At 52.5% G+C, this 57,671-nt stretch carries 50 protein-coding genes, 6 tRNA genes, 3 rRNA genes and 1 other annotated feature (2 of these 60 only partly in view); of the genes, 32 read left to right on the top strand and 27 right to left on the bottom strand.

The features are described 5' to 3' along the window. From csrA to luxS, 10 genes are all read left to right on the top strand, one after another. Positions 1-31 carry the 3' end of a carbon storage regulator CsrA gene (csrA, locus tag EHV07_RS17955; protein WP_004155916.1) on the top strand. 155 nt of this gene lie to the left of the window's left edge, so only the last 31 of its 186 coding nucleotides appear in the window; the start codon falls outside the window, past its left edge; it ends in the stop codon at positions 29-31. 307 nt (positions 32-338) lie between these two features. Further along, a tRNA-Ser gene (locus EHV07_RS17950) sits at positions 339-431 on the top strand. Between the two features lie 3 nt (positions 432-434). After that, positions 435-511, top strand: a tRNA-Arg gene (locus tag EHV07_RS17945). A 116-nt stretch (positions 512-627) separates the two neighbouring features. Beyond that, positions 628-704, top strand: a tRNA-Arg gene (locus EHV07_RS17940). 231 nt (positions 705-935) lie between these two features. After that, positions 936-1,012, top strand: a tRNA-Arg gene (locus EHV07_RS17935). 114 nt (positions 1,013-1,126) lie between these two features. Further along, a tRNA-Arg gene (locus tag EHV07_RS17930) sits at positions 1,127-1,203 on the top strand. Positions 1,204-1,559: 356 nt separating this feature from the next. Continuing rightward, positions 1,560-2,126: a fructose-1-phosphate/6-phosphogluconate phosphatase gene (gene yqaB / locus EHV07_RS17925; RefSeq protein WP_147199505.1), complete on the top strand. Its 567-nt coding sequence runs from the start codon at positions 1,560-1,562 to the stop codon at positions 2,124-2,126. Next, positions 2,123-2,551, top strand: a complete 429-nt coding sequence (locus EHV07_RS17920) for a YqaA family protein (protein ID WP_147199503.1) — start codon at positions 2,123-2,125, stop codon at positions 2,549-2,551. The genes yqaB and EHV07_RS17920 overlap by 4 nt, the downstream gene beginning before the upstream one ends. Positions 2,552-2,623: 72 nt before the next feature. Further along, the gene (gene gshA / locus EHV07_RS17915; protein ID WP_147199502.1) at positions 2,624-4,183 is read left to right on the top strand and encodes a glutamate--cysteine ligase; all 1,560 of its coding nucleotides are present in this window, start codon (positions 2,624-2,626) and stop codon (positions 4,181-4,183) included. 155 nt (positions 4,184-4,338) lie between these two features. After that, entirely contained in the window at positions 4,339-4,854 is a 516-nt protein-coding gene (gene luxS / locus EHV07_RS17910) for an S-ribosylhomocysteine lyase (protein ID WP_147199500.1), read from the top strand. A gap of 38 nt (positions 4,855-4,892) precedes the next feature. Here the strand turns inward: luxS and EHV07_RS17905 are convergent, their stop codons facing one another. Beyond that, positions 4,893-6,179 (bottom strand): HlyC/CorC family transporter, encoded by a 1,287-nt coding sequence (locus EHV07_RS17905; RefSeq protein WP_147199498.1) that lies wholly within the window; start codon positions 6,177-6,179, stop codon positions 4,893-4,895. Positions 6,180-6,204: 25 nt separating this feature from the next. After that, positions 6,205-6,996 (bottom strand): inner membrane protein YpjD, encoded by a 792-nt coding sequence (locus tag EHV07_RS17900; RefSeq protein WP_147199496.1) that lies wholly within the window; start codon positions 6,994-6,996, stop codon positions 6,205-6,207. Positions 6,997-7,154: 158 nt separating this feature from the next. On the opposite strand from EHV07_RS17900, the gene ffh reads away from it, so the two are divergent. The 6 genes from ffh (at position 7,155) to EHV07_RS17870 (ending at position 12,224) form a co-directional block, all read left to right on the top strand. Further along, positions 7,155-8,516, top strand: a complete 1,362-nt coding sequence (ffh, locus tag EHV07_RS17895; RefSeq protein WP_147199494.1) for a signal recognition particle protein — start codon at positions 7,155-7,157, stop codon at positions 8,514-8,516. Positions 8,517-8,652: 136 nt separating this feature from the next. Next, the gene (gene rpsP, locus EHV07_RS17890; RefSeq protein ID WP_124234201.1) at positions 8,653-8,901 is read left to right on the top strand and encodes a 30S ribosomal protein S16; all 249 of its coding nucleotides are present in this window, start codon (positions 8,653-8,655) and stop codon (positions 8,899-8,901) included. A gap of 18 nt (positions 8,902-8,919) precedes the next feature. Continuing rightward, complete coding sequence (gene rimM, locus EHV07_RS17885) at positions 8,920-9,468, top strand: ribosome maturation factor RimM (protein ID WP_147199493.1); 549 nt, start codon at positions 8,920-8,922, stop codon at positions 9,466-9,468. Positions 9,469-9,503: 35 nt separating this feature from the next. Continuing rightward, positions 9,504-10,274 (top strand): tRNA (guanosine(37)-N1)-methyltransferase TrmD, encoded by a 771-nt coding sequence (gene trmD, locus EHV07_RS17880; protein ID WP_147199491.1) that lies wholly within the window; start codon positions 9,504-9,506, stop codon positions 10,272-10,274. Between the two features lie 46 nt (positions 10,275-10,320). Then, positions 10,321-10,683, top strand: a complete 363-nt coding sequence (gene rplS / locus EHV07_RS17875) for a 50S ribosomal protein L19 (RefSeq protein ID WP_024965502.1) — start codon at positions 10,321-10,323, stop codon at positions 10,681-10,683. 242 nt (positions 10,684-10,925) lie between these two features. Continuing rightward, positions 10,926-12,224 carry a PAS domain-containing methyl-accepting chemotaxis protein gene (locus EHV07_RS17870; RefSeq protein WP_147199490.1) on the top strand — a complete coding sequence of 433 codons (1,299 nt, stop codon included), beginning with the start codon at positions 10,926-10,928 and terminating at the stop codon, positions 12,222-12,224. A 94-nt stretch (positions 12,225-12,318) separates the two neighbouring features. On the opposite strand, the gene EHV07_RS17865 is transcribed toward EHV07_RS17870, so the two are convergent. Both EHV07_RS17865 and EHV07_RS17860 read right to left on the bottom strand, forming a co-directional pair. After that, positions 12,319-13,011 carry a CTP synthase gene (locus tag EHV07_RS17865; RefSeq protein WP_147199488.1) on the bottom strand — a complete coding sequence of 231 codons (693 nt, stop codon included), beginning with the start codon at positions 13,009-13,011 and terminating at the stop codon, positions 12,319-12,321. Positions 13,012-13,086: 75 nt separating this feature from the next. Continuing rightward, positions 13,087-13,608 carry a GNAT family N-acetyltransferase gene (locus EHV07_RS17860; RefSeq protein ID WP_147199486.1) on the bottom strand — a complete coding sequence of 174 codons (522 nt, stop codon included), beginning with the start codon at positions 13,606-13,608 and terminating at the stop codon, positions 13,087-13,089. Between the two features lie 140 nt (positions 13,609-13,748). On the opposite strand from EHV07_RS17860, the gene EHV07_RS17855 reads away from it, so the two are divergent. The 4 genes from EHV07_RS17855 (at position 13,749) to tyrA (ending at position 17,878) form a co-directional block, all read left to right on the top strand. After that, positions 13,749-14,282 carry a TetR/AcrR family transcriptional regulator gene (locus tag EHV07_RS17855; RefSeq protein WP_147199484.1) on the top strand — a complete coding sequence of 178 codons (534 nt, stop codon included), beginning with the start codon at positions 13,749-13,751 and terminating at the stop codon, positions 14,280-14,282. Continuing rightward, a complete protein-coding gene (locus EHV07_RS17850; RefSeq protein WP_147199482.1) occupies positions 14,279-15,418 on the top strand; it encodes an MFS transporter in 1,140 nt (379 codons plus the stop codon). The genes EHV07_RS17855 and EHV07_RS17850 overlap by 4 nt, the downstream gene beginning before the upstream one ends. Before the next feature lie 256 nt (positions 15,419-15,674). Next, complete coding sequence (locus tag EHV07_RS17845) at positions 15,675-16,754, top strand: 3-deoxy-7-phosphoheptulonate synthase (RefSeq protein ID WP_147199480.1); 1,080 nt, start codon at positions 15,675-15,677, stop codon at positions 16,752-16,754. A 2-nt stretch (positions 16,755-16,756) separates the two neighbouring features. Then, on the top strand, positions 16,757-17,878 hold the full coding sequence (tyrA, locus tag EHV07_RS17840; RefSeq protein ID WP_147199479.1) for a bifunctional chorismate mutase/prephenate dehydrogenase: 1,122 nt from the start codon (positions 16,757-16,759) through the stop codon (positions 17,876-17,878). A 58-nt stretch (positions 17,879-17,936) separates the two neighbouring features. Here the strand turns inward: tyrA and EHV07_RS17835 are convergent, their stop codons facing one another. The 6 genes from EHV07_RS17835 to bamD all read right to left on the bottom strand — a co-directional run bounded on the left by EHV07_RS17835 (position 17,937) and on the right by bamD (position 22,613). Beyond that, positions 17,937-18,653: a molybdate ABC transporter substrate-binding protein gene (locus EHV07_RS17835; RefSeq protein ID WP_254446268.1), complete on the bottom strand. Its 717-nt coding sequence runs from the start codon at positions 18,651-18,653 to the stop codon at positions 17,937-17,939. Between the two features lie 22 nt (positions 18,654-18,675). Continuing rightward, entirely contained in the window at positions 18,676-19,728 is a 1,053-nt protein-coding gene (locus tag EHV07_RS17830) for an ABC transporter substrate-binding protein (RefSeq protein ID WP_147199476.1), read from the bottom strand. Between the two features lie 150 nt (positions 19,729-19,878). After that, positions 19,879-21,039 (bottom strand): bifunctional chorismate mutase/prephenate dehydratase, encoded by a 1,161-nt coding sequence (gene pheA / locus EHV07_RS17825; RefSeq protein ID WP_147199474.1) that lies wholly within the window; start codon positions 21,037-21,039, stop codon positions 19,879-19,881. Positions 21,040-21,062: 23 nt separating this feature from the next. Next, positions 21,063-21,187, bottom strand: a sequence feature (Phe leader region). Beyond that, positions 21,139-21,186 carry a pheA operon leader peptide PheL gene (gene pheL, locus EHV07_RS17820; RefSeq protein WP_125294913.1) on the bottom strand — a complete coding sequence of 16 codons (48 nt, stop codon included), beginning with the start codon at positions 21,184-21,186 and terminating at the stop codon, positions 21,139-21,141. Its footprint overlaps the feature before it by 48 nt. 96 nt (positions 21,188-21,283) lie before the next feature. Then, positions 21,284-21,616, bottom strand: coding sequence for a ribosome-associated translation inhibitor RaiA (gene raiA / locus EHV07_RS17815; RefSeq protein WP_147199471.1), 333 nt, complete (start codon positions 21,614-21,616; stop codon positions 21,284-21,286). A 265-nt stretch (positions 21,617-21,881) separates the two neighbouring features. Continuing rightward, on the bottom strand, positions 21,882-22,613 hold the full coding sequence (gene bamD / locus EHV07_RS17810) for an outer membrane protein assembly factor BamD (protein ID WP_147199469.1): 732 nt from the start codon (positions 22,611-22,613) through the stop codon (positions 21,882-21,884). Positions 22,614-22,743: 130 nt separating this feature from the next. On the opposite strand from bamD, the gene rluD reads away from it, so the two are divergent. From rluD to EHV07_RS17770, 8 genes are all read left to right on the top strand, one after another. Beyond that, positions 22,744-23,721: a 23S rRNA pseudouridine(1911/1915/1917) synthase RluD gene (gene rluD / locus EHV07_RS17805; RefSeq protein WP_147199467.1), complete on the top strand. Its 978-nt coding sequence runs from the start codon at positions 22,744-22,746 to the stop codon at positions 23,719-23,721. Further along, on the top strand, positions 23,721-24,449 hold the full coding sequence (gene yfiH, locus EHV07_RS17800) for a purine nucleoside phosphorylase YfiH (RefSeq protein ID WP_147199465.1): 729 nt from the start codon (positions 23,721-23,723) through the stop codon (positions 24,447-24,449). The genes rluD and yfiH overlap by 1 nt, the downstream gene beginning before the upstream one ends. A 125-nt stretch (positions 24,450-24,574) precedes the next feature. Further along, entirely contained in the window at positions 24,575-27,148 is a 2,574-nt protein-coding gene (clpB, locus tag EHV07_RS17795; protein WP_147199463.1) for an ATP-dependent chaperone ClpB, read from the top strand. A 480-nt stretch (positions 27,149-27,628) separates the two neighbouring features. Beyond that, positions 27,629-29,171, top strand: a 16S ribosomal RNA gene (locus EHV07_RS17790). A gap of 89 nt (positions 29,172-29,260) precedes the next feature. Then, positions 29,261-29,335: transfer RNA gene (locus EHV07_RS17785), tRNA-Glu, on the top strand. Positions 29,336-29,554: 219 nt separating this feature from the next. Continuing rightward, positions 29,555-32,462, top strand: a 23S ribosomal RNA gene (locus EHV07_RS17780). A gap of 225 nt (positions 32,463-32,687) precedes the next feature. After that, positions 32,688-32,803: ribosomal RNA gene (gene rrf / locus EHV07_RS17775) — 5S ribosomal RNA — on the top strand. Together the 16S, 23S and 5S rRNA genes with 1 tRNA gene alongside form the textbook arrangement of a ribosomal RNA operon. A gap of 426 nt (positions 32,804-33,229) precedes the next feature. After that, on the top strand, positions 33,230-34,531 hold the full coding sequence (locus EHV07_RS17770) for an MFS transporter (RefSeq protein ID WP_147199461.1): 1,302 nt from the start codon (positions 33,230-33,232) through the stop codon (positions 34,529-34,531). Here the strand turns inward: EHV07_RS17770 and EHV07_RS17765 are convergent, their stop codons facing one another. The 5 genes from EHV07_RS17765 to trxC form a co-directional block, all read right to left on the bottom strand. Further along, positions 34,532-34,852 carry a YfiM family lipoprotein gene (locus EHV07_RS17765; protein WP_147199459.1) on the bottom strand — a complete coding sequence of 107 codons (321 nt, stop codon included), beginning with the start codon at positions 34,850-34,852 and terminating at the stop codon, positions 34,532-34,534. Between the two features lie 56 nt (positions 34,853-34,908). Further along, a complete protein-coding gene (gene pssA, locus EHV07_RS17760; RefSeq protein WP_147200664.1) occupies positions 34,909-36,264 on the bottom strand; it encodes a CDP-diacylglycerol--serine O-phosphatidyltransferase in 1,356 nt (451 codons plus the stop codon). Positions 36,265-36,378: 114 nt separating this feature from the next. Then, on the bottom strand, positions 36,379-39,033 hold the full coding sequence (locus EHV07_RS17755; protein ID WP_147199456.1) for a bifunctional acetate--CoA ligase family protein/GNAT family N-acetyltransferase: 2,655 nt from the start codon (positions 39,031-39,033) through the stop codon (positions 36,379-36,381). A gap of 108 nt (positions 39,034-39,141) precedes the next feature. After that, positions 39,142-39,828 (bottom strand): tRNA-uridine aminocarboxypropyltransferase, encoded by a 687-nt coding sequence (locus EHV07_RS17750; protein ID WP_147199453.1) that lies wholly within the window; start codon positions 39,826-39,828, stop codon positions 39,142-39,144. 82 nt (positions 39,829-39,910) lie between these two features. Beyond that, positions 39,911-40,330 carry a thioredoxin TrxC gene (gene trxC / locus EHV07_RS17745; RefSeq protein WP_147199450.1) on the bottom strand — a complete coding sequence of 140 codons (420 nt, stop codon included), beginning with the start codon at positions 40,328-40,330 and terminating at the stop codon, positions 39,911-39,913. 311 nt (positions 40,331-40,641) lie between these two features. On the opposite strand from trxC, the gene EHV07_RS17740 reads away from it, so the two are divergent. Continuing rightward, a complete protein-coding gene (locus EHV07_RS17740; RefSeq protein ID WP_147199447.1) occupies positions 40,642-41,670 on the top strand; it encodes a tRNA/rRNA methyltransferase in 1,029 nt (342 codons plus the stop codon). A 49-nt stretch (positions 41,671-41,719) separates the two neighbouring features. On the opposite strand, the gene emrB is transcribed toward EHV07_RS17740, so the two are convergent. The 12 genes from emrB to EHV07_RS17680 all read right to left on the bottom strand — a co-directional run bounded on the left by emrB (position 41,720) and on the right by EHV07_RS17680 (position 55,133). After that, positions 41,720-43,255: a multidrug efflux MFS transporter permease subunit EmrB gene (gene emrB / locus EHV07_RS17735; RefSeq protein WP_147199444.1), complete on the bottom strand. Its 1,536-nt coding sequence runs from the start codon at positions 43,253-43,255 to the stop codon at positions 41,720-41,722. Between the two features lie 17 nt (positions 43,256-43,272). Next, complete coding sequence (gene emrA / locus EHV07_RS17730) at positions 43,273-44,442, bottom strand: multidrug efflux MFS transporter periplasmic adaptor subunit EmrA (RefSeq protein WP_147199441.1); 1,170 nt, start codon at positions 44,440-44,442, stop codon at positions 43,273-43,275. Between the two features lie 143 nt (positions 44,443-44,585). After that, positions 44,586-45,116 carry a transcriptional repressor MprA gene (gene mprA, locus EHV07_RS17725; protein ID WP_147199440.1) on the bottom strand — a complete coding sequence of 177 codons (531 nt, stop codon included), beginning with the start codon at positions 45,114-45,116 and terminating at the stop codon, positions 44,586-44,588. Positions 45,117-45,555: 439 nt separating this feature from the next. Further along, positions 45,556-46,740 carry an MFS transporter gene (locus tag EHV07_RS17720; protein WP_147199438.1) on the bottom strand — a complete coding sequence of 395 codons (1,185 nt, stop codon included), beginning with the start codon at positions 46,738-46,740 and terminating at the stop codon, positions 45,556-45,558. A gap of 129 nt (positions 46,741-46,869) precedes the next feature. Then, positions 46,870-47,865 (bottom strand): glycine betaine/L-proline ABC transporter substrate-binding protein ProX, encoded by a 996-nt coding sequence (proX, locus tag EHV07_RS17715; protein ID WP_147199436.1) that lies wholly within the window; start codon positions 47,863-47,865, stop codon positions 46,870-46,872. A 73-nt stretch (positions 47,866-47,938) separates the two neighbouring features. Beyond that, on the bottom strand, positions 47,939-49,114 hold the full coding sequence (proW, locus tag EHV07_RS17710; protein ID WP_147199434.1) for a glycine betaine/L-proline ABC transporter permease ProW: 1,176 nt from the start codon (positions 49,112-49,114) through the stop codon (positions 47,939-47,941). Further along, positions 49,111-50,307 (bottom strand): glycine betaine/L-proline ABC transporter ATP-binding protein ProV, encoded by a 1,197-nt coding sequence (proV, locus tag EHV07_RS17705; protein ID WP_147199432.1) that lies wholly within the window; start codon positions 50,305-50,307, stop codon positions 49,111-49,113. Before proV ends, proW begins: the two co-directional genes overlap by 4 nt. A gap of 372 nt (positions 50,308-50,679) precedes the next feature. Continuing rightward, entirely contained in the window at positions 50,680-51,639 is a 960-nt protein-coding gene (nrdF, locus tag EHV07_RS17700; RefSeq protein WP_147199430.1) for a class 1b ribonucleoside-diphosphate reductase subunit beta, read from the bottom strand. A 22-nt stretch (positions 51,640-51,661) separates the two neighbouring features. Next, on the bottom strand, positions 51,662-53,743 hold the full coding sequence (nrdE, locus tag EHV07_RS17695; protein WP_254446364.1) for a class 1b ribonucleoside-diphosphate reductase subunit alpha: 2,082 nt from the start codon (positions 53,741-53,743) through the stop codon (positions 51,662-51,664). Positions 53,744-53,784: 41 nt separating this feature from the next. Next, positions 53,785-54,195, bottom strand: coding sequence for a class Ib ribonucleoside-diphosphate reductase assembly flavoprotein NrdI (gene nrdI, locus EHV07_RS17690; protein ID WP_147199426.1), 411 nt, complete (start codon positions 54,193-54,195; stop codon positions 53,785-53,787). 4 nt (positions 54,196-54,199) lie between these two features. Further along, positions 54,200-54,439: a glutaredoxin-like protein NrdH gene (gene nrdH / locus EHV07_RS17685; protein ID WP_147199424.1), complete on the bottom strand. Its 240-nt coding sequence runs from the start codon at positions 54,437-54,439 to the stop codon at positions 54,200-54,202. Between the two features lie 367 nt (positions 54,440-54,806). Beyond that, positions 54,807-55,133: a DUF883 family protein gene (locus EHV07_RS17680; RefSeq protein WP_147199422.1), complete on the bottom strand. Its 327-nt coding sequence runs from the start codon at positions 55,131-55,133 to the stop codon at positions 54,807-54,809. 162 nt (positions 55,134-55,295) lie between these two features. Between EHV07_RS17680 and EHV07_RS17675 the strand changes: the two genes are divergently transcribed. The 3 genes from EHV07_RS17675 to mmuM form a co-directional block, all read left to right on the top strand. Further along, positions 55,296-55,631 carry a DUF2002 family protein gene (locus EHV07_RS17675; RefSeq protein ID WP_147199420.1) on the top strand — a complete coding sequence of 112 codons (336 nt, stop codon included), beginning with the start codon at positions 55,296-55,298 and terminating at the stop codon, positions 55,629-55,631. Between the two features lie 148 nt (positions 55,632-55,779). After that, positions 55,780-57,198 carry an S-methylmethionine permease gene (mmuP, locus tag EHV07_RS17670; RefSeq protein WP_147199418.1) on the top strand — a complete coding sequence of 473 codons (1,419 nt, stop codon included), beginning with the start codon at positions 55,780-55,782 and terminating at the stop codon, positions 57,196-57,198. Then, positions 57,185-57,671, top strand: partial view of a homocysteine S-methyltransferase gene (mmuM, locus tag EHV07_RS17665; protein WP_147199416.1) — the 5' portion only. Its footprint extends 437 nt past the window's final position; the window shows 487 of its 924 coding nt (coding positions 1-487); the start codon lies at positions 57,185-57,187; the stop codon falls past the right edge of the window. Before mmuP ends, mmuM begins: the two co-directional genes overlap by 14 nt.

Here is a 57,671-nt window from a genome sequence, read left to right as displayed (position 1 = left end):
GGCCGAAAAAACTCAGCAAACGAGTTACTAACGGATCCAGCGCCTCGCTATTTATGGCGAGGCGCTACCGGTTTTCCCCTCTCTTACTACCTTCTCTGGCTTTTTCTCTCTTCTTTTCGTTTTCCCCTGCATCACTTTATTCCTGCTCAACTGGGTGATTATTGTTGATAAATCACTCTTTTTGTCTCCAAAACACCCGTATTGGCTGTGAAGTGTGCAAACAAACGCATGAGGCGAAAAATATGTTTGACTTATAAGGCCCAGAAAGTAATATGTGCGCCACGCAGTGCCGATGAGCAGAAACAAAGTTCTGAAGCACAACTCGCAAGAGTGCGTATGGTGAGGTGGCCGAGAGGCTGAAGGCGCTCCCCTGCTAAGGGAGTATGCGGTCAAAAGCTGCATCCGGGGTTCGAATCCCCGCCTCACCGCCATTTGCATCCGTAGCTCAGCTGGATAGAGTACTCGGCTACGAACCGAGCGGTCGGAGGTTCGAATCCTCCCGGATGCACCATATTTTACGAAGTGGGTTTGTAAGAAGCCATTTTGTTTAAGAAGTAAGGATACGGTGTTAGCAGCCTGTATCACGGTGAGTCGTTAGCACCCCTGCGTTATACCAGAATTTGTCATGCATCCGTAGCTCAGCTGGATAGAGTACTCGGCTACGAACCGAGCGGTCGGAGGTTCGAATCCTCCCGGATGCACCATATTTTGAAGAAGTGGTCATTAAAGCTGTACTGGCATAGAGCAGTATGTTTAAGCCAGCACAAGGGATGATAACGTTGCTTTAGCAACGGCCCGTCAGGGTGAGGCGTAAGCCGAATAATCCTCCCGGATGCACCATATTCTGTAGAAATGAAAGCATTCTTTAGAGTGACAGTCAGTTTCTTCCGTATCTCCTCAGGTTTGTCGCGTTATCTCCCTTTAGTTTTTCCGATGCATCCGTAGCTCAGCTGGATAGAGTACTCGGCTACGAACCGAGCGGTCGGAGGTTCGAATCCTCCCGGATGCACCATATTCTGAAGAAGTGGTCATTAAAGCTGTACTGGCATAGAGCAGTATGTTTAAGCCAGCACAGGTGATGATAACGTTGCTCTGGCAACGCCCCCTGTTTTACTGCATTTCCAATGCATCCGTAGCTCAGCTGGATAGAGTACTCGGCTACGAACCGAGCGGTCGGAGGTTCGAATCCTCCCGGATGCACCATATTTAGTCAGGCTGGTGGTAATCACCTCTGTTCATGCTGAGTCATTCTCCCGAATGCGCCCTTCCTCAATACCCTCTGTAAACTTTTAGCTTCTCCCGTTCGTATTGACGTTTATCTCTCCCGTTTGCTGTTCATATTCCATACTCTCCTTAAATTAAATTTCTTATTCTTCTTGCTTTGCTTTGTCCGATTTATGCCCTCGATCGCTACCGATTTTCGAATTCTTTAACAAGGATATAATCTGATAATAAAAAACCCTATACGTTTCAAGGCATTTGCGGATCCATGCCGACAGCGACAACGGCAGTGCTTTACGCTAAAGTAATCGTTCGGTTATTCAGGGATGGAGGCAGGTATGTACGATAGTTACGGCGGCTTGATATTCGATATGGATGGCACCATCCTGGATACTGAGCCAACGCACCGCAAAGCATGGCATGCCGTGCTGGCGCGGTATGGACTGGGTTTTGATGAGCGTACCGTCATTGGCCTCAATGGATCGCCGACGTGGCGTATTGCTGAAGTAATCCTTGCCAGCCATCAGAGCGATCTTGATCCTTACCGGCTCGCGGCAGAAAAAACGGCTGCGTTGAAAGAGATGCTTTTCGATACCGTACAACCGCTGCCGCTGATTGATGTCGTTAAAGCCTATCGCGGCCGTCGTCCAATGGCTGTGGGAACGGGCAGCGAGCATGCTATGGCTGATGCGCTGTTACAGCATTTAGGGCTGCGCAACTGTTTTGAGGCTATTGTGGGCGCGGATGATGTGACCAAACACAAGCCGGAACCAGAAACTTTCCTGCGGTGTGCCGAACTCATCAGCATTGCGCCCGAGCGCTGTATTGTCTTCGAAGATGCTGATTTTGGCATACAGGCGGCTAAAGCTGCCGGTATGGACTTTGTGGATGTTCGCTTGTTGTGAATGACTGGTTGTCTTACACCACGATGTTTGCAAGCAGTTTCCTCAGCGCGACGCTATTGCCTGGTAGTTCAGAAGTCTTGTTGGCAGGTCTACTGTTGACGGGCAAAGTCCAGACAGCCAGTATCGTTGCGGTCGCCGCTCTGGGCAACACGCTGGGCGGTTTAACAAATATTATTATTGGCCGCTGTCTGCCGCTAAAACAACAGGGGCGATGGCAACACACAGCAACGGCGTGGCTGCACCGATGGGGGCCGGCTGCATTATTACTTAGCTGGTTGCCGGTAATTGGCGATCTGCTTTGTGTGGTCGCTGGCTGGCTTCGTTTCGCCTGGTTTCCGGTGATATTCTGGCTCGCCGCAGGCAAGACGTTGCGATATGTGGTGCTGGCTTTCGCAACATTACAGGGCATGGAATGGTGGCATTGATTCGCGAATAATCACTGTCATGGTTAACCTTATGCTGAACAATAAAAATTTTTCCCCGAGCGGGAGGTCAATTTGATCCCGGACGTATCACAGGCGCTTTCCTGGCTGGAAGCGAATCCTGAGGCAATGAAAGGTATTGGTCGCGGCATTGAACGCGAAACGCTGCGTGTAAAACCCGATGGTCACCTGGCGACCAGCGGGCATCCAAAATCGCTTGGCTCAGCCTTAACGCATAAGTGGATCACCACTGACTTTGCAGAAACGCTGCTTGAATTCATTACGCCTGTAGATAATGACATCGATCATCTGCTGGCTTTTTTGCGCGACATTCACCGCCACACTTCTCGCGATCTTGGCGAAGAGCGGATGTGGCCAATGAGCATGCCGTGCCTGATTGACGACAGTAACAATATTGAGCTGGCTCAATATGGACGCTCGAATATTGGTCAGATGAAAACGTTGTATCGTCAGGGCCTGAAGAATCGTTACGGCGCGCTGATGCAGGTGATTTCTGGTGTGCACTACAACTTCTCACTGCCGCTCTCTTTCTGGCAGGCCTGGGCGGATGTAAAAGACGAGCAGAGTGGGAAAGATGCCATCTCAGAAGGTTATTTGCGGCTAATCCGTAACTATTACCGCTTTGGCTGGATTATTCCTTATCTGTTTGGCGCTTCGCCCGCTATTTGTTCCTCTTTCCTACAGGGCAAAGAAACGGCGCTGCCTTTTGAGCGGACGGATAAAGGACTGCTTTATCTCCCTTATGCCACTTCACTGCGCCTGAGCGATCTTGGCTACACCAATAAATCGCAGAGCGGGCTGGGCATCACCTTCAATAATCTTCCTGATTATGTGAAGGCGCTGAAAGCAGCGATCAAAACGCCGTCAGAAGAGTATGCCCGGATGGGTATCAAGGACGAGCAGGGTAACTGGCTGCAGCTCAATACCAACGTGTTGCAGATTGAGAACGAACTTTATGCACCTATTCGCCCTAAACGCGTCACGCGTTCAGGAGAAAACCCTTCCGATGCTTTGCTGCGCGGTGGGATTGAGTACATTGAAGTCCGCTCGCTGGACATCAATCCTTTCTCGCCGATTGGCGTGGATGAAAACCAGGTTCGTTTCCTCGATCTGTTCCTGATTTGGTGTACGCTGGCTGATGCGCCGGAAATGAGCAGTGATGAATTGCTCTGCACCCGCACAAACTGGAACCGGGTGATTCTGGAAGGGCGTAAACCTGGATTGATGCTTGGGATGGGATGTGGTGAGGCTCAGCATCTGTTAGCCGATGTCGGTAAAACCTTATTTAAAGATTTGCGTCGTGTAGCCGAGACGTTGGACAGCCAGCAGGGCGATAATCACTATCAGGTTGTCTGCGACCGCCTGGTTGCCTCGTTTGACGATCCGGACCTGACCTATTCAGCACGTTTTCTGAATGCGTTAAAAGAAAATGGTCTGGATGGCACCGGACTGGCGCTGGCTGAGCAGTATCGTCATCAGTTGGCTGGTGAGCAGCTGGAAATCCTGAGCGAGTCGCAGTTTGAACAGGAAGCCATACGTTCAAACGTTAAACAGCAGGAAATCGAAGAAAGTGATACGCTTAGCTTTGAAGAGTTTCTGAAAAGCCGAAGCTAGCGCAAAAAGAAAAGGCCACATCGCTGTGGCCAAAATTAACATCTCTGATGTCAGGGATGATGATAACAAAATGCGCGTCTTTCAAAGATTCAGACCCGGGACGAACGAGAAAGTTGCATCGTTGCGAAAATAAATTCATTAGTTGAGGTAACAATATGCCATTGCTGGATAGCTTTACCGTCGATCACACTATCATGGCGGCTCCTGCGGTTCGCGTAGCGAAAACCATGAAAACGCCTCATGGCGATACTATTACCGTTTTCGACCTGCGTTTTTGCAAGCCAAACATTGAGGTAATGCCCGAGCGCGGTATTCATACGCTGGAGCATCTCTTTGCTGGCTTTATGCGTAACCACCTGAACGGTGATGGCGTCGAAATCATCGACATTTCGCCAATGGGTTGTCGTACCGGTTTTTACATGAGCCTGATTGGTACGCCTGCTGAAGATCGTGTGGCCAAAGCCTGGAAAGAAGCGATGCAGGATGTGCTCAAGGTCGCCGACCAGAACAGCATTCCTGAGCTGAACGTTTATCAGTGCGGCACTTATGAAATGCACTCTTTAGATGAAGCTCAGGATATCGCTCGCCACATTATCGACAACGACATTCGCGTTAACCATAACGACGAACTGGCGCTGCCGAAAGAAAAGCTGCGCGAACTGCATATCTAGTGCTTATTTGCTGTCGTCCCGGCCTGACCGGGACGAGTTCAGGATTCTACAGACTCTTTTAGGGTCTTCTGCGGCGTAACGCGCACCTGCTTAATCATATTTTCCTGCACGTCCAGAATATCAACCGCATAGTGCCCAATATGCACTGTGGTATTCGGCAGCGGAATATCTTCCAGCACTTCCAGAATCATACCGTTAACCGTACGCGCTTCCTCTTCCGGCAGCTGCCAGTTAAACGCCTTGTTCAGTTCTCGTACGTTAGCACTGCCTTCAATTAGCACTGAGCCATCGTTTTGCGGCATCACTTCTTCTGCCAGTGAGGGAGACATTGAGGTGGTGAAATCGCCAACGATCTCTTCGAGAATGTCTTCAATCGTCACCAGTCCTTTAATATCGCCGTACTCATCGACCACCAGGCCAACCTTTTTCTTATTCCGCTGGAATTTTACCAGCTGAATATTCAGTGGCGTGCCCTGTGGAACGTAGTAGATTTCGTCCGCCGCACGCAGCATCACCTCTTTGGTGAACTCTTTCTTTTCGGTCATCAGACGATAGGCCTCACGCACGCGGAGCATGCTGATGGTGTCATCGAGCGAGTCGCGATACAGCACAATATGGCCGTGCGGGGAGTGAGTCAGCTGGCGAACGATAGATTTCCAGTCGTCATTGATATTGATGCCGACAATTTCATTGCGCGGCACCATGATGTCATCAACGTTCACTTTCTCCAGATCCAGCACCGACAGCAGCATATCCTGATTACGATGAGACATCAGCGTTCGTGATTCGTAAACGATAGTGCGCAACTCTTCCTTACTTAAAGCCGAGTTGGCTGAGCTGTCGGTTTTCATGCCGACCATACGCATCAAAATACGGGTGATGGTATTCAGTAGCCAGACCAGCGGCAGCATAACAATCTGGAGCGGCCCCAGCAGCAGACTGCTCGGGAAAGCGACCTTTTCGGGATAGAGCGCGGCAACGGTTTTCGGCAGTACCTCGGCAAAAACCAGCACGACAAAGGTCAGAATCCCGGTCGCAATGGCCACGCCTTCATCGCCATGCAGGCGCATACCCACAATGGTCGCCAGAGCGGAGGCCAGGATATTGACCAGATTGTTGCCGATAAGCACCAGGCTGAGTAAGCGATCGGGCCGACGCAGCAATTTTTCTACCCGGCGCGCAGCGCGATTGCCGTTTTTAGCCAGGTGACGCAGCTTATAGCGGTTAAGAGTCATCATGCCGGTTTCGGAGCCGGCGAACCAGGCCGAAACCAGAACCATAACAAACAGAATAATAATCAGTGTGGTGGTCGAAACGTGTTCCAACGAGGGAATTCCTTGTGGTTGGGGATCAGGAGGTCAGAAAATGTTGCAGCATCCGGCTACCGAAATACGCCATCGTCAGCAAAAATGCGCCGCCAAAATTGAACCAGGCTACGCGGCGTCCCCGCCAGCCTTCATGATAATGACCCCAGAGCAAAACGACATACACAAACCAGGCGAGAATCGACAGGACAGCCTTATCAACATTCTCCCGGCTGAAGAGATCGTGCATATAGAACAGGCCGGTACAAAGCACCAGCGTCAGCAACACCACACCGACCTGGGTGATGTGAAACATTTTACGCTCAATAGACATCAGCGGGGGGATATCGTTATTGAACGCCAGCTTTTTGTTCTTCAACAGCCAGTCAATCCAGGCCAGCTGTAAGGCATAAAGCGCTGCAATAATCAGCGTTGCGTAGGCAAAAAGCGCCAGGCCAATATGCACCATCATTCCCGGTGTGGTTTCCAGATGAGTGATGAAAGCATTGGGAACGAAGGTCGCAAAAGCCAGGTTAATAAGCGCGAAGCTGTAAACTATCGGCAGCAATATCCAGCCCCGGTTACGGGAAGCCACGATAGTCATGATGGCGCAAATCAGCAGACTGACCAGCGAGCCGATATTCAACAGGCTGAGGTTCTGACCACTGTCCATGGCAAAAATACGCTGTTCTAACGCCACGGCATGGCAGATCAGCGCAAGAAAAGCCGAAATCACCGCCAGACGTCGCCAGGCGCTTTGCTTGCGCAGCAGGCTTGGAATGATCAGTGCAAGACTGAAGGAGTAGGCGAGCAGCGCCAGAATCGCAAAAACGGACATAGGTGGTACCGGCAAGACTATGAAAAAAATCAGTATAGCGCCAGCGGCTGCTGGCTCCAAACGATCTCAACTCAGATGGCTGAGATCGCAGCGTCTTCATGTTATAATCCGCGCCATTGTGTCGCCTGGCGACCTCTCATTACGTTGAGCGAGAGACGATGTTTGATAATTTAACCGACAGATTGTCGCAGACCCTGCGCAATATCAGCGGCCGTGGACGGCTGACAGAAGACAACATTAAAGACACCCTGCGTGAAGTGCGCATGGCGCTGCTGGAAGCGGATGTTGCGCTGCCGGTAGTGCGTGACTTCATCGGCCGCGTTAAAGAACGCGCCGTAGGTCACGACGTCAACAAAAGCCTGACGCCGGGTCAGGAGTTTGTAAAAATCGTACAGAATGAGCTGGTTGCCGCCATGGGCGCGGAGAACAACACGCTTAATCTGGCCGCCCAGCCGCCAGCCGTCGTGCTGATGGCGGGTTTGCAAGGTGCGGGTAAAACTACCAGCGTCGGCAAACTGGGTAAGTTCCTGCGCGAAAAGCACAAGAAAAAAGTGCTGGTGGTTTCAGCTGACGTTTATCGCCCGGCGGCGATCAAACAGCTGGAAACACTGGCGGAACAGGTCGGCGTTGATTTCTGCCCGTCAGATCTGAGCCAGAAGCCGGTCGACATCGTTAAAAATGCGCTGCAGCAGGCTAAGCTGAAGTTCTATGATGTGCTGCTGGTGGATACCGCGGGCCGTCTGCACGTAGACGAAGCGATGATGGACGAGATCAAACAGGTTCACGCCGCGATTAATCCGGTTGAAACCCTGTTTGTTGTCGATGCGATGACCGGTCAGGATGCTGCTAATACGGCGAAAGCGTTTAACGAAGCGCTGCCGCTGACCGGTGTGGTTCTGACTAAGGTTGACGGTGATGCCCGTGGCGGCGCCGCGCTTTCTATCCGGCATATCACCGGCAAGCCAATCAAATTTATGGGTGTCGGTGAAAAAACTGACGCCCTTGAGCCGTTCTATCCGGATCGTATTGCTTCTCGTATTTTGGGAATGGGCGATGTCCTGTCGCTGATCGAAGATATCGAAAGCAAAGTTGACCGTGCGCAGGCAGAGAAGCTTGCCAGCAAGCTGAAAAAAGGCGACGGCTTCGATCTGAACGACTTCCTGGAGCAGCTGAAACAGATGCGTAACATGGGCGGTATGGCCAGCCTGATGGGCAAACTGCCGGGCATGGGACAGCTGCCGGACAACGTTAAGTCGCAGATGGACGATAAAGTGCTGGTGCGTATGGAAGCGATGATCAATTCCATGACGCGCAAAGAGCGCGAAAAGCCAGAGATCATTAAAGGATCGCGTAAGCGTCGTATCGCGACCGGTTCCGGCATGCAGGTGCAGGACGTTAACCGCTTACTCAAGCAGTTTGACGACATGCAGCGTATGATGAAGAAGATGAAAAAGGGCGGTATGGCGAAGATGATGCGCGGCATGAAAGGTATGATGCCGCCGGGCTTCCCGGGCCGCTAAGTCAGCCGGAAATGCGCTCAGGCGAATTAGATTGCTTTTTGCGCCAAAATGAGTAAAATTTTCGGGCTTTTTATATTGCACCCGGGCCCCGTTCCCTCAATGGGGCCCGGTTGTTTTATTCACTAAAGAGGATGTTATGGTAACAATTCGTTTGGCACGTCACGGCGCTAAAAAGCGTCCGTTTTATCAGGTAGTCGTAACCGATAGCCGCAATGCACGCAACGGTCGTTTCATCGAGCGCGTTGGTTTCTTCAACCCGATCGCATCTGGTCAGGCTGAAGCACTGCGTCTGGACCTGGACCGCATTGAGCACTGGGTTGGCCAGGGCGCAACTCTCTCTGATCGCGTTGGTGCGCTGATCAAAGAAGCTAAGAAAGCAGCTTAATCTGTCACGGTGGTCAACATGAGCAAGCAACTCACCGCCCAGCCTCCCGCTAACCCGATCGTTTTAGGGAAGATGGGATCGGCCTACGGTATCCGTGGTTGGCTCAAAGTGTTTTCCTCCACCGAAGATGCCGAAAGCATTTTTGACTATCAGCCCTGGTTTATCCAGCGAGCGGGTCAATGGCAGCTAATCGAGCTGGAAGGCTGGAAGCGCCACAATCAGGACATGATCATCAAAGTCAAAGGCATTGACGATCGTGATGCGGCAGGTCTGCTGACCAATTGCGAAATTGTCGTGGATTCTGAGCAACTGCCAGCGCTTGAAAGCGGTGACTATTACTGGAAAGACCTTATGGGTTGCCAGGTTGTCACCACGGAAGGCTATGAACTGGGCAAAGTCACTGAGATGATGGAAACCGGTTCGAACGACGTTCTCGTCGTGAAGGCAAACCTGAAGGATGCATTCGGTGCGAAGGAGCGGCTGATCCCGTTCCTTGATGGACAGGTTATCAAGAATGTCGATCTCACTACCGGCACCATTGAAGTAGATTGGGATCCTGGTTTTTGAGCTCCGGGAATAGCGGTAAAACACCGGCGCAGTCGATGTGGATAGGCATAATCAGCCTCTTCCCTGAGATGTTTAGCGCTGTTACCGATTACGGAGTAACCGGCCGGGCAGTAAAAAATGGCCTGCTCAGCATCCAGAGCTGGAGTCCTCGTGACTTCACTCATGACCGGCACCGTACCGTGGACGAACGTCCTTACGGCGGCGGGCCGGGGATGCTAATGATGGTTCAGCCCTTACGGGATGCCATCCACGCAGCAAAAGCGGCGGCAGGAGAAGGCGCTAAGGTGATTTATCTTTCACCTCAGGGGCGCAAACTCGATCAAGATGGGGTTTGCGAGCTGGCGACCAACGACAAGTTAATTCTGGTCTGTGGTCGTTATGAAGGGATTGATGAGCGCGTAATTAAAACCGAAATCGATGAAGAATGGTCGATCGGCGATTACGTTCTCAGTGGTGGGGAACTGCCAGCAATGACGCTGATTGACTCCGTCGCCCGGTTTATACCTGGCGTACTGGGCAAGCAGGCGTCAGCCGAGGAAGATTCGTTTTCCGATGGCCTGCTGGACTGCCCGCACTACACCCGACCTGAAGTGTTAGAAGGGATGGAGGTTCCGCCAGTTCTGCTGTCGGGCAACCATGCTGAAATTCGCCGCTGGCGCCTGAAACAGTCGCTGGGCCGTACCTGGCTGAGAAGACCTGAACTTCTGGAAAACCTGGCTCTGACTGAAGAGCAAGCAAAGTTGCTGAAAGAGTTCAAACGTGAATTCAACCAGCAACATAACGATGATGGGCAGACCGGGCGATAGCCGCGGGAGCCTGAATATCAGTTTACCCAGGATAAGAGATTTAATTATGAGCAACATTATCAAGCAAATCGAACAAGAGCAGATGAAACAGGACGTACCTTCATTCCGTCCGGGTGATTCCGTGGAAGTGAAAGTATGGGTCGTTGAAGGTTCTAAAAAACGTCTGCAGGCATTCGAGGGCGTGGTTATCGCTATTCGTAACCGCGGTCTGCACTCTGCATTCACTGTTCGTAAAATTTCTAACGGCGAAGGTGTTGAGCGTGTATTCCAGACTCACTCACCAGTTATCGACAGCATTGCTGTTAAACGCCGTGGTGCCGTACGTAAGGCCAAACTGTACTACCTGCGTGAGCGTACCGGTAAGTCTGCACGTATCAAAGAACGTCTGGGCGCTAAAGCAGCATCCTAAGTTAATAGTGAATAAAGGGCTGACCGAAAGGTCGGCCCTTTTTTTATGTCTTTTTCGCGGGCTTAGCGGTTCGCGCCCGCGATAAGCAAAACTCGTTTTTTCCCGCTTCTGACTTCGCTAATACATCCAGTTAAGAGCTGCGTAAAAGGTAGTACCGATTGAAGTAATAACATTTATAAATTAAATCAACTTAAAAGCGTGCCGATACTCACTACAATAATCATAAGAGTGGGCGCTCAGTTATGTTCAGTCATATTAAATCCTTTTTCGTTAAGCGTTATGCGGCGGACACGCTCCGCTCTTTACAACGCGCCGTGGCCTGTATCGAATTCAAGCCTGACGGCACTATTCTTTCAGCCAACCCCCTGTTTCTTAGTGCAATGGGTTACGGTCTGAAAGAAATTGTTGGGCAGCATCATCGGATCTTCTGCTCTCCTGAATGGCCTGCTTCGGCTGGATATGCGCATTTCTGGCGACGTTTGGGCAAAGGAGAAAGCTTCAGCGATAAATTTATGCGGCTGACGAAAAGCGGCACGCCGGTATGGCTGGAAGCGCACTACATTCCGGTAAAAAATCGGCAGGGTCGGGTAGTTAAAATTGTGAAGCTGGCTTCAGATATTACTTCGCATATTGAAGATGCGATGGAACAGCGTGCGATGACCACCGCAATGGAACGCTCCATGGCGGTAATCACCTTTACGCCGGAAGGTGAAATAATTAAAGCTAACGATAATTTCTTCAGCGTCATGGGCTATACGCCCGAAGAGATTACCGGACGTCATCACAGGATGTTCTGTTCTGAGGAAATACGTAACAGCACGGAATACAGGCAGTTTTGGGCGCGTCTGAAGCACGGCGATTTTATATCTGGTCAGTTTGAGCGCATTAATAAGCGTGGAGAAACGGTCTGGCTGCGGGCAACTTACAATCCGGTGTTTGATGAAAATAATCGGCCTTACAAGGTTGTGAAGTTTGCCAGTGACGTCACGGCCCAGGTAATCAAAAATCAGCAGGAGCGCGACGCGGCACAACATGCCTTGCACGCCGCAATTGATACTCAGGAAAATACACGTACCGGGGCAACGGTAATCGAGGGCAGCGTAACGGTAATGAATGCTATTGCCGCTGAGCTGCAAACCGTTACCGGAGAAATTACCAACCTGAATACGCAGTCTCTCCATATCAGTGAAAGAGTGGAAACAATTCGCAATATTGCCGATCAGACCAACCTGCTGGCGCTGAATGCTGCTGTAGAAGCGGCCCGAGCCGGTACGCATGGGCGCAGTTTTGCCGTCGTTGCTAGTGAAGTCAGAACGTTGGCCGCCAATATCAATCGCGCCACGCAGGAAATTGAAGGCGTGGTTCGGGACAACCATACGTTAGCGAACCAGGCATTAAAAAATATCGAAGCCAGTCGAAACAGGGCAGAACAAGGCGTCACCCTGGCGCAGAAAGCGGGGAAGGTGGTTGCCGACATCCAGCTGAATGCTTCTCAGGTGGTCGAAGCGATTGGCAACGTAAATGCTGCTTTAAAAGAGTAATACAAACCCAGGCGAGCTGAAGGTCCGTAAAACCCTGCCTGCGGCAGGGCGTTATTTTATAACGTGCCTGTATTCCTGGCGCTCTGCCAAAAGTTTAGCGGTATGCCGCTTTGATCAGCTCCACCACCAGCGGTGAAAGCGCATTGCGCAGGGCAGCCCGCTCTGACTGGAACAGCGTGGCGACAAAATATTTATGATCCGGTAACTCAACGCCGCGTACATCTCCTTCGCTATCCCAGGCGGTAATCTGAAGGGGGAATCCTTCCAGTTCGGCGACAAATTCCGGGTTTACGCCGAAGTTGCAGTGATAACCTTCATGTGTTTGCAGACAGCCATAGGCTTTGGCAATCACCGAATCAGGCGCGATAACGATATCACCGGTTTTTTCCACAAGAGAGCAGCTTAACGGCGCAATCACCACGCGCCCTTTAGTATCCGTTTCTGCATGAATGGCATCGTGCCAGCCCATTACGCTGCGGGCATATTCAATGACCGCATACTGAAAGCCGCCGCATGAACCCAGAAACGGGATATTGTTTTCACGTGCGTAAGTAATTGCCATATACGCACCATGATCGTTTTTATAAGGACTGCCGGGTACTACCCAGATGGCGTCAAAATTTTCAAATATGGCAGGGCTGGTCACGGTTTCGGTGGGGAGCCATTCTGCGGTCACTGGAATATCCAGTGAAGCAGCGGCCAGTTTGACAGCAGGCGGAATGGCCTGATGAGCAACAGCTTCAGGACGATAATCACCAACAAGGGCAATGCGGGCGGGCTTGTTCATTTCTATTTCCTGTTCAGATAAAAGAGGCTCAGAAGGGGTAATAATCAAACTGGCTCAGAGTGCTTATGCAGACTGTTAATGTGGCGACGGTCGGTGGAAATGATAGATCGCGGTATTCACCGGACCACTGTCTAATACAATCAGGCCATATTGTATGCCAATAAATTTGGCGCCACATTTTTCCGCAACACGGCGGCTGGCGGTATTTCCTTCCACGGCCAGGATTTCCACAATTTCCCTTTCCGGGCTTTGCCATGCCATGTCGACCAGATAACGAACGGCCTGGGAGGCTATACCCTGGCCCTGTTCGCTACTACGTACCCAATAGCCAATTGAGCAGTGATTGAGTTGACCGCTGGAGTAACGCAGGCCTGCACCTCCCAGTAAACGGCCATCTTCAGCAAACAGCCCAAGTTCGTTCGCTTCTCCTTTTTCGCGCAGCATGTGGGTGGCAGCGAACCATTTGCGCGCTTCTTCTTCACTAAACCCTTCATGCGCCCAGAGCAACCATGGCTGAAGCGTGTCCAGCGAGTCACGAACCGCGTCGGAAAACGCCTGTGCATCCGGGTCAGCGTAAGGGCGTAAAATGACTTTCATAGTGAACTCCATGATTTTTCGTTATTTATCTTAATCATAAATCTGACAGAAAAAATTAATGAGCGTGTTTATCGCCCTAAAAAGCATTTTTTGCCGCCGATATTTTTGCAAAAGTAAAACGATCGGTTTACTTTTTAAGGATGAATAAAAAAGATGACATCATCCAGGCCGCAGAGCGGCTGTTCTATATCAACGGGTTTCATGCGACCAGCACGGATCGCATCTGTAATGAAGCGGGCGTATCAACCCGAACGCTGTACCGTTATTTCCCCTCGCGGGAAGTGCTGACTGAAGCGGTGTTGGCCACGCGGCAAGAGCGCTTTTTTGCCGCACTGCTTCCTCCGGAACATTCCGAAGCCATCACCCGGCTGTTCGAGGTTCAGAGCGAATGGATGCAGGAGAATGGCCCGTTAGGATGTCTGTTCCTGAAAGCGTGGGGCGAATATGCTGAAGAAGATCGGCATCTGGCGGCGCTGGCGCTTGATTACCGTTACAGGCAGCGCGAATACATCTCCTCCTGTCTTCGACACTCTGCGGGTGAAGCGCTTTCCGATGCGGTGTGGATGCTGTTTGAAGGAGCCATTACCTCAGCGCTGATATTGGGTCCACAAGCGGCGATTTATGCAGGAGAGGCGGCGAAAAAACTTCTGGCAACCTGCGGTCAAAAACAGTGAATACTTCCCGGGCGCTGAGTATCACAGGTTTCTCGTTAATTGCCGTTACTTATGGAATGGCCAGATTTTCCTGGGGACTGATGTTGCCTGCGGTGATAAAGGAAATTCCTTTCAGTACCGGTACGGCGGGAGCGATCTCCGCCTGTAGTTTTGCTGCCTATTGTCTGGCAATTATCAGCACGCCGGTTTTGATAAAGCATTTTGGCTCGCGTGGGTTGGCGGCAGCGGCAGCTTTTTTAGCAGCTGCCGGTCTGCTAATACTGGCTTTTTCCTTCAGTCCCTTAATGCTTGCAGTAGGGCTGTCTGTTGCTGGGCTGAGCCCGGGCATGGCTTCTCCTTCTCTCGCGGTTGCCGTTAACCAGCTGATCGCCGCAAAGCGGCAGTCACAAATCAACACCTTCATTAACGCCGGCACCAGCGCCGGGATTATCCTCTCCGTACCCATTCTGCTTTTGCTCCCCGGCGGCTGGCGGGCCGCTTGCCTGGTATTCGGCACGCTTGCGCTGGTATGCCTGTTGCCGGTCCTGCGCTACCTGCCCGCTGACAAAGTAACAAGCCCGGTACAAACTAACAGCAGCAGGTGGCGAATGCCCGCCCCGGCAATGGTGCGGCTTATGGCTATTGCTTTTGCCAGTGGAATAATCAGCGCGGCCTGGTGGAGTTTTGGTCCGCAGATTTTACAACAGCACGCTGGCGTGGATGCGCAAACCATCAGCTGGCTGTGGATGATCGCGGGCGGAGCGGGGATTTCAGGCGTACTGACCGGGCCAGTGGCGAAGAGGATTGGCATGAATCTGGTTTACCGCGGCGCTTTATTACTTATGGTTCTGCCGCTTGTGGTTCTGGCGCTAAAAAATGAGCCGTCGGGATGGTTCTACCCTGCTGCCGCCATGTGCGGTGCTGGCTACATTATTCTTTCTGGCGTTTTGCTGGTGTGGGGCATTTCAGCTAACGAAAGCGATCCGGCTTCAGGTGTGGGGCAGGTTTTCTTAATGCTCGCTGTCGGTCAGGTGGCAGGATCGGTCCTGTTCGGTCAGCTTTATACGCACACCCATGCTGCCACCGCGTTACTTACGTTTGGTGCTCTCGGAATAGGGATGATGCCGTTTACACCAGCAGCGCCTCATAAGACATAACTTCTAAAATTTCCGTATAGAGAGTCGATTGCAAAACAACCTGTAAACTTAATGATACATGTTGATTGTGAGTGATATTTCACTCTATTTGTTTAATGTTTTGATTTTTATAATAAATATTTATTTTTTATGCTTGTTTAATCTCTGTGGTAATAAAGGTGTACATAGTGGATTGAGTTCTGTACCGGATCTGATACATTATTCATCACCTTGCGAGGGCTGACTTACGCATAACGAGAGAAACAGGATGACCACCATGCAAAAAGACGCGCTGAATAATGTTCATATTGCCGAAGAACAGATTTTGATTACTCCGGAAGAGCTGAAAAAACAGTTTCCGCTCAATGCTGCGCTTGAATCGCAAATCACCGCTTCACGTCAGACGATCTCTGACATTATCAGCGGCAAAGATCACCGCCTGCTGGTGGTTTGCGGTCCCTGTTCAATTCACGATACCGAAGCCGCTCTGGATTACGCCCGTCACCTGAAAACACTCTCTGAGCAGCTGAAGGATCAGCTCTACATCGTTATGCGCGTCTATTTTGAAAAACCTCGTACAACCGTTGGCTGGAAAGGGTTGATTAACGATCCGTACATGGATAACTCTTTCGATATGGAAGCCGGTCTGCATATTGCGCGTCGCCTGCTGCTGGAATTAGTTGAAATGGGCCTGCCGCTGGCAACAGAAGCGCTGGATCCGAACAGCCCGCAATACCTTGGCGATCTGTTCAGCTGGTCAGCGATCGGTGCGCGTACCACTGAATCACAGACTCACCGCGAGATGGCTTCAGGTTTATCGATGCCGGTCGGCTTTAAAAATGGCACCGACGGGAGTCTGGGTACGGCTATCAACGCCATGCGCGCCGCAGCGATGCCGCATCGTTTTGTCGGCATCAATCAGAGCGGCCAGGTTTGCCTGCTGCAAACGCAGGGCAATCCGGACGGACATGTGATCCTGCGCGGCGGAAAAAGCCCTAATTACGGCCCGGAAGATGTCGCCCAGTGCGAAAAAGAGATGTTACAGGCGGGACTCCGCCCATCACTGATGATAGATTGCAGTCATGGCAATTCTAACAAAGATTTCCGTCGTCAGTCCGGCGTGGCTGAATCTGCGGTTGCGCAGATCAAAGACGGCAACCGTTCTATTATGGGTCTGATGCTGGAAAGCCATTTACATGAGGGCAACCAGTCTTCTGAGCAGCCGAAAAGTGAAATGCGCTACGGCGTTTCCGTTACCGATGCCTGCATCAACTGGGAAACGACCGAAACGCTGCTGCGAGAAATTCATCAGAACCTGGACGGGGTGCTGACGGCGCGTCTGTCGCATGAGGACTAATTATGGTGGCTGAACTGACCGCGCTTCGCGATCAAATAGATGAAGTTGATAAAGCGCTGCTCGATCTGCTGGCCAAACGGCTAAGCCTCGTCGCTGAAGTTGGCGAGGTGAAAAGCCGGTACGGATTACCGATTTACGTGCCCGAGCGCGAAGCTTCTATGCTGGAGTCGCGGCGCAAAGAAGCTGAGCAGCTTGGTGTACCACCGGACTTGATTGAAGACATCCTGCGTCGCGTGATGCGCGAATCCTATACCAGCGAAAATGATAAAGGCTTCAAAACGCTGTGTCCGCAGCTGCGGCCAGTGGTGATTGTCGGTGGCCGGGGACAAATGGGTCGCCTGTTTGAAAAAATGCTGACGCTCTCTGGCTATCAGGTAAAAATTCTCGATAAAGAAGACTGGGCACAGGCTGACAGCATGCTGGCGGATGCCGGAATGGTGATTATCAGCGTCCCGATTCATCTGACGGAAAAAGTGATTGCCGGTCTGCCGCCGTTACCGGAAGACTGTATCCTGGTCGATTTAGCGTCAGTCAAAAACAGTCCGTTACAGGCTATGCTGGCCGCACACAACGGTCCGGTACTGGGTCTGCATCCCATGTTTGGGCCGGATAGCGGCAGCCTGGCGAAGCAGGTGGTGGTCTGGTGCGATGGCCGTCAGCCGGAAGCCTATCAGTGGTTCCTTGAACAGATTCAGGTCTGGGGCGCGCGGCTGCATCGTATCAGCGCGGTGGAACACGATCAGAACATGGCTTTCATCCAGGCGCTGCGCCACTTCGCGACGTTCGCATATGGTCTGCATCTGGCGGAAGAGAATGTTAACCTCGATCAGCTGCTGGCGCTTTCATCGCCGATCTATCGGCTTGAGCTGGCTATGGTTGGCCGGCTGTTTGCGCAGGATCCTCAGCTCTATGCGGATATCATTATGTCTTCGGAGAGCAATCTGGCGCTGATCAAACGTTATTATCAGCGTTTTGGCGAAGCGATCGGCCTGCTGGAGCAGGGTGACAAGCAGGCGTTTATTGACAGCTTCCGTAATGTTAAACGCTGGTTTGGCGATCACGCCCAGCAGTTCATGCTGGAAAGCCGTACGCTGCTGCGTCAGGCGAATGACAACCGCAAATAGTTCACAGGCCGGTGACGGCCTTTTTCCTCTTTTACCGAGCCGTAGTGCAGCAGGCGGTTTAACAACTGAAACCCGCCTGTTGTAAAATCCTTTTTGCCTGAGCGGTTAATAAAAAATCGGCCAGCGGCTGGGCTTCAGCCTGACAAATCGCCAGCGCGTAATCAGCCTGAACCTGAAAGGGCGAGGGGATATCCAGCACGGTAAGCGTTTTAAGATTTTTTAAGCGCGCTGCATAATTGCGATAGCCAATAAAGATATCGGCCCGATCGTTCTCCAGCAGCCAGCTCGCTGCCATTTCTCCCGCAGGTACAACAGGGCTTTTCGGTCCGCCAACCAGCTGTAAAGCCCGATCCTTTAGCGCGTTTCCCCTCCCAGCGTAGTGCTGCTCAATCAGATCGAAAAGTTGCCACGTATAATCACCAGAAGGGTCGCTTTGTGGCGTGGAGGTTGCAACGCGCAACGACGGATCGGTGAGCAAGGCCAGCCAGTCGGCAGAGGCAGAAATCAGCGCCGTTTTCACACTAAGGCATAGCTGATTATGCGTAAAAACAGCGACACTGAGCGCCTTGCCGGAAGTCAGCAGGGTATGCGGATGGGCTGCATTTGCCGAGGCAAAGAGATGGCAGGTTTCGCCCTGCTGAATACGCTGGCACAGAAGTCCGGCAGGGCCAAACTCAGTTTCAACATTAATTCGCTGATGTGCTTTGAAAGCAGCAATCAGTTCGGGCCAAACCAGGCGCAAACTTCCTGCCGCTAGGACACGTATACTGTTCAAAAGCTTTTCCCCCGGGGCACTTTTAGTTATTACCCACATATTGGGTGCGATAGAAACGTTGATACCAGCTGTCGGCTTTTTGCTGCATATCAATATCGTTGAACTTTTGCGGATAAAGCTTTTTCGCCATCCAGAGCTCGCCCAGCGCCATCGCTTCCGGCATAGGATAGCCCCAGGCTTTGGCATATTCAGGCATCAGATAAACTCGATGATTTTTTACCGCATCAACGGCTTGCCAGGCGGGCTGCTGCTTGATTTCATCGATAACTTGCGGATAACGATCCTGTACAAATATCACCTGCGGATCCCATGCCAGGATCTGTTCCATTGAAACCTGCTTGTAGCCTTTGACCGTGGCTGCCGCTACGTTCATCGCGCCCGCATGCGCCATCATCAAACCGGTATATTTACCCGATCCATAAGTCGTGAGATCGGGGTTAGCCATATAAACGCGAATACGCTGCGCCGGGGGGATTTCCGTCAACCGTTGGCGGGTTTGTTGACGCTGAGTGAACGTAGCGTCAATCAGCTTTTCAGCTTGCTGCTGGTGGTTTACCACTGTGCCAATCAGACGGATACCTTCTTTCAGACCTTCGTTATAGGCCTGCTCCTCATCAACCAGCTGAGGATTAAGGCGATTTTGCTGTTTTTCATCGCCAGCGCGTAGAGAAATCGCAATAACGGCAATGCCAAGCTTCTGTATCTGGTCAATCATCTCCTGAGGAGCATAATTGGTGACAAAGACCACCTGTGGATGTAGCGCTACCAGCTTTTCTAAATCGACATGAGTTAAATCGCCAAGCGTGGGCAAGCTGGAAAGCTGCGGGACCAGCCGCTGATAGCCATCGCCCAGCTGCTGTTTCCAGTTATCAAGGATACCAACCATGGTATTCGTTGCATCCAGCTGCACCAGGAGATTCAGCGTCTGATGTTGCAGTACGACGACCCGATCAACCCGATCGGGAAGAGTGACATGCCGTCCAAGCTGATCGGTAATCTGACGGTTTGCCAGCGCGGAAAAGGGCAGAAGTGTCAGGGCGCAAAGCAAGGAAACGGTACGGAAAGGAAAGAACATAAATTCACCTCAAAATCGCTGTATAAAGCATGATATAGCGATAGGGTGTTCGCGGTAAATGATCCTGATGGGGTAAGGCAGGAGTAGCTTGCAATAAAGAGTTTGCAGGGGAGGTGAGAATGAGCCGCCGTGACCGACGGCCGGGAAAATTTATTCTGGTACGACAGGAATAACGTTTTCACCTGGATAGCAGCCGAGTACTTTTAAGGAGCGAGCGATTGGAGCCAGTTCGCGCAGCGCCTGCTGGACCTCTTCCGAACGCAGGTTGCCCTGGAAATCAATGTAGAACATCTCTTCCCATGGATTACCGTTAATGGGGCGGGACTCGAGCTTACTCATCGGCAGGTTGTGCTTACGCAACACCAGCAACGCTTCGACCAAAGCCCCAGCCTGTTGGCCCGTTGCCATAATAAGCGTGGTTTTGGCCGGAACCTGAAGAGTGACGTCGACAGGTTTACGAGCAAGAACGATAAAACGGGTAATATTCTGCTGCTGGTTCGCCAGATTACGTTCCAGTACCTGCAAGCTATACAATTCGCCGCCGGCCTGGCTGCCCAGCGCCGCCACTTTTGGTGAGTTGAGCGCTGCCACCTGTTCCATCGCTGCGGCAGTGCTTTCAGTATATTCAATCTTCCAGTGAGGATAGCGATGAATAAACTGGCTGCACTGCTGGAAAGGCTGTGGATGACTGTAAACCGTTTCAATCTGCTGTAGATCGGTGCTGCCCGAGACCAGCACGCAGTGATCGATAGGAAGCGTTAATTCTCCGACAATGGACAGGCTGGTTTGTTGTAAAAGGTCGTAGACGTCATTAATTGATCCCGAACTGGTGTTTTCAATCGGCAGCACGGCATAGTCAGCCTGACCGGTTTCCACCTGAGCAAAGATATCGCGAAACTTCAGGCAGCCACACTCAATAAAATTATCAAAATGGCGCGCCGCATAATGACGTGATGCCAGATGTGAATAGGAACCTTTAGGGCCGAGGAAGGCGATTCGTGCTGACTGGGCGTTGGTATTATTGAGGTGTTTTTGCAGCAGCGCCTGTTGGGTGAGTACGGAGTCTTCAATAACGAGCTGGAACAGGCGAGTGATGTAGTGGGCATCCAGCTTGTGTTCTTTACCTAGCGTAACGAGGTGCTCCAGCAGGTCACGCTCGCGGTCGATGTCGCGAACAGGGCGATGGGTAGCCATTTTCGCCGTGGCAACTTCAACCGCCAGCGCCCGGCGTTTTGCCAGCAAGCTCAGCAGTTCTTCATCCAGCGCGCTGATTTTTCCGCGCAGTCCCAGCAAGGGGTTCTCAGAGTTCATAGGAATACCTGTCAGATATGCATAAAAAAAAAGCCTCCCGCTTGGGAGGCTTTGTTGTTCGTCTTCGCATTCTTTCTTACACGACGAAAAGCCTCCCAGTCAGGGGAAGGTAAAAAAGAATGCGAAGAAGAACGGTAGTTGTTTCATACGAGTGTCCACGTTTGTCAGAGGGTTAAAGTAACCGCTGCAAATTCTTTCTGTCAATAAAAAACGCGCCCTGAGGCGCGTTATCATCTTTTAAAGCTTATTCCTGATCGATGACGCTAAGGTCTTTCACACTGGCATTGGCGCGGCGCGCCTCGCCTTTGTGCTGAACTTTATTCAGCTGGCGCTCCAGCTTGTTGATCAGGTCGTTTATGGCCGTATACATATCAATGTGCTTCGCACTGGCCACCAAAGGGCCGTTGGGCGTATTGATGGTCGCATCGGCAACGAATTCCTTCGGCTCCTTTGAAAGAACGATATGGGGATTTATCAGATGAGTTTGCCATTTTTCGAGCTTGGCGAGACGGTCTTCGACATGTTGGCGGATAGCCGGAGTGATTTCCATGTGCTTGCTGGTAATGTTCAGAACCATAGTGCTTACCTCTAATCATTTCCGTCGAATGTAGATTCAGCATACCCTGGAAAAAGGGGGTATGTGTGATTTACATCACCTTATTTTGTCACTTTTTGTCAAGAATGAAAAATCTGTGAGATGGCGTTATTAACCGAAAGCGAAGCCTTGCCGAGGGGGAATTTCGCAGGCAGTATAGGTGGGTTAACTCAGGAAGGATTTAGTCCGAATGTTCATTCTGAGGAAAAAAATGGCAGCCACCGGCTGCCATTTTTCGTTTACATCATTACGCCTGATTCGCTGCGATGATTTTTGCTACTTTATCTGCTTCTGCATTCAGCTGCAGATGACGGTAAGCATTTTCCATCAGCGGCAGTGCCGTGCGGGTCGCCTGCGTATCCGGATAATCTTTCATCATTTGCTCGACCCGATTAACTACTGCGACATAAGCTTCGCGCTTAGTGTAGAATTGGGCAACGGATAACTCATACTTCGCCAGACGGTCTTTCAGATAGACCAGACGCTTTCTGGCATCGGTAGCATACTGACTGTTTGGATAACCGCGCAGCAGCTGTGAGAAATCATGGAAGGCATCGCGCGCATGTGAAGGATCGCGATCCGAACGGTCAATGCCGAAAAAGCCCTGCAGTGCGCTGTCATCAAGCGCCATGTCCGTCAGACCACGCATATAAATCACGTAATCAATATTCGGGTGGGTTGGATTCAGACGCATAAAGCGGTCAATCGCGGCCTGCGCCAGCGGCAAATCGGCATTTTTGTAGTAAGCGTAGATCAGGTCTAGCTGAACTTGCTGGGAGTAAGGCCCGAACGGATAGCGGTTATCAAGCGCTTCCAGTTGCGTTATTGCTCCTTTAAAGTTACCGTCCTGCAGTTTTTGCTGGGCTGTGGCATAGATCTCAGAAGGCGGGCTATCGGGCACCGTATCCTTCGAGCCGGAACAACCCGCTAATGCCAGGCTCAACGTGGCTGCAGCCACCAGATATTTCATACGCGTCATGACGATTTGATTATCCTCAGAGTGTTATTCAGGAAGCTGTCCATGTAGCTCCCGATAGTGACCAGGTACAATAGCACATTATATTAAACGGCATCGCCGTGAAAACCCAACGTTAACGAAGAAGCTGTTTATGGCACAACAAGTAAAACTCAACGCAACGGTATCCGAATCGCAACTCGGACAACGCTTAGATCAGGCTTTGGCCGAATTGTTCCCTGATTATTCAAGATCGCGCATAAAAGAGTGGATTCTCGACCGTCGCGCCAGCGTTAATGGCGTAATCATCGACAAACCTAAAGAAAAAGTGCTTGGCGGCGAACAAATCGCTATCGATGCAGAGATTGAAGAAGAAGCTCGCTGGGAAGCCCAGGACATCCCCCTAAACATCGTTTATGAAGATGACTACATTCTGGTGATCAACAAACCTCGCGATCTGGTCGTCCATCCGGGCGCGGGCAATCCTGATGGAACGGTGCTGAATGCACTGCTGCATCACTTCCCGGCCATTGCCGACGTTCCCCGGGCCGGTATTGTCCATCGTCTGGACAAAGATACCACCGGGCTGATGGTCGTGGCGAAAACGGTACCCGCTCAGACGCATCTGGTGGAATCCCTACAGCTCAGAGAAATTACCCGTGAGTACGAGGCGGTAGCGATCGGCAGAATGACGGCTGGTGGTACGGTTGATGAACCTATTAGTCGTCACTCCACCAAACGTACTCATATGGCGGTTCATCCGATGGGTAAACCGGCCACAACGCACTATCGCATCATGGAGCATTTCCGTGCTCACACGCGGATGCGCTTGCGCCTCGAAACGGGTCGTACTCACCAAATCCGTGTGCATATGTCGCATATCAACCATCCGCTGGTGGGCGATCCGCTGTACGGTGGTCGTCCACGCCCGCCTAAGGGTGCCTCCGATTCCTTTATCTCTGTGCTGCGTAAATTCGATCGTCAGGCCCTGCATGCCACCATGCTGCGTCTGTACCATCCGATTACCGGTATTGAAATGGAATGGCACGCGCCGCTGCCGCAGGATATGGTTGAACTGATCGCCGCGCTGAAAGCGGATACCGAAGAGTTCAAAGATCAGATGGACTGGTAATGAGCCTGCTTCTCCCTCAGTGGAATGCGCCCGCCAACGTGCGGGCATGCAGTACGACGCGTCTTAATGGCGTCAGCCACGCGCCCTGGGATTCCCTGAATCTCGGCGCGCACGTTGGCGATAAACCTGAGCATGTGCAACGTAACCGTGAGCGACTGGTTGAGCTGGCCGAAATGCCCGCTATGCCGGTCTGGCTTGAACAGGTACACGGCACGCGCGTTTTACATCTCACAGGGGAAAAGCCGCAATCTCTACAGGCCGACGCGGCTTATACCCGCAAGCCTGGCGTGGTTTGCGCGGCAATGACCGCTGACTGTTTGCCCGTTTTGTTCAGTTCGCTGGACGGTAAGGAAGTTGCTGCCGCTCACGCTGGCTGGCGAGGACTTTGCGCGGGTGTGCTTGAAGCGACGCTTGATGCTTTTATTTCTCCGCCGCAGGAGATTGTTGCATGGCTTGGTCCTGCCATTGGCCCTGAAGCTTTTGAGGTCGGCCCGGAAGTGCGCGCCGCTTTTTTAGCTCAGGATTTAACCACTTCCGCCGCTTTTCGTCCGGCTGGTGAAAAATATTATGCCGACATTTGGCAGCTTGCTCACCGCCGTCTGGCGGCCAGAGGAGTGCGCCACATCTCGGGTGGCGGCATTTGTACCGTTTCTCAACCTGAGCAATTTTTCTCTTTCCGGCGCGATGGCGTTACCGGCCGTATGGCAAGTTTGATCTGGCTGATATAACCTGTCGCCATAAGACGGTCCAGATTGATGTATTTTTCGCCAAAATATTCGGGTCATTAAACTTGAAAATTTGAGGGAAGACCTCATTTAATCTCCAGTAGCAATTTGACCTGAATGGGGGAATTATGCGTCTGGATCGTCTTACTAATAAATTCCAGCTTGCTCTGGCTGATGCCCAGTCTTTAGCGCTCGGGCGCGATAACCAATTTATAGAACCTCTTCATCTGATGAGCGCGCTGCTCAATCAGGAAGGCGGTTCCGTTCGTCCTTTACTTACTACCGCTGGCGTGGATGTCGCTGCGCTGCGCGCCGCCGTGGAACAGTCCATCAGTCGTTTGCCGCAGGTGGAAGGAACGGATGGCGATGTACAACCTTCAGCGGATCTTGTCCGCGTACTCAATCTCTGTGACAAACTGGCGCAAAAGCGCGCCGACAACTTTATCTCATCCGAATTGTTTGTTCTTGCCGCTCTCGACTCGCGTGGCTCACTGGCGGATTTATTAAAATCTGCTGGCGCAACCAGCGATAAGCTGACCAGAGCGATTGACCAGATGCGTGGAGGCGAAACCGTGAACGACCAAGGGGCTGAAGATCAGCGTCAGGCACTGAACAAATACACTATCGATCTGACCGAACGGGCAGAAAAAGGCAAACTCGACCCGGTGATAGGGCGTGACGAAGAAATTCGCCGCACTATTCAGGTTCTTCAGCGCCGTACGAAAAACAATCCGGTGCTTATCGGTGAACCCGGCGTCGGTAAAACCGCCATTGTAGAAGGTCTGGCGCAGCGAATCATTAACGGTGAAGTGCCAGAAGGGCTGAAAGGGCGCCGGGTGCTTGCACTGGATATGGGCGCACTGGTGGCGGGTGCAAAATATCGTGGCGAGTTCGAAGAGCGGCTGAAAGCCGTATTGAACGACCTGTCAAAGCAGGAAGGCAACGTCATCCTCTTTATCGATGAGCTCCATACCATGGTCGGCGCGGGTAAAGCGGACGGCGCGATGGATGCCGGAAACATGCTTAAACCCGCACTGGCTCGTGGTGAACTGCACTGTGTGGGTGCCACAACGCTGGATGAGTATCGTCAGTATATAGAGAAGGATGCCGCGCTTGAGCGTCGTTTCCAGAAAGTATTCGTCGCTGAACCCAGCGTCGAAGATACCATTGCTATCCTGCGCGGGTTAAAAGAACGCTACGAGCTGCATCACCATGTACAGATTACCGATCCAGCAATCGTGGCCGCAGCTACGCTGTCCCATCGTTACATTGCGGATCGCCAGCTGCCTGACAAAGCCATTGACCTGATTGATGAAGCGGCTTCCAGTATTCGTATGCAGATTGACTCTAAGCCGGAATCTTTAGATCGCCTTGAGCGTCGCATCATTCAGTTGAAGCTGGAACAGCAGGCGCTGAAAAAAGAGTCTGACGATGCCAGCATCAAACGCCTGGAAATGCTGGAAGATGAACTGAATCAGAAAGAGCGCGACTACTCTGAGCTGGAAGAGGAGTGGAAAGCGGAAAAAGCGTCGTTGTCCGGCACTCAGACAATTAAAGCGGAACTTGAGCAGGCTAAGCTTTCTCTTGAGCAAGCGCGACGCTCCGGCGATCTCGCGCAGATGTCAGAGTTACAATACGGCAAAATTCCTGAACTGGAGAAACAGCTGGCTTCAGCCACGCAGTCGGAAGGCAAAACCATGCGGCTGTTACGTAATCGCGTAACCGACGTTGAAATTGCAGATGTGCTGGCGCGTTGGACCGGTATCCCGGTCGATCGCATGATGGAAGGCGAGCGCGATAAGCTGTTGCGAATGGAACAGGAACTTCATCAGCGCGTTATTGGGCAGAATGAAGCCGTCGAGGCGGTGTCTAATGCTATACGGCGTAGCCGTGCGGGCCTCGCGGATCCTAACCGACCGATCGGTTCCTTCCTGTTCCTTGGCCCTACGGGGGTGGGTAAGACCGAACTTTGCAAAGCGCTGGCTAACTTTATGTTCGACAGCGATGACGCAATGGTCCGTCTTGATATGTCCGAGTTTATGGAGAAACACTCGGTATCGCGTTTGGTCGGCGCACCTCCTGGCTATGTAGGTTATGAAGAAGGGGGGTATCTGACCGAAGCGGTTCGTCGTCGTCCTTATTCTGTGATCCTGTTGGATGAAGTCGAGAAGGCACATCCGGACGTATTTAATATCCTTTTACAGGTTCTGGATGATGGTCGCCTGACGGATGGGCAGGGCAGAACGGTAGATTTCCGTAATACCGTCGTCATTATGACGTCTAACCTTGGATCCGATCTGATTCAGGAGCGTTTTGGCGAACTCAGCTACCCTGAAATGAAAGATGTGGTGATGACGGTTGTGGGGCACCATTTCCGTCCGGAGTTCATTAACCGTATTGACGAGCTGGTGGTCTTCCATCCGTTAGGCGAGAAACACATTGCTTCAATCGCCAAAATCCAGCTGCAGCGGTTGTACGATCGCCTGGCCGATCGTGGCTATCAGCTGCATATCTCTGATGAGGCATTGCAGCTGCTTGGCGAAAATGGTTATGACCCGGTTTACGGTGCAAGACCGCTGAAACGCGCTATTCAGCAGCAAATTGAGAACCCGCTGGCGCAACAGATACTTTCCGGAACTCTTGTTCCAGGAAAAATGATTGAAATGACCGTCCAGGATGGCGTCATTGTTGCTCAGCAATAACAGATGAAACGTATTTAAATGGGCCTTCGGGCCCATTTTTGTTTAAAAAGAGGGCGAAATGTGTGGTTTTTGGATGGTTGAGGTTGGTTTTTGAGCGGTTGAGAACTTTTTTGCAATTAGGGGTTGTCAGCCGGCGAGAACTCCCTATAATGCGCAACCACTGAGACGGCACAACGGCTTACAGCCCGCCGGTTCAGGAGGTTCAGGAAGCTGAATCGCCGGAGAAAAACTTCTCAAAAAGAAGTTGACTCTGAAGGAGGAAAGCGTAATATACGCCACCTCGCGACAGGAAGCTAAGGCACTGTTCGCAACGCTCTTTAACAATTTATCAGACAATCTGTGTGGGCACTCGCAGGATTGATATCAAGACACCTTCGGGTGTCAAAAAATATCAAGTCTTAAGAGTGAACACATAATGAAAATTCATTATGACGTTTTACACTTGAGCATCGCTGCACTTGTTGCAGCAAATCGAACTTTTAATTGAAGAGTTTGATCATGGCTCAGATTGAACGCTGGCGGCAGGCCTAACACATGCAAGTCGAACGGTAGCACAGAGGAGCTTGTTCCTTGGGTGACGAGTGGCGGACGGGTGAGTAATGTCTGGGGATCTGCCTGACAGAGGGGGATAACTACTGGAAACGGTAGCTAATACCGCATAACCTCGCAAGAGCAAAGAGGGGGACCTTCGGGCCTCTCGCTGTCAGATGAACCCAGATGGGATTAGCTAGTAGGTGGGGTAATGGCTCACCTAGGCGACGATCCCTAGCTGGTCTGAGAGGATGACCAGCCACACTGGAACTGAGACACGGTCCAGACTCCTACGGGAGGCAGCAGTGGGGAATATTGCACAATGGGCGCAAGCCTGATGCAGCCATGCCGCGTGTATGAAGAAGGCCTTCGGGTTGTAAAGTACTTTCAGCGGGGAGGAAGGTGTTGAGGTTAATAACCTCAGCAATTGACGTTACCCGCAGAAGAAGCACCGGCTAACTCCGTGCCAGCAGCCGCGGTAATACGGAGGGTGCAAGCGTTAATCGGAATTACTGGGCGTAAAGCGCACGCAGGCGGTCTGTCAAGTCAGATGTGAAATCCCCGGGCTTAACCTGGGAACTGCATTTGAAACTGGCAGGCTAGAGTCTTGTAGAGGGGGGTAGAATTCCAGGTGTAGCGGTGAAATGCGTAGAGATCTGGAGGAATACCGGTGGCGAAGGCGGCCCCCTGGACAAAGACTGACGCTCAGGTGCGAAAGCGTGGGGAGCAAACAGGATTAGATACCCTGGTAGTCCACGCCGTAAACGATGTCGACTTGGAGGTTGTTCCCTTGAGGAGTGGCTTCCGGAGCTAACGCGTTAAGTCGACCGCCTGGGGAGTACGGCCGCAAGGTTAAAACTCAAATGAATTGACGGGGGCCCGCACAAGCGGTGGAGCATGTGGTTTAATTCGATGCAACGCGAAGAACCTTACCTACTCTTGACATCCACGGAATTTGGCAGAGATGCCTTAGTGCCTTCGGGAACCGTGAGACAGGTGCTGCATGGCTGTCGTCAGCTCGTGTTGTGAAATGTTGGGTTAAGTCCCGCAACGAGCGCAACCCTTATCCTTTGTTGCCAGCACGTAATGGTGGGAACTCAAAGGAGACTGCCGGTGATAAACCGGAGGAAGGTGGGGATGACGTCAAGTCATCATGGCCCTTACGAGTAGGGCTACACACGTGCTACAATGGCGCATACAAAGAGAAGCGACCTCGCGAGAGCAAGCGGACCTCATAAAGTGCGTCGTAGTCCGGATCGGAGTCTGCAACTCGACTCCGTGAAGTCGGAATCGCTAGTAATCGTGGATCAGAATGCCACGGTGAATACGTTCCCGGGCCTTGTACACACCGCCCGTCACACCATGGGAGTGGGTTGCAAAAGAAGTAGGTAGCTTAACCTTCGGGAGGGCGCTTACCACTTTGTGATTCATGACTGGGGTGAAGTCGTAACAAGGTAACCGTAGGGGAACCTGCGGTTGGATCACCTCCTTACCTGAAGATACCTTCCCGCGCAGTGCTCACACAGATTGTCTGATAGAAACGTTAGAGCAAGACGGCTGCGAAGTCGTGACACTATCCGTGTCCCCTTCGTCTAGCGGTTAGGACTCCGCCCTTTCACGGCGGCAACAGGGGTTCGAATCCCCTAGGGGACGCCACTTGCTTGGTGACAGGTGAAAGGTGTCTCCACAAAGTATCTCAAAACTGGCTTACGAGCTACGTTTGAGATATTTGCTCTTTAACAATCCGGAACAAGCTGAAAATTGAAACGACACGTCGTGTTTAACCTCCGTAATAAGGGTAAACAAAACGATGTGTTCGAGTCTCTCAAATGCTTACAACAGCAATGTGTCTTTCGGGACGCTTGTGGGTTGTGAGGTTAAGTGACTAAGCGTACACGGTGGATGCCCTGGCAGTCAGAGGCGATGAAGGGCGTGCTAATCTGCGATAAGCGTCGGTAAGGTGATATGAACCGCAACAACCGACGATACCCGAATGGGGAAACCCGGTGCACTACGGTGCATCATCGCAACATGAATACATAGTGTTGCGAGGCGAACCTGGGGAACTGAAACATCTAAGTACCCAGAGGAAAAGAAATCAACCGAGATTCCCCCAGTAGCGGCGAGCGAACGGGGAACAGCCCAGAACCTGAATCAGTTTGTGCATTAGTGGAAGCGTCTGGAAAGTCGCAGGGTACAGGGTGATACTCCCGTACACAAAAATGCACTTACTGTGAGTTCGATGAGTAGGGCGGGACACGTGATATCCTGTCTGAATATGGGGGGACCATCCTCCAAGGCTAAATACTCCTGACTGACCGATAGTGAACCAGTACCGTGAGGGAAAGGCGAAAAGAACCCCGGCGAGGGGAGTGAAACAGAACCTGAAACCGTGTACGTACAAGCAGTGGGAGCCTTGATTTATCAGGGTGACTGCGTACCTTTTGTATAATGGGTCAGCGACTTATATTCTGTAGCAAGGTTAACCGTATAGGGGAGCCGCAGGGAAACCGAGTCTTAACTGGGCGTTAAGTTGCAGGGTATAGACCCGAAACCCGGTGATCTAGCCATGGGCAGGTTGAAGGTTGGGTAACACTAACTGGAGGACCGAACCGACTAATGTTGAAAAATTAGCGGATGACTTGTGGCTGGGGGTGAAAGGCCAATCAAACCGGGAGATAGCTGGTTCTCCCCGAAAGCTATTTAGGTAGCGCCTCGTGAACTCATCTTCGGGGGTAGAGCACTGTTTCGGCTAGGGGGCCATCCCGGCTTACCAACCCGATGCAAACTGCGAATACCGAAGAATGTTATCACGGGAGACACACGGCGGGTGCTAACGTCCGTCGTGAAGAGGGAAACAACCCAGACCGCCAGCTAAGGTCCCAAAGTCATGGTTAAGTGGGAAACGATGTGGGAAGGCACAGACAGCCAGGATGTTGGCTTAGAAGCAGCCATCATTTAAAGAAAGCGTAATAGCTCACTGGTCGAGTCGGCCTGCGCGGAAGATGTAACGGGGCTAAACCATGCACCGAAGCTGCGGCAGCGACACTATGTGTTGTTGGGTAGGGGAGCGTTCTGTAAGCCGTCGAAGGTGGACTGTGAGGTCTGCTGGAGGTATCAGAAGTGCGAATGCTGACATAAGTAACGATAAAGCGGGTGAAAAGCCCGCTCGCCGGAAGACCAAGGGTTCCTGTCCAACGTTAATCGGGGCAGGGTGAGTCGACCCCTAAGGCGAGGCCGAAAGGCGTAGTCGATGGGAAACAGGTTAATATTCCTGTACTCGGTGTTACTGCGAAGGGGGGACGGAGAAGGCTATGTTGGCCGGGCGACGGTTGTCCCGGTTTAAGCGTGTAGGCTTGAGTTCCAGGCAAATCCGGAACTCTTTAAGGCTGAGGCGTGATGACGAGGCACTACGGTGCTGAAGTAACAAATGCCCTGCTTCCAGGAAAAGCCTCTAAGCATCAGGTAACACAGAATCGTACCCCAAACCGACACAGGTGGTCAGGTAGAGAATACCAAGGCGCTTGAGAGAACTCGGGTGAAGGAACTAGGCAAAATGGTGCCGTAACTTCGGGAGAAGGCACGCTGTCGGTAGGTGAAACCCCTCGCGGGTGGAGCTGAAGGCAGTCGAAGATACCAGCTGGCTGCAACTGTTTATTAAAAACACAGCACTGTGCAAACACGAAAGTGGACGTATACGGTGTGACGCCTGCCCGGTGCCGGAAGGTTAATTGATGGGGTTATCCGTAAGGAGAAGCTCTTGATCGAAGCCCCGGTAAACGGCGGCCGTAACTATAACGGTCCTAAGGTAGCGAAATTCCTTGTCGGGTAAGTTCCGACCTGCACGAATGGCGTAATGATGGCCAGGCTGTCTCCACCCGAGACTCAGTGAAATTGAACTCGCTGTGAAGATGCAGTGTACCCGCGGCAAGACGGAAAGACCCCGTGAACCTTTACTACAGCTTGACACTGAACATTGAGCCTTGATGTGTAGGATAGGTGGGAGGCTTTGAAGCGTGGACGCCAGTCTGCGTGGAGCCAACCTTGAAATACCACCCTTTAACGTTTGATGTTCTAACCTGGCGCCATAATCTGGCGTGGGGACAGTGTCTGGTGGGTAGTTTGACTGGGGCGGTCTCCTCCCAAAGAGTAACGGAGGAGCACGAAGGTCAGCTAATCACGGTCGGACATCGTGAGGTTAGTGCAATGGCATAAGCTGGCTTGACTGCGAGAGTGACGGCTCGAGCAGGTGCGAAAGCAGGTCATAGTGATCCGGTGGTTCTGAATGGAAGGGCCATCGCTCAACGGATAAAAGGTACTCCGGGGATAACAGGCTGATACCGCCCAAGAGTTCATATCGACGGCGGTGTTTGGCACCTCGATGTCGGCTCATCACATCCTGGGGCTGAAGTAGGTCCCAAGGGTACGGCTGTTCGCCGTTTAAAGTGGTACGCGAGCTGGGTTTAGAACGTCGTGAGACAGTTCGGTCCCTATCTGCCGTGGGCGCTGGAGAATTGAGAGGGGTTGCTCCTAGTACGAGAGGACCGGAGTGAACGCACCACTGGTGTTCGGGTTGTCATGCCAATGGCACTGCCCGGTAGCTAAGTGCGGAAAAGATAAGCGCTGAAAGCATCTAAGCGCGAAACTTGCCTCGAGATGAGTTCTCCCTGTGGCTTTAAGCCACCTGAAGGGACGTTGAAGACTACGACGTTGATAGGCCGGGTGTGTAAGCGCAGCGATGCGTTGAGCTAACCGGTACTAATGACCCGTGAGGCTTAACCTTACAACGCCAGAAGCGTTCTGGTGAGCGTTGAGAGACGCAAAGATTTTCAGCTTGTTAACCGGATAAAGATTTATCTGTTCTGCGGACTCAGGTCCGTGGGATTTTGCTTTGTGGCAAGGCGGCAAGTGCCGTGAAGGAAGGAACATACTGAAGTATGTGACTGACTTTACAAGCGCGGCCAACGCGGCCACGGAGCGAAAGACACAGGACAGAGCACAGAATTTGCCTGGCGGCTTTAGCGCGGTGGTCCCACCTGACCCCATGCCGAACTCAGAAGTGAAACGCCGTAGCGCCGATGGTAGTGTGGGGTCTCCCCATGCGAGAGTAGGGAACTGCCAGGCGATCAAATCGCGATAACCCTGACCTCACGGTCAGGGTTTTTTGCGTTGGGGGCCAGAAAATCGGCTTATAAGTCACCGCGTTTGCCCGTTCAGTGAGCGGTTTCCGACCAGAAGCAGGTGGAAAGCCTCGCTTAACCAGTTAACAACGTTGAATTTCATCTACCGTAGTAGACCGAACCCTTACCGAAAGTGGCATTAATCAGTAGAAAAAGCGATCGTGCCCGGTAACCTGCTAATCTTTTTTGCAATAAATAAACATATCCTGACATAATCAGAGCAGGGATGTTTTCAATGCTCATACCTGCAACAGCGTTACATCTTTCAAATAAAAACAAGTTTTTAGCATGCCGTGAATAGAATTTATTGCGGTATTGATTCATTTCCATTGCTAGTAATTAGCAAGGATAATTGCGAGGTTAAGACAATATGGCAGTAGCCACCACATCAAGGAGTACAGCGCCACCAGAGGCCCTTACTACACGACAACGAATCTGGGCTATTGTAGGGGCTTCATCAGGCAATCTGGTGGAGTGGTTCGACTTCTACGTTTATTCATTTTGCTCGCTCTATTTTGCGCATGTGTTTTTCCCTACCGGCAATTCAACCACTCAACTTTTGCAAACAGCAGGCGTGTTTGCCGCTGGTTTCCTGATGCGTCCTATTGGCGGCTGGTTGTTCGGTTATATCGGAGATAAGCACGGCAGAAAAAAATCGATGCTAATTTCTGTCTGCATGATGTGCTTTGGATCGCTGGTAATCGCCTGTTTGCCAGGTTATGAAACCATTGGTCTTTGGGCTCCTGCCCTGCTGTTGCTGGCACGTCTGTTTCAGGGATTGTCAGTTGGCGGGGAATACGGCACCAGCGCAACCTATATGAGCGAAGTAGCCGTTGAGGGTAAGAAAGGATTCTACGCATCATTCCAGTACGTCACGCTGATCGGCGGTCAGCTAATGGCGTTGCTCACCGTTGTCGTGCTACAGCAGATATTGTCAGACCAGGAGCTGAGAACCTGGGGCTGGCGTATTCCTTTTGCCTTGGGTGCGGCGCTTGCGGTCATTGCTCTTTATTTACGTCGCTCACTGAATGAAACTTCTGATAGCGAAACACGTAATCATAAAGACGCCGGGTCGCTAAAAGGGCTGTGGAAACATCGTCGCGCCTTTATCATGGTATTGGGTTTTACGGCGGGCGGCTCGCTCAGCTTCTACACCTTTACGACCTACATGCAGAAATATCTGGTGAATACATCAGGGATGGATACGCGTACTGCCAGCGCTTTGATGACCGCAGCACTGTTCATTTTTATGCTGATTCAGCCGTTAATTGGTGCATTATCTGACAAGATTGGCAGAAGAAACTCCATGCTGATTTTTGGCGGGCTGGCGGCAATTTGCACTGTGCCTGTATTAACCATTTTACAGAGCGTTACCAGCCCATGGATTGCGTTCTCGCTGATCATGCTCTCACTGCTGATTGTCAGTTTCTACACTTCAATCAGCGGCATACTTAAAGCGGAAATGTTCTCACCCGAAGTGCGTGCGCTGGGAGTCGGCCTGTCATACGCCGTAGCCAACGCCCTGTTTGGCGGATCTGCGGAATATGTTGCTTTGTCGCTAAAGGCGGCGGGAAGCGAAACCAGTTTCTTCTGGTACGTTGCTGGCATGGGCGCAGTGGCCTTCCTGGTATCTCTGATGCTGCACCGCAGAGGCAAGGGTCTTAAGCTCTAATTAACGTCCTGCATTCCACAACGCATAGCCGGTGGCAGCACCGGCTACATCCCAGCTGAAATCTTTCCAGCTCCAGCCTGTTCCGCCTTTCCGACTGTCGTACAACTCTTTTACGGCCCCAATACTAATAGCAAACGACAGGCCGAAACCGCCACTATGCCCTTTATGCCAGTTCTGTTTTTCACCATATGCATTGCCGGCAGCAGAAAGAAAAGCGGAGGAGATAAAATGCTGGGCCTTATCTTTACCCGTCCAGTCATCCTGCGCCATGTGCGTACAGCCGCTACAACCCAGAATGATGCTTAACAAAAGTATGCGCATGCCTGCTCCTGTAAAAAAGCCCTGTACGATGACAGGGCTTAATAAGGATAGCTAACTTATAAAATACGGCTGATAAGCCTGTCGATACGGATGCGACGCAGGCGGCGGATCAGTTTTCTCACTTTAACCGGGTAATCAGCAATACTTTCCAGATCGCGGAAGTGCTGGACTACCGTAGTATGCTCACGGATCAGAGCCAGCTCTTTTTCTCGCTGTGCGGCTAATTGCTGAAGGGGATCGTGGATCAGCACGGCATTTTCTAAATCAAGACGCCAGGCGCGCGGGTTCAGGTTATTTCCGGTAATCAGCATCCATTCATCATCCACCCACATACCTTTCAGGTGATAGCTGTTTTCCCTGTCTTTCCATAATCTCACCGTCAGTTGCCCACTGGTGACATAATATTGCAGGCGACTGAGAAAACGCCTCAAATTAATTTCATACAGATAGGGCAGAGCCCCGATGATTTTGAAGGGTTGATCTTGCGGAATATAGAAGTCATTCGCGGTTTTATCTCCCACGATGATTTCAACGTCTTTGCCCTGTCGCAGCAGCCAGATAATATTACGAACCAGAATAGCCGGCAGATTAAAATAGGGTGTGCAGAGCGTCAGCTTTTGCTCGGCACAGGGCATCAGGTGATAAATAGTTTTATTTAGCAGGCTGCGCTTGCCGAGGCCAACCAGCGGCGTCACCGCCAGCTCTTCGTTATTGGCGTCGCCGACAAATTCATAATCGAAGCCACGCAGCTCCTGACGGAACTGGCGGGTTTCGTTTTTAATCTCCGGGCTTTTTGGGCGTTCATGCTGATCGAGACGGTGGACGGCCTCAGCCTGAATCAGATTGGTATCGATCCAGTTCATAAAGGTATCGGCCAGCGTCGGATTGGTAATCAGCTGGTAGCGATCATAGCGATATTTGTCATGCTGATGCAGATAAACATCATTCAGGCTGGCACCGGTATAGAGGACGGTATCGTCAATAACCGAGCCTTTAAGATGTAAAACGCCCAGTGCCTCGCGTGTGTTAACCGGCACGCCATAGACGTGAATAGCGAGATCGGGATAGCGATCGGCCATTTCGCAATACCAGTCGGCGTTGGTCACGCCTTTCGCTGCGCCAATACGACCACGCTGAGCACGGTGCCAGTCGACAAGGATTCTAATATCCAGCTCGGGCCGGATGCGTCTCGCTTCATAAAGCGCGGACAGGATGCTGCGTCCACCATCATCATTTTCAAGATAAAGTGCCACAATGCAGATGCGCCGCGTGGCAGCCGCTATTTTTTCCAGCAGCGTTTGTCGAAAATCTGCGGGCGAATACAGCGTGGTGAAATCAGCAACCGACTGAGACAGTTTTGGCAGTTGCGCAAGGTGCTGTTGGTGTTTATTACGTTTGAATTTAGACAGCATCACAGTGCGTTTCTTCTCTGTTCATAGAATGGCCTTTCGCCATAAAATCATCACCATAACCGCTAATGTTACCATTACTTAGCGTTGAGGTGGGCAGTTTTACGTTTCCAGACATTAACCGCTTGTACCCAGCCTGAGGGAAAGGCCTACGATACCGTCTTCCAGCTGTACATCAACCGCGAAGCCCAGTTTGCGCGCCAGGGTAATCATGCCGCGGTTTCCCGGCATAGTAATGCCGTTGAGCTGCTGTAACCCGTGTTGGCGGGTATAGCTAATCATCTTTTCGAGGAGTCGCCGGCCAAGGCCAAGTCCTTTAAGATCGGAGCGCACCAGCACCGAAAATTCGGCATCAATATTGTCAGCATCCGAAACGGCGCGCGTTACGCCAATAATCTCATCGGCACCGTTGTGCTGGCGTATAGCCACAATAGCCATTTCTCGATCGTAGTCGATTTGCGTCATGTTAGCCAAATCATCATGCGTAAACTCGTTGATCTCACTGAAGTAGCGATAGTAGAGATCCTCCTTCGTCACCTGGGCAATAAACTGCTGCAACAGGGGTTCGTCTTCCGGAAGAATCGGTCGAAACAGGCAATGTTGACCGTTCTTTAATTCAATACTTTCTTCCAGCATGTGGGGATAGGGGCGAATAGCCAGACGGCTTTCCGCATCGCCGCTGAATGGCGCCAGTTGCATAGTCACATCCAGCAGCGAAAACTCGGTTCCGGCGGCCAGCAGGGGGTGAATATCCAGCCGTTGTACCTCCGGGCAGTCGATAACCAGCGTTGAAACCTGCACCAGCACGTTGCTCAGCGCCGTGATATCCAACGGGCGAAGCGCGCTGCGGCCACGAATTTTGCCGCTTTTGATTGCCTGAATAACCAGATAGCGCGCCAGCGTCATATTGAGTGGCGGCAGCGCCACAACCGCCTGCCTATCGGCCTGCCATTCAATGCCGCCTTCTCCCAACATAATCATCGGTCCAAAAACGGGATCGTGCTCCATCACGACTCTTAACTCCTGTGCACCGGCACGGTTAGCCATGCTTTGAACCAGCAGACCATCAATTTGGGCCTGAGGCCAGGCCTGCCTGACACGATCTATAATCGCCTCTGCGGCCTGTTGCACTTCGCTGGCGGTGCGAAGGTAGAGCATTACGCCCTGAACGTCAGACTTGTGCGGAATGTCCGGGGAACGCAGCTTAAGCGCTACCGGATAACCAATCTGTTCGGCGATATGCACGGCCTCTACGCTGTCGCTGGCGATCCATGTCGGTAGCGTATTCAGCCCGTAAGCCCGTAAAATATCCTGTACTTCGTGAGTATCGAGCGTAGTACTGCCAGCATGCAGCGCTTGCTGAATAAGCTGATGGGCTTCAGTTGTGTTATTTATTAAATCGGCTGGCAGGGCGGGCGTTTCGCGCAGCTGCTTCTGGTTACGGCGATATTCCACGCTATGCATAAAAGCCGTTATTGTGCCTTCGGGGGTGCGATAAGTGGGAAGACCGGCATCGCTAAAATGCCTGCGGGCATCAAGTGATGAAAACTCACCACACCAGTTGGTCAGCAAGGTAATTTGTTTACCGCGTGGATGGGAAGCGATGAGTTCAATCAGGCGCTGGGCAGTTAACGTTGCCGGCGCAACGGCGCTTGGCGCATGAATGATCATCAACGCATCAAGATCCTGACTGTCGAGCAGGCGCGATACCGTAAGTAAATAACGTTCGATGGTCGCATCATCTTTTAAATCCAGCGGATTACCGGCAGTAATTTCATCTGGCAGAAGGTTTTGCAAATCTGCCAGCAGGTTCTCGCTCGGTACAGCCAGCTTGCCATTGCGAGCCTCAAGCGCATCCAGCGCCAGCGCGGCTGGCGCCGCACCGTTACTCACTATCATCAGTCGCTCGCCACGCAGCGGCCGCATATGATTCAGCGTTTCCACTGCCGAAAACAGCTCGTGGGTATCCTGCACCCGCAGCAGGCCAGCACGCTGGATAGCGGCATCCCAGGCCGCATCCGATCCGCCCTGAGTTTTCAACAGCCGCTGTGCCTGCTGACTGCGGCCGCTTTTGATGATAAGAATCGGTTTATTTCTGGCAGCGCTGCGTGCGGCAGAAACAAAGCGCCGGGCGTCGCTCAGATGTTCAAGGTAGAGCAAGATGGCGCTGGTTTTGCCATCGCGCGCAAGGAAATCGAGCAGGTCATCGGCATCAATGTCCAAACTGTCACCCAGCGCGATAAACCAGGAGAAGCCCAGCTGGCGCTGTTGTGCCCAGTCGAGGATCGTATTCGAGACGGCGGCAGACTGTGAGACAAACGCCAGCTTGCCTTTCGCGATGGGTACCGGAGAAAAGCTGGCGTTCAACCCTTGCCAGGGCGCGAGCAGGCCCAAACTGTTTGGCCCGAGCAAACGGATTTGCCATTCGCTGGCGCACTGTTTCAACACGTCATGCTGGCTGGCGGGCGAGGAAAGAATGATGCAGGCTCTACAGCCCCGTTCGCCCAGCGCGCGCAGCAGTGCCAGGTTGTGACGGCTATGAGTGCAGATGATGGCAAGATCGGGTGAAAAAGGCAGGCTGGCAATATCAGGCCATGCCAACACGCCGCACACCGCTTTATATTTAGGGGTGACAGGCAAAACCGGCCCGTTGAATCCCCCCGCCAGCAGATTGCGCATCATCAGATGACCTGCACGTTCAGGACGTACTGAAGCGCCAATCACCGCAATCGATTTAGGACGTAGCAGCGCCTCCAGTCCTCGTTGACTCATCTTAAGCTCCCGATACGAAAAGTTATCTTTGATTCTAAACGTATCTTCAGCTCAACGCTGCGGCACAGTCGATATTATCGGCAGTGCCGTGATGCCTGGCCCGGCGTTTTATTCAACCTGCTGATGCAGGGGATGGTGAGGCTTACCGGCCAGATAGCGCTGGCGAAACAGGTCAAAATGCTGGAAGAGCGCGTTCCCGGCGGCAACATCTCCAGCCTGTAACAGCAGCTCGGCGGCGACTTCGGCCGTACAGTGTTGACCTTCAGCGTGAGCCTCTCGCAGCTGATAATTTGAGGGTTTGGTGAGCGTCAGTGACATCACCGGCAGCTTATCCAGCCAGGGGCTCTTGCGAAACATTTTCCGCGCTTCCGTCCAGGTACCATCCAGCATAATAAAAAGCGGCGGCTTACCGCTCAGCGGCGGCGCGTTAACAACAGGGCGGTCCGCATCGGCATAGGATTCCGGGAACACCACCAGCGGCTGGACGTCAGGATGACTGACTGCCGCCAGCAGAGCCGGTTCCGGCTCGGTTCGTGACCAGCCAAAGGCCTGAGTATCCGGCAGGATATCGGCAATCAGGCGGCCGGTGTTGCTGGGTTTCATGGGTTCTGAATCAAACATGACCAGGCAGAAACGGCTGCGTGCTTCAACGGGTTGTAGCGTGGCGCACAGGCAATTTTTCTGGGGTAAAAGGCAGCGCTGGCAGCGAGCAATTCGATTGCCACGGGCGAGAAAAGGACGGGTCGCTCGCGCAAGACGCTCGGCGCGCAGACGAAGAACAGCGTTTTCAGTCATGAATAATAATCTGGGGAAAACGCTATTCTGGCAGAATCCGGCAAAAAACAGTAGTGGTCAGTCAGCACTGACCACCGGAGTTTTAGATATTTTCGTTCAGCCATTCATTAAAGGGCGCTTTCGGCATTGCGCCGCTAAGGATGTCCACCGTCTGGCCCTGTTTAAAGACCATAATAGTGGGAATACTGCGAATGCGGAAACGGGCACTCAGCTCAGGTTCTGCTTCGGTATTGACCTTAAGGAAGCGAACTTTACCGCTGCGCTCGCTGGCCACATCTTTATAAACTGGCGCGAAGTTGACGCACGGGCCGCACCATGGCGCCCAGAAATCAATAACAACCGGCAGATCGTCCTGCAAGTATTTATCGAGCGTCGCGGCGGTGGCATTGACCACTTCACCGTTGAACAGCTCGCTGCCGCAGCGGCCGCATTTCGCACCGTCAGCCATACGTTCTGGCGGAACGCGGTTGGTCGCCTGGCATGAAGCACAAACCGTATTCATTGGGACACCTCAGTAATAATAGGGGGTAAGTATTTACTTACCGCATTCCTGGATAAAGTAGCGATAATTATGGTTGTCCTTGCGGCTGGCAACAAAGAGATTTGTCCAATGGGTACGATAGGTAACAGCGCATCTGAAAGCATTGGCTGATACGCCGTACCACATCACGTTGTAAACGATGGTTTTACAACCGCAAGCGTACGGGCATCGCGATGAAAAATACCCATTGCGTGCTTTTATTGGAAGTTGATAGCTAAGCGCAGCCACATCAGGTAATCTGCGCGCTTCGCGCTCAGCCAGGTGGAGGGAAAATGAACGACGAATTTAAAGGTAAAAGCGGTAAAGTCAAAGTGATGTATGTCCGCGGTGATGACGAGAGTGACAAGCGCGGGGCTAATCCCCGTACCGGTAAGGGTGGACCTCGTCAGGATGGCAGTCGTCGTCCTTCACGTAATGCAGACAGCAAGCCGCGTGGCGGGCGCGATCGCGACGCAGTGAGCGATTCACCATGGCGTACGGTTTCACGCGCGCCGTCTGCAACCGATGATAACAAGCCAGATCATGGCGGTATCAGCGGGAAAAGTTATGTCGATCCGGAGCAAATCCGTCGTCAGCGTAATGAAGAAACACGCGTCTATGGCGAGAACGCCTGTCAGGCACTGTTCCAGAGCCGTCCGGACTGCATCGTGCGCGCCTGGTTTATCCAGAGCGTCACGCCGCGCTTCCGCGAAGCGCTGAAATGGATGGCGGCCAACCGTAAAGCTTATCACGTGGTAGACGAGGCCGAACTGGCTAAAGCTTCCGGGACTGAGCATCACGGTGGCGTTTGCTTCCTGATCAAAAAACGCGTCGGTATGCCGGTTGGTGAGTGGCTGTCAAAAGCGGCTCAGAAAGACTGCGTGCTGGCGCTGGAAGATATTGGTAATCCTCACAACCTGGGCGGCATCATGCGCAGCTGTGCGCATTTCGGTGCGAAAGGCGTGCTGGTACAGGATGCTTCCCTGCTGGAGTCTGGCGCAGCAGTGCGTACGGCGGAAGGCGGTGCCGAACACGTCCAGGCGATCAGCGGCGAGAGCTTCGCTTCGGGTCTGGATGCGTTCCGTAAGGCGGGTTACACCATTGTCACAACGTCCAGTCACCAGGGAACGCCACTGGCGCAGGCAGCATTGCCGGCTAAAATGGTGCTGGTGTTGGGTCAGGAGCGTGAAGGTCTGTCCGACAGCACGCTGGAGCAGGGAGATATGAGCGTCTCCATCGGCGGTACGGGAAATGTTGAAAGTCTTAACGTTTCCGTTGCAACCGGCATTCTGCTTGCAGAATGGTGGCGTCAAAACGCCTAAGCCATTGCAAAACAAACGGGCCTCGTGGCCCGTTTTTTTATGGCTAAAATCAGTGTGCGCCACCACCACCACCGCCTGCGCCAAACGGCGGACGGGCAAACCAGACCAGGATCAGCAGGAAGAGAAATACCCCGGCCGAGGCCCAGAAGATCTCGTTGGCAGAGATAATCAGCCCCTGATTAGTAATCTGCTGTGCAATCCAGCCGGAAGCCTGATCGTGAGTCATTCCCATCTGTTCCAGCTTGCTGTACATCTCCTGCGAATTGAAGTTGTAAGCGTTCACTGACTCAGTAAGATGGCTGTGGTGTAGTGCTTCCCGATCGGTCCACAGAGTGGTGGTAATCGACGTGCCGATTGAACCAGCCAGCGTTCGCGTAAAGTTTGACAGGCTCGACGCGGCGGCCAGACGCTCAGGCGGCAGGCCCGACAGCGTAATCGTGGTGAGCGGCATAAAGAAGCAGGCCACGGCAAAACCCTGAATAAACTGCGGCCAGGCCGATGCGCCAAAATCCATGCCGGGCTCAAACGTATACGCACGCCAGTAAAAACAAACCGCGTACATAATAAAGCTGAACGTTACCAGCCTGCGCATATCAAGCTTATGTGCAAAACGACCGATTATCGGCGAGAGGATGACCGGCAAAATCCCTACCGGCGCGGAAGCCAGCCCTGCCCAGGTCGCCGTATAACCATACACTTCCTGCAACAGCTGCGGCAGCAACACGATGGAGCCGAAGTAGAGCATATAAGCGAGGCTGATCGACAGGCAGCCGATCGTAAAGTTTCTCGACTTAAACAGCGACAGATCGATAATCGGATGTTCGTCGGTCAACTCCCATACCAGCAGCACCAACAGCGCTATCACGGCGACAATCGTCAGGGTCAAAATCTCCGGCGAGCTGAACCAGTCCAGCTCCTTACCGCGATCCAGCATCATTTGCAGACAGCCGATGCCCACCACCAGCAACACCAGCCCGACGGTATCAATAGGGCGAATGGCCGTTGCCGTCTCGCGGTTGCGCAGCGTCTTCAGCGTTAGCATAACGACTGCGGCACCGATAGGAACGTTGATAAAGAAGATCCAGCCCCAGTGATAGTTATCGCTAATCCAGCCGCCCAGAATCGGGCCGCAAATCGGCGCAACGATCACCGTCATCGCCCAAAGGGACAGGGCAATGCTGCGTTTTGCAGGAGGATAGTTACTGAGCAGCAGGCTTTGTGACAGCGGGATTAGCGGGCCGGCAACCAGCCCCTGAATCACGCGGAAGAAAATCAGCATGCCCAAACTGTTGGAGATCCCGCACAGCCATGATGCCACCGCAAAAGCTGCCGTTGACCACAGGAACAGTTTCACCTCGCCGACGCGCTTAGCCAGCCAGCCGGTGATCGGAATCGAAATGGCGTTAGCGACGCCAAACGAGGTGATGACCCAGGTTCCCTGAGAGTTGGACGCGCCCAGATTTCCCGCGATGGTTGGGATCGCTACGTTAGCGATAGTCGAATCCAGCACCTGCATAAACGTCGCCAGCGACAGCGCGATGGTCATCAGAACCAGTGGGGTTCCTTCAAGCGGTTGTCGTGCCATAGCAGCCTCCCGCTTTCTTAGCCCGCATTGGCATGAATAATATCGGCAATCAGCTGGTTAACCGGAGCTAAATCCAGCGCCAGCGCATTACTTTCATAGGCAGGTGTTGACCGTACGCTGGTGGCGAGTACGCCGCCCTCAAGATTATCCGTATCGACGCTAACCAGCGTGGAAAGACCAATGCGCAGAGGATGCTTCGCTACTTCCTGCGGATCCAGTTCAATACGTACCGGCAGGCGCTGCACGACTTTGATCCAGTTTCCCGTGGCATTCTGTGCGGGGAGCAGGGAGAACGCGCTGCCTGTGCCCATATCCAGACCGACGACCTTGCCGTGATAAACCACGTCGTCGCCATAAATATCGCTGATGACGGTAGCGGGCTGACCAATACGCACTTTCGCCAACTGGGTTTCTTTAAAGTTAGCGTCTACCCACAGGTTGTCGGCCGGAACGATGGCCAGCAAAGGTGTGGAAGTCGAAATTTGTGACCCGACCTGAACGCTGCGACGCGAAACGTAGCCATTGATAGGGCTGACCACATCGGTACGCTGTAACGCCAGCCAGGCGTCGCGCAATTCGGCGGCGCTCTGTTTGACCGCAGGCTGATTTTCCAGCGAGGTATTCAGGATCATCGCCTGGTTAGCATTGTATTGCTGGACGGCGACATCGAGCTGGGCCTGAGCGGTAGCAACAGCATCACGAGCATGCTGGAGATCTTCACGACCAATCAGGTTCGCCGCGCCTAGCGGTTCACGACGTTTCAGATCGGCCTGAGCCTGCACCAGCGCCGTTTTTTGCAGCTCAATGGTCGCCTGATACTGTTTGCCATTGATAATGAGCTGATGAGTCTGTCGCACGCTGGTGGCCAGTGCGGTTTGCGCCTTTTCAAAGGCCTGCTCAGCATCGGTTTTATCCAGCGTAACCAGCACATCCCCTTTTTTGACGTAGTCCGTGTCATCAAACGCGACTTTGTTGACGCTGCCAGATACCTGCGCCATCACCTGCACCTGGTTGCCTGCAACATAAGCATCATCGGTTTCCTGGTAATGACGTAACACAAGGAACCAGTAAACCAGCCAGGCAACCCCAATCACTACGAACAACACGGCTAATAAAAGTAACGCACCTTTGCGTTTATTCTTTTTATTCGCTGGCTGCGGCTGTTGCATCTCCGCATTTGCACTCATGGTTTTCTCCACGTTTTCCATGGCAATCCGGCTGTTTGCACGGATCTAAAATGCCAGCAGTGAGCTGGCATAAGTTAATAAGCGGACTAAAATAGCGGTTACTGGCAGGCAGGGTGTCGCACAATATGCTATTACAGAAATTTTTAGCGAGAAAGGGCGGTTGCAGCCTCTTCTTCGTCCATCTTATCAAGACGATTCAAAAGCTTGCGGGTGATCCCTTCCAGCTGGCTTTTTTCTGAAAGGCTCAGGGCAGACCACAGCAGCTGCAAAGACTGATGCTGAGGCGGCAGCAGCTGGCGCAGGAACTCGTTGCCTTTTTCAGTCAGGTGTAAATGCAGACAGCGACGATCGTTATCGCTTTCACGGCGCTCAATCCAGCCACGTTTTTCCAGCTCGTCGGCGATGCGGGTTGCATTCGTGCGGGATGAACCCAGCGCGGAACTCAGCTCGGAAGGTTGAATACTGTGATTTTCCTGCGCATCCAGCGTGATTAATGCCATGAATAACGTCTCGTTAATCCCCTGAGCCTTGAGCATTTTGTTGCGGTTTTCCAGCAGCTTGCTCTGCATGTGCATGCACAGCCGCGTCAGCATGATTTCCTGTAGTGGGAAGTCTTTCTGACGATTAGCGCGAAAATTTAGCATCTGTTCAATGGGGGTAAACGAACTTTCCATCTGGGGGAACCTCATTAGTTGCAACTGGTATTGTAACGACGGCGATAGTAAAGGGTCATTCCTGCCGGTGCGAGCACGCTCGCAAAACCGGGAACACCATCAGTAATTTCCAGGTCACTCCATAACCCAGGGCGATGTGCAGCATTGAAAAGGATGCTGCAGGTTTTTAACCTGTAAAGCCCGAACGCTGAGGCCAGGCCAAAGCCGACAAAAGCCGGAAATTTTTATCAGCCTGCGAGAGTGAAGCACGGAAATGTTAAATGATGCCCGCGACCCGCACGCTGCATAACAAGGCTTACTAATTTGGTACAGTTCAAAATTTAATAGTTTCGCGAGAAAAAATAACACATATGAATAAGTGCATTGCTAACCATACCAGACTGTGTAAACGCTTAACAGGCCGCTGGCGCTGAAATTTACGCAATCTGATGCCGTCAGGCTAAGGAGTGTGCGCCTCAAAGCGCGATCCCTGCCACCAGCTCAACAGATTAAGCACGGTGATGAAAGCGCCTGCTGCGCAAACGCCATACCAGCCCGCATGTTGAAATGCTGTTGCCGAAATGAGTGAACCGGCTGCGCCACCAACAAAGTAACTGGTCATATAACCGGCAGTCAGGCGGTTACGGGCTTCGGGCATTGAACGATAAATTACGCTCTGATTGGTAATATGAACACCCTGTACGGCCAGATCCAGCAGGATAATGCCAATGATTAGCGCAATCAGCGAATGGCTCCCCAGCGCGGTAATCCCCCAGGAAACCAGCATGATAATCAGGCCGGCGATGGTGGTTAAACGGGCTTTGCCTTTGTCCGCCAGTGAGCCAGCCTGACGCGCCGCCAGCGCGCCAGCTGCCCCAACCAGACCCAGCAGACCGATTTCACCCTCGGAGTAACCATAAGGTTCCGATGCCAGCAGAAAGGCCATTGAGGTCCAGAGGATGCTGAAATTCGCAAAGGCCAGGCAGCCGGTTACGGCACGACTGCGTAATATTGGGGTGGTCGAATAGAGGCTGAAGATGGAACGTAGCAGCTGACCATAGTTAAGCTTTACTGATTGCTGATAGCGCGGCAGATAACGCCACAGTGCCAGCGCCATCATTACCATCAACACACTGGCGACCCAGTAAACGGTGCGCCAGCCGCCAAGCTGCGCCAGACCACCTGCAACGGTACGGGCCAGCAGGATCCCCAGCAGCAGGCCGCTCATTACCGTGCCGACAACTTTGCCGCGCTTTTCCGGTGCGGCCAGCGTGGCCGCCAGCGGCACTAAAAGCTGTGCCACAACGGAAAAAAGACCGGTTAAAGCGGTACCGAGCAGCATAAGCGGCAGCGTCGGTGAAAGAGCCGTGATCACCATGCCACCCGCAGCCAGTAAGCTCATCACGACAATCAGCCCGCGTCGCTCCAGCATATCGCCAAGCGGCACCAGCAGCAGCAAGCCTGCGGCATAACCCAGCTGCGCTGTCGTCACGATAAAACCGGCCTGATTGACCGAGAGCGCAAAGGTTCTGGCAACGGTTTCAAGCAGAGGCTGAACATAATAATTACAGGCGACAGAGAGACCGGTTGCTAAAGACATCAGGGCAACAAGGGCAGGGCTAAGTCCGGGCTGAGGGGATTTCATTTTAATCGTCAAGGTTGTTAAAAGACTGTTAGACGAATAGTAACCTAAAAAATTATTTCACTCACAGGATAATTAACAAAGCTTACCAGTGACATAAAGGACATCGCTGCCCTTTATCGTGTCAGTAAATTAGTGGGCGGCAGCCAGCGCATCCTTGATCCAGCCGTCAAATACCGCCTGGTGCGCGTTAATCCAGCCATCGACGTGAGCATTAATATCCGCTTCGCTGGACTGTCCCTGATGCATACGAGAATTCTGGGCATTAATGTCCGCAATCGGTAATTTCATCTCGGAAAACAGTTTCGCGGCCGCAGGGTTTTTCTCCGTCCAGGCTTTGTTCGCCACAATATGCATGGTATTTACCGGGAAGCCATAGTTAGCGCCGTTCGGCAGTTTGGTCTCCATCTCTTTCTGCGCGCCCGGCATCGCAGAGAAAGGCACCTGTAACCATACAACATCGCGGCCCGGCACCAGCACGTCACTTACCCAGTACGGGGTCCAGGTGTAATAAAGGATGGGTTTACCTTCTTTAAAGCGCGTAAGGGTATCGGCGATCATGGCCGAGTAGTTACCCTGGTTATGTTCAACCGTATTGCTCAGGCCATAGGCCTGGATCTGATGGTTGATCACCGCTTCACATCCCCAGCCTGGCGTACAGCCGGTCAAATCTGCTTTGCCGTCATTGTTGCTGTCGAACAGCCTGGCCAGCTTGGGATCTTTCAGCTGGTCGATACGGGTGATGTGATATTTCTCAGCGGTTTTTTTATCGATAAGGTAGCCCTGAGCGGCGCCCTGAACATAAGTGCCCTGACGGAAAAACTTCGCGTCGCCCCCTGCGGCTTTATACATATCATCATGCAGCGGCTGCCAGTTTACCGCAGTAAACGTACCGTCGCCGGAAGCCAGCGAGGTATAGCCGACGTTGTAGTCCACTTCGCTGGGGTCATCGACGGTATAGCCGAGTTTCTCCAGTGCGCGGCTGACCAGCAGCGTCTGAAAGGTTTCTTCCGTAATCGTGCTTTGCACCGGTTTAACGGTAATACCTTTCCCCGGCAGCTCCGCGGCATAAACGTGCGTGACGGAGAGCGTAGTGAATGCGGCGGCTAACAATGCTGTCTTACGCATAGTGAGATCCTTTTTTTATTTTGAGGGAAGGAGCGGGTGGCGAGCATCGCACGCCACCTGAAATGAGAATGAATTATTTACGGAAGGGACGAGTAAACAGCCCTAAAGGTCCGGTTGCATACCAGCGACGAGCGCCACGGCTGCGGCTGTCGCGGCCCATGGACTGAGTCAGGCGGTCAAGGATGATAGCGAGGATCACGATACCTACGCCACCCACCGTCGCCAGCCCCATATCCAGGCGGCCAATGCCTCGCAGAACCATCTGCCCCAGTCCGCCCACGGCGATCATCGAGGCAATTACCACCATCGACAGCGCCAGCATTAAAGTCTGGTTTACACCAGCCATAATGGTGGGCATCGCCAGTGGCAGCTGCACTTTGAACAGCATCTGGCGCGGATTGGCACCGAACGACTCGGCAGCCTCTGTTAAATCGGCCGGAACCTGTTTGATGCCCAGAATGGTCAGACGGACAACCGGCGGCAGCGCAAAGATAATTGTGACGACTACGCCAGGCACGTTGCCGATACCAAACAGCATAACGACAGGTACCAGGTAGACAAAGGCGGGCGTGGTTTGCATCGCGTCCAGCATCGGGCGAATGATTTTGGCGGCTTTTTCACTGCGTGCAAGCCAGATCCCCAGCGGAAGCCCAATAACAATACAGAACAGCAGGGCGGTGAGCACCAGCGCCAGCGTCACCATCGCCTGAGACCAGGCACCGATAGCACCGATGACGATCAGGGAAATCAGCGTGGCGATGCCCATGGCCGGGGTGGCAATCTGCCACGCAATAAGCGCAAACAGCACAATCGCGACCGGCGCGGGCAATCCCATTAGCAGATGCTGGAAGGTGCTAAGAATGTAATCCACCGGGATGCGAATCCCCTGGAAAACGGGGCGGAAATGGGAAACGATCCAGTCGATCCCGCTGGTAATCCAGCTGTCCAGTGGGATCAGCGTTTTATGAAAAGGATCGAGGAGGCTGAAGTGTTCTGTCTGCGGCGCGGGTGCGCTGTTCAGCCAGTCACTGCCGCTGGCGGCGACATCGTGGCTGCCTGTGGGGGCTCCCCACGCGTCGGCCGTTCCTGTATTCGCTGCGGTACTGGCGGGCGCAGCATCGGCGGGTGCCGATGACGCTGCCGCCCAGGGATCGCTACTGGCCGGTGTGGTGGTCGCTGCCTGCGTAGCATCAGCGGCAGACGTATTGCCGGCGTCGGCGGTCTGCCATGGATTGCGGGTATCACTCATTGCGCTGCGCCCTCACGATCTAATGCCTGTAGCAACATGCCCTTGGAAATAATGCCGACGTACTGATTATCTTCGCCGATAATCGGCACCGCGCAGGGAGCCTGCGCGACATGTGACAGCAGTTCGTTGAGCGTGGTCTCAGCAGGCATCGCGGCGGGAGAAGACAAAATTGCCTGATCCAGACCCACCCCTGCCACCAGCGCGGCCTTCAGCGAATCGGTGGAAACAACGCCGACAAACCGTTGTTTTTCCAGCACGTAACCATATTCGCGGTCGGCATCCTGTAGCAGCTTGATGGCTGAACGGGGACCAAAACCCGGCGCTTTACGGATCAGCGAACCGGCAGCGCGGCGGGCAATATCTTTCGCGCTGAAGACATGGCTGATATCAACACCGCGGAAGAAGGTTCTCACGTAGTCATTGGCCGGATTATTCAGGATCTCATCCGGTGTGCCGACCTGCACCACTTCGCCGCCCTGCATAATGGCAATCCGATCGCCAATACGCATTGCCTCATCCAGATCGTGAGAAATAAAGACAATGGTGCGCTGGTGGCGTGATTGCAGCTTCACCAGCTCATCCTGCATCTCGGTACGAATAAGCGGATCAAGTGCTGAAAAGGCTTCGTCCATCAACAATATATCCGGGTTTATCGCCAGCGCGCGGGCTAATCCAACGCGCTGACGCATACCGCCAGATAATTCATCCGGGTAAGCATGGGCATAATTATCCAGCCCTACCTGACGTAAGGCTTCTAACGCTTTTTCCTGTCGTTCCTGAAGGGGGATGCCTGCTAATTCCATGCCGAAGGCGGCATTATTTAATACCGTCATATGTGGCATTAATGCAAACGACTGGAATACCATGCTGATTTTATTTCGGCGGACTTCGCGTAATTCACTGTCAGATATTTTGGCAATATCGACGCCGTCAATAATTACCTGTCCGCGGGTAGGTTCTATCAGACGATTGAGAAGGCGAACCATAGTGGACTTACCGGAACCGGAGAGCCCCATGATCACGAATATCTCGCCTTCTTCAATGGCCAGACTGGCATCTTTAACGCCAAGAGAGAGTCCTGTTTTCGCCAGCAGCGCTTCTTTGCTGATTCCTTTTTCAATGTGCTTAAAGGCACGATCGGGATTTTCCCCAAAAACTTTATATAAATTTTTGACTTCTAGTTTAATAGCCATGCACGAAGTAATTTCCTGGTTAGCGGTTAATTATCTTATATTTCTGGTTTGTCCTGGTCGAATATTAGCGGTCTATACCCTCGCACACTTAGGAATCTGAGGCAACCCTGAGTAAAGCTATTTGAGTTGTAAAGAGAGACACGCATCTCTGAAAATGCCAGAGAGGGTAAGGGATGGCGGGGAATTGTGGTGGGCTAAAAAAAAGGAATATTTTGTGATTATCACGTCATGCAGATGAGAAATTATTGCCAGAAAGCAAATGCATTGGCGGGAAATAGTGACAAATAAAATGACTGAACGGGGCTAATTATTTTTTATTGAACGATCGATTAATAAAAAATAATTAGCGTTGAGTTTGTCAGCCGTTAACGGTCAGAAGTTCCAGTCTTCGTCTTCGGTATCAACCGCCTTGCCCATCACATATGACGAACCGGAGCCGGAGAAGAAATCGTGATTTTCATCGGCATTGGGCGACAGAGCCGAAAGGATAGCCGGGTTCACATCGGTCAGCTCAGCGGGGAAGAGCGCCTCATAGCCGAGGTTCATCAGGGCTTTATTTGCATTGTAATGCAGGAACTTATTGACCTCTTCCGTCCAGCCTACGCCATCGTAAAGCTCGGCAGTGTAAGCCAGTTCGTTCTCGTAGAGCGCCAGCAGCAGCTCGATAGCAAACTGTTGCAGTTCATCACGCCGTTCCTGGCTCTGTTTTTCCAGCGCTTTCTGGTACTTATAACCAATATAGTAGCCGTGCACCGCCTCATCTTTAATAATCAGGCGAATCAAGTCGGCGGTATTGGTCAGCTTGCCGCGGCTTGACCAGTACATTGGCAAATAAAAGCCGGAATAGAACAGAAAAGACTCCAGGAAAACGCTGGCGATTTTCTTCTTCAGCGGATCGTCATGGTGATAATGCTCCAGCACGATATCCGCCTTACGCTGCAACGAGGCGCTTTCCTCGCTCCACGCGTAGGCCGCATCCACATCACTGGTGTGGCACAGCGTGGAGAAGATCGAACTGTAAGAGCGCGCATGTACCGCTTCCATAAAGCTGATATTGGACATGACGGCTTCTTCATGCGGCGTCAGCGCGTCTTCCATCAGTGCCGGAGCGCCAACGGTATTCTGAATGGTATCCAGCAGCGTCAGTCCGGTAAAAACACGGATAGTGAGGCGCTGTTCTTCAGCATTAAGGGTATTCCACGCAGGAATATCGTTCGACAGCGGAACTTTTTCCGGCAGCCAGAAGTTAGAGGTCAGACGGTTCCAGACCTCCAGGTCTTTCTCATCCTCAATCTGGTTCCAGTTAATGGCGTGAACACGTTTTAATTTCATTCTCATTTCTTCCGTGGGGTAACTACAGCGAGCAGGAAACGCAGCCTTCGACTTCGGTTCCCATCAGCGCCATCTGTCGCAGACGAATGTAATACAGCGTCTTGATGCCTTTTTTCCAGGCGTAAATCTGCGCCTTGTTGATATCGCGCGTGGTGGCGGTATCACGGAAAAACAGCGTCAGAGACAGGCCCTGATCGACATGGCGAGTCGCCTCGGCATAGGTATCGATAATGGCCTCAGGCCCAATGTCGTACGCATCACGGTACAGCGCCTGATTGTCGTTGTTCATAAAGGGGGCCGGATAATAGACGCGGCCCGTTTTCCCTTCTTTGCGGATCTCAATGCGGGAAACGATCGGGTGAATGCTCGACGTGGCGTGGTTAATGTAGGAAATCGAACCGGTCGGCGGAATAGCCTGCAGGTTCTGGTTATAAATACCGTGCTGCATCACCGCTTCACGCAGCTGCTGCCACGCCTGTTGGGTCGGTAGCGTAATACCGGCTTTACGGAACAGGGCGGCGGCTTCGGGCGTGCGTGGCTGCCAGCTTTGACTGACGTACTGTTCAAAGTATTCGCCGCTGGCGTAGCGGGAATGCTCGAAACCGGCAAAGCGTTCACCGCGCTCCTGAGCAATCAGGTTAGAGGTGCGCAGCGCGTGGTAGGTAATGGTATAGAAATAGAGGTTGGTGAAGTCCAGTGCCGCGTCTGAACCATACTGAATCCCTTCACGCGCCAGATAGCCGTGCAGGTTCATTTGCCCCAGGCCGATAGCATGCGACTGGGCGTTGCCTTTCTCAATCGATGGCACCGAGTGAATATGACTCTGATTAGAAACGGCGGTCAGGCCGCGTACCGCGATTTCGACGGTGCGGGCAAAATCGGGCGAATCCATGGTATGGGCAATATTCAGCGATCCCAGGTTGCAGGAGATATCCTTGCCGATATGGCGATAGCTGAGATCGTCGTTGTATTCGGTCGGCGTATTAACCTGAAGGATTTCTGAACAAAGATTGCTCATGTTAATCCGTCCCTGAATCGGGTTGGCGCGATTCACCGTATCTTCAAACATGATATACGGATAGCCCGATTCAAACTGGATTTCCGCCAGCGTCTGAAAGAATTCGCGTGGATTAATAAAGGTACGACGAATACGCTCGTCGGCCAGCATTTCTTCATATTTCTCGCTGATGCTGATATCCGCAAACGGCAGGCCGTAAATCCGCTCTACGTCATAAGGAGAGAACAGCGCCATCGGCTGATTGTCGCGCGCCAGCTGGAAGGTGATATCCGGGATCACCACGCCCAGCGACAGCGTTTTAATACGGATTTTCTCGTCGGCGTTTTCACGTTTGGTATCAAGGAAACGCAATATATCGGGATGATGCGCGTGCAGATAGACCGCGCCCGCGCCCTGACGAGCGCCAAGCTGATTGGCGTAGGAAAAAGCATCTTCAAGCATTTTCATCACGGGGATCACGCCCGATGACTGGTTTTCAATACGCTTGATTGGCGCGCCCGCTTCACGCAGGTTCGACAACAGAAACGCCACGCCGCCGCCGCGTTTGGAGAGCTGTAACGCAGAGTTAACCGAACGTCCGATAGATTCCATGTTGTCTTCAATGCGCAGTAGAAAACAGGAAACTAACTCGCCGCGCTGCTGCTTGCCGCAGTTCAGAAACGTTGGCGTTGCAGGCTGAAAACGGCCCGAAAGGATCTCTTCCATCAATGCCGTCGCCAGAACGGCATCGCCTTTTGCCAGCGTCAGCGCCACCATACAGACACGTTCAGTAAACCCTTCCAGATAGCGTTTGCCGTCAAAGGTTTTCAGCGTGTAGCTGGTGTAAAACTTCCAGGCACCGAGGAAGGTTTTGAAACGGAAGCGATGCTGATAAGCCTGTTCAAACAGCGTATTAACGAAATCGAAAGGATAGGCGTTAAGCACGTCGGCTTCGTAATAACCTTCGGCAACCAGATACTGTAAGCGTTCACTAACTGAGTCGAAAGTGACGCTGTTTGGCAGCACGTGCTGAAGGAAATATTGCCGGGTCGCTTCGGCATCCTTCTCGAACTGAATACGTCCGTCAGCATCGTAGAGGTTAAGCATCGCGTTCAGCGAATGATAATCCGCGGCGACCGCATTAGGGGTTATGAGTGTGCTTTCTGTTGCAGCCACAATTGGGTTACTCCGTGATGAACGTTCGCGATGTCGTCGGCGGTGCCCAGCAGCTCAAAGCGATACAGGCAGGGAACCTGACATTTTTGCGCAATAATGCTGCCCGCCAGGCAGTAGCCTTCGCCAAAGTTGCGGTTGCCCGCCGCAATGACGCCACGGATTAGCTGGCGATTACTGACATCGTTTAGAAATTGAATGACTTGTTTAGGCACCGCGCCACGGGCGGTACCGCCGCCATAGCTGGGAACCACTAAAATATAGGGTTCCTGTACCTGCAAACGCCGATTGCTATCCAGCGGGATGCGCCGGGCGGGCAGGCCGGTACGGACGACGAAGCGGTGAGTGTTTTCCGACTGGCTGGAAAAATAAACCAGTATGGACATTGGCTCAGCCTCGCAGTGCCGCATGGCTTAATGCAGAAATTTTATCGGGGCGAAAACCGCTCCAGTGCTCTTCTTCGGCCATCACCACCGGCACCTGGCGATAGCCCAACGATTTCAGCGTTTCTACCGCAGCAGGTTCATGATCAAGATTCACCAGCTGATAATCGATACCCTGCTTGTCCATCGCATTTTTCGTCGCATTGCACTGGACACAGTTATTTTTAGTGTAAATAATAATGCGCATGATTCGTATTACCCTTCAGGTGGGTTGGAGCCCGGCACGGTTTACTGTTTTCGATGCCGTTGCGGGCCACATGTTGTGGTCGATTTGATGTTTTAAATACTAGATGTAGTATTGTTGCATTGCAACCGCACAAGATGTGGGATTTTATCAGCGAAGCGGGTGGAACCCTTGAGAAGCCTGGCCTGAAGCGGAAATAAAAAAAATTGAGAAAGTTTTACTGTAAAAAATTGTAGATTAGGTTAAGAGAGAGGGTGAAAATTTCGCCATTATTGCTGAAGGCGTTTCCCAAATTGGACCTGATATCTCTGCCTCCCGGCTTCGGGCAAAAAAAATCCCCGCAGCGCGGGGATGATAAGCGTAGACTGAATTAGTTGCGGGTAGTCGTGGTTGTGGCAATTAACGCCCCAACAAAAATACCTAAAGCTGTACCAATACCGACACCGTGCCATGGCTTGTCACGAACGTAAGTGTCAACCTGTTGCGTGGCTTCTTTGGCAACCTGAGTCACACGATTACGGCCATGCAGTTTGGCGCGTGTTTCCTTCAGCAGGGCTTCCGCTCTTGAGCGGGCGCCGTCAACCTCATCCTGAGCTTTGCTACCGTAAGATTTCAGCAAATCGTCGAGGGTATCGGCTAACTGAGCGACGTCCTGATTGATATCAATGTCTTCATTTTTGGTCGTCCGGTTAAACATTTTTATCTCCCGTGGAAATGATTCGTACTCTTTACTATAGACTATCAGAGAGATTTTTAATGGCGCTGGTCCTGTTCAGTGCCGTTTGTGGACAATTCCGAAAGCCCTGCGCCCTGGCGCTGAGGTAAGGTGGCGGGGTTGGCAAGTATTAGAGGATTAAACATGTATTTACGCCCTGATGAGGTCGCTCGCGTACTGGAAAAAGCGGGATTTGAGATGGACGCCGTAACGGCAAAAGCTTACGGATTTCGCCGTGGCGACAGTTACGTTTATGTCAACCGCGAAGCACGTTTGGGCCGCACCGCGCTGGTCATTCATCCTACGTTAAAGGAAAAAAGCCACAGCTTTGCCGTTCCGGCATCGGAGATTAAAACCTGCGAGCACTATGTGCAGTTCCCCATGTATCTGGTGGGAGACAGTCAGGATCATTACGGCATTCCTCACGGCTTCAGCTCGCGCGCCGCGCTTGAACGTTATCTCGAACACATGTTCGACTGATCTCCTCCCTAAGCGATTCAGCGCGTCTCGCCAGAGAGTGCGCTGGCATCCTGCATCTCCCTGCGATCTGTAACGTTGCTTTACTGCTGTAGACCAGGTATAACGCTGACTGAGTAGAAGTTTAGACGTCTATACGGATAACACAGCAATGCAACAAACCCAGCAGGACAACACGCAACAGTTCAAACGCAGCATGAAAGCGCGCCATCTGGTGATGCTCTCTCTTGGCGGCGTCATCGGCACCGGCCTGTTTTTCAACACCGGCTACATAATTTCAACCACCGGCGCAGCGGGCACGCTGCTGGCTTATCTGATTGGCGCGCTGGTGGTCTACCTGGTCATGCTGAGCCTTGGCGAGCTTTCCGTGGCCATGCCCGAGACCGGTGCGTTCCACGTTTACGCCGCACGCTATCTTGGCCCGGCGACGGGGTATACCGTTGCCTGGCTTTACTGGCTTACCTGGACCGTGGCGTTGGGATCAAGCCTGACCGCCGCCGCTTTCTGTATGCAATACTGGTTCCCTGACTCGCCTGTCTGGCTGTGGTGCCTGCTGTTCTGCGTGCTAATTTTTATGCTGAATGTGGTTTCCTCACGCTTTTTCGCCGAAGGTGAGTTCTGGTTTTCGGTGATTAAAGTGATCACCATTCTGGCGTTTATCGTACTGGGCGGAGCCGCCATGTTCGGCTTTATTCCGTTAAAAGATGGCAGCAGCGCGCCGTTCTTCCATAACCTGACCGCTTCTGGCTGGCTGCCCCATGGCGGACTGCCGATTTTAATGACGATGGTGGCGGTCAACTTTGCATTTTCCGGTACTGAACTGATCGGCATCGCCGCAGGCGAAACGGAAAACCCGCACAGGGTTCTGCCGCTGGCTATCCGTACCACTGTTGCCCGCCTGATCATCTTCTTTATTGGTACCGTATTGATCCTGGCAGCGCTGATCCCAATGGATCAGGCCGGGATCGTCAAAAGTCCGTTTGTTCTGGTATTTGAAAAGATTGGCATTCCTTATGCCGCCGATATTTTTAACTTTGTGATCCTGACAGCCATTCTTTCTGCCGCTAACTCAGGCCTGTATGCGTCAGGCCGCATGCTGTGGTCGCTCTCTAATCAGCAAACGCTGCCTCGTTGCTTTGCTAAGCTGACGCGCCGCGGCATTCCGCTGATGGCGATTTCCGTCAGTATGCTGGGTGGGCTGCTGGCGCTGTTTTCCAGCGTGATTGCGCCAGACACGGTGTTCGTGGCGCTGTCGGCTATCTCCGGTTTTGCCGTGGTCGCCGTCTGGCTGAGTATCTGCGCTTCCCACTACTTTTTCCGTCGTGCACATTTGCGTGCGGGCAAACCGCTGTCGGATCTGAAGTACCGCGCGCCGTGGTATCCATTGACGCCGGTGCTGGGCTTTTTGCTCTGCCTGCTGGCCTGCATCGGGCTGGCGTTCGATCCTGAACAGCGTATTGCGTTGTACTGCGGTCTGCCTTTTGTCGCGCTCTGCTATGGCGCTTACTATTTCACGCAGCTGGTGAGAAAACGCGAGCTGGCAAAGGAGGTTCAGCATGTCCCTGACTGATATTACAAGGCTGGTGGCTTCCGGCCTGGTGCTGGATGGCGCAATGGCGACCGAACTGGAAGCGCGGGGCTGCGATTTAAGCGATGCGCTGTGGTCGGCTAAAGTGCTGATTGAAAACCCGGAACTGATTTATCAGGTGCATTACGACTATTTCAGCGCGGGCGCGCAGGTGGCGATCACCGCCAGCTATCAGGCGACGCCGCAGGGTTTTGCGAAGCGTGGCCTGAGTGAAGAAAAATCGCTTGAGTTAATTGCCAGAAGCGTTGAGCTGGCGAGCCGCGCCAGAACAGACTACCTGGCGACGCAACCGGAGGGTGCCGCTTTGCTGGTGGCCGGATCGGTCGGGCCTTATGGCGCTTATCTTGCCGACGGCTCGGAATATCGCGGCGATTATGCTCTGCCTCAGCAGGAGATGATGGCTTTCCACCGTCCGCGAATTGAGGCGCTGGTGGCGGCGGGGGCGGATATCCTTG

Source organism: Pantoea sp. CCBC3-3-1, assembly GCF_007981265.1.
Lineage (GTDB): Bacteria > Pseudomonadota > Gammaproteobacteria > Enterobacterales > Enterobacteriaceae > Erwinia.
This window is presented reverse-complemented; position numbering and strand designations above follow the sequence as displayed.

What these genes read in the sequence shown, in the direction of transcription:
- yqaB (WP_147199505.1), top strand. Translation starts at nt 1,560, where the DNA reads ATGTACGATAGTTACGGCGGCTTGATATTCGATATGGATGGCACCATC.
- luxS (WP_147199500.1), top strand. Translation starts at nt 4,339, where the DNA reads ATGCCATTGCTGGATAGCTTTACCGTCGATCACACTATCATGGCGGCT.
- EHV07_RS17900 (WP_147199496.1), bottom strand. Translation starts at nt 6,996, where the DNA reads ATGTCCGTTTTTGCGATTCTGGCGCTGCTCGCCTACTCCTTCAGTCTT.
- ffh (WP_147199494.1), top strand. Translation starts at nt 7,155, where the DNA reads ATGTTTGATAATTTAACCGACAGATTGTCGCAGACCCTGCGCAATATC.
- rpsP (WP_124234201.1), top strand. Translation starts at nt 8,653, where the DNA reads ATGGTAACAATTCGTTTGGCACGTCACGGCGCTAAAAAGCGTCCGTTT.
- rimM (WP_147199493.1), top strand. Translation starts at nt 8,920, where the DNA reads ATGAGCAAGCAACTCACCGCCCAGCCTCCCGCTAACCCGATCGTTTTA.
- trmD (WP_147199491.1), top strand. Translation starts at nt 9,504, where the DNA reads ATGTGGATAGGCATAATCAGCCTCTTCCCTGAGATGTTTAGCGCTGTT.
- rplS (WP_024965502.1), top strand. Translation starts at nt 10,321, where the DNA reads ATGAGCAACATTATCAAGCAAATCGAACAAGAGCAGATGAAACAGGAC.
- EHV07_RS17870 (WP_147199490.1), top strand. Translation starts at nt 10,926, where the DNA reads ATGTTCAGTCATATTAAATCCTTTTTCGTTAAGCGTTATGCGGCGGAC.
- EHV07_RS17865 (WP_147199488.1), bottom strand. Translation starts at nt 13,011, where the DNA reads ATGAACAAGCCCGCCCGCATTGCCCTTGTTGGTGATTATCGTCCTGAA.
- EHV07_RS17860 (WP_147199486.1), bottom strand. Translation starts at nt 13,608, where the DNA reads ATGAAAGTCATTTTACGCCCTTACGCTGACCCGGATGCACAGGCGTTT.
- EHV07_RS17855 (WP_147199484.1), top strand. Translation starts at nt 13,749, where the DNA reads ATGAATAAAAAAGATGACATCATCCAGGCCGCAGAGCGGCTGTTCTAT.
- EHV07_RS17845 (WP_147199480.1), top strand. Translation starts at nt 15,675, where the DNA reads ATGCAAAAAGACGCGCTGAATAATGTTCATATTGCCGAAGAACAGATT.
- tyrA (WP_147199479.1), top strand. Translation starts at nt 16,757, where the DNA reads ATGGTGGCTGAACTGACCGCGCTTCGCGATCAAATAGATGAAGTTGAT.
- EHV07_RS17830 (WP_147199476.1), bottom strand. Translation starts at nt 19,728, where the DNA reads ATGTTCTTTCCTTTCCGTACCGTTTCCTTGCTTTGCGCCCTGACACTT.
- pheA (WP_147199474.1), bottom strand. Translation starts at nt 21,039, where the DNA reads ATGAACTCTGAGAACCCCTTGCTGGGACTGCGCGGAAAAATCAGCGCG.
- raiA (WP_147199471.1), bottom strand. Translation starts at nt 21,616, where the DNA reads ATGGTTCTGAACATTACCAGCAAGCACATGGAAATCACTCCGGCTATC.
- bamD (WP_147199469.1), bottom strand. Translation starts at nt 22,613, where the DNA reads ATGACGCGTATGAAATATCTGGTGGCTGCAGCCACGTTGAGCCTGGCA.
- rluD (WP_147199467.1), top strand. Translation starts at nt 22,744, where the DNA reads ATGGCACAACAAGTAAAACTCAACGCAACGGTATCCGAATCGCAACTC.
- yfiH (WP_147199465.1), top strand. Translation starts at nt 23,721, where the DNA reads ATGAGCCTGCTTCTCCCTCAGTGGAATGCGCCCGCCAACGTGCGGGCA.
- clpB (WP_147199463.1), top strand. Translation starts at nt 24,575, where the DNA reads ATGCGTCTGGATCGTCTTACTAATAAATTCCAGCTTGCTCTGGCTGAT.
- EHV07_RS17770 (WP_147199461.1), top strand. Translation starts at nt 33,230, where the DNA reads ATGGCAGTAGCCACCACATCAAGGAGTACAGCGCCACCAGAGGCCCTT.
- EHV07_RS17765 (WP_147199459.1), bottom strand. Translation starts at nt 34,852, where the DNA reads ATGCGCATACTTTTGTTAAGCATCATTCTGGGTTGTAGCGGCTGTACG.
- pssA (WP_147200664.1), bottom strand. Translation starts at nt 36,264, where the DNA reads ATGCTGTCTAAATTCAAACGTAATAAACACCAACAGCACCTTGCGCAA.
- EHV07_RS17755 (WP_147199456.1), bottom strand. Translation starts at nt 39,033, where the DNA reads ATGAGTCAACGAGGACTGGAGGCGCTGCTACGTCCTAAATCGATTGCG.
- EHV07_RS17750 (WP_147199453.1), bottom strand. Translation starts at nt 39,828, where the DNA reads ATGACTGAAAACGCTGTTCTTCGTCTGCGCGCCGAGCGTCTTGCGCGA.
- trxC (WP_147199450.1), bottom strand. Translation starts at nt 40,330, where the DNA reads ATGAATACGGTTTGTGCTTCATGCCAGGCGACCAACCGCGTTCCGCCA.
- EHV07_RS17740 (WP_147199447.1), top strand. Translation starts at nt 40,642, where the DNA reads ATGAACGACGAATTTAAAGGTAAAAGCGGTAAAGTCAAAGTGATGTAT.
- emrB (WP_147199444.1), bottom strand. Translation starts at nt 43,255, where the DNA reads ATGGCACGACAACCGCTTGAAGGAACCCCACTGGTTCTGATGACCATC.
- emrA (WP_147199441.1), bottom strand. Translation starts at nt 44,442, where the DNA reads ATGAGTGCAAATGCGGAGATGCAACAGCCGCAGCCAGCGAATAAAAAG.
- mprA (WP_147199440.1), bottom strand. Translation starts at nt 45,116, where the DNA reads ATGGAAAGTTCGTTTACCCCCATTGAACAGATGCTAAATTTTCGCGCT.
- EHV07_RS17720 (WP_147199438.1), bottom strand. Translation starts at nt 46,740, where the DNA reads ATGAAATCCCCTCAGCCCGGACTTAGCCCTGCCCTTGTTGCCCTGATG.
- proX (WP_147199436.1), bottom strand. Translation starts at nt 47,865, where the DNA reads ATGCGTAAGACAGCATTGTTAGCCGCCGCATTCACTACGCTCTCCGTC.
- proW (WP_147199434.1), bottom strand. Translation starts at nt 49,114, where the DNA reads ATGAGTGATACCCGCAATCCATGGCAGACCGCCGACGCCGGCAATACG.
- proV (WP_147199432.1), bottom strand. Translation starts at nt 50,307, where the DNA reads ATGGCTATTAAACTAGAAGTCAAAAATTTATATAAAGTTTTTGGGGAA.
- nrdF (WP_147199430.1), bottom strand. Translation starts at nt 51,639, where the DNA reads ATGAAATTAAAACGTGTTCACGCCATTAACTGGAACCAGATTGAGGAT.
- nrdE (WP_254446364.1), bottom strand. Translation starts at nt 53,743, where the DNA reads ATGCTTAACCTCTACGATGCTGACGGACGTATTCAGTTCGAGAAGGAT.
- nrdI (WP_147199426.1), bottom strand. Translation starts at nt 54,195, where the DNA reads ATGTCCATACTGGTTTATTTTTCCAGCCAGTCGGAAAACACTCACCGC.
- nrdH (WP_147199424.1), bottom strand. Translation starts at nt 54,439, where the DNA reads ATGCGCATTATTATTTACACTAAAAATAACTGTGTCCAGTGCAATGCG.
- EHV07_RS17680 (WP_147199422.1), bottom strand. Translation starts at nt 55,133, where the DNA reads ATGTTTAACCGGACGACCAAAAATGAAGACATTGATATCAATCAGGAC.
- EHV07_RS17675 (WP_147199420.1), top strand. Translation starts at nt 55,296, where the DNA reads ATGTATTTACGCCCTGATGAGGTCGCTCGCGTACTGGAAAAAGCGGGA.
- mmuP (WP_147199418.1), top strand. Translation starts at nt 55,780, where the DNA reads ATGCAACAAACCCAGCAGGACAACACGCAACAGTTCAAACGCAGCATG.